A 57,671-nucleotide genomic window follows, 5' to 3' on the forward strand; every position below is an offset into this window, starting at 1 on the left:
ACGTTGACAGTGCGGGATGAAGTGCCCGGATGCGAGCGCGCGAGCATGCAAGAGGGCACGCAATCGGTGCCCGCCTAGTTCACGCTCTTATACCTTGACCCCGCGTGGTCTACGTTGACAGTGCGGGATGAAGTGCCCGGATGCGAGCGCGCGAGCATGCAAGAGGGCACGCAATCGGTGCCCGCCTAGTTCACGCTCTTATACCTTGACCCCGCGTGGTCTACGTTGACAGTGCGGGCACCGGTAGGAGCTCCGCCCCCCGAAGGGTTCGCGCACCATGATGCTGGTGCGCCCCGTTTCCAGGCAGCGTGCGCACGGCTTGCCAGCTTGCCCGTAGGCAAAGAGGGAGCGGTCAAAGTAGCCTGATTCTCCGTTGACGTTGACGTAGAGAGCGTCGAAGCTGGTGCCGCCTTGGGCGAGGGCATCCTGCATGACCCGAGTGGCGCCGGTGATGAGTTCGCGGGTCTGCGCGGGGCTGAGCGTTTTAGCGGGTTTGGCGTAGTGCAGGCGGGCGCGCCAGAGCGCCTCATCTGCATAAATGTTGCCCACTCCTGAAATAACGGACTGATCTAGCAGCAGTTTCTTAATGCCGGTGGAGGTCTTCAGCATTTTGCTGCGCACCTCAGCCAGGTCAAAGTGAGGGTCTAACGGGTCGCGGGCTATGTGAGCTACCGACGCCGGGATAAGCGGCAGATTCAGTGCACTTGAGGAGGCCGCCGGCACCGGCTCACCCTCGCGGTTGGTTGTTTCCGTTAGGGGGTCGAGGAACATGCCGCCGAAGATACGCTGGTCCACAAAACGCATGTCAAGGTCGCCGGCCTGCCCCGCTTCATCGGTGGCACCAGCCAGGTTGAGCACGATTTTCTGGTGTTTTTCGGCAACCATCGCGGGATCTTTAAGGAGCACCTGGCCGCTCATCCCCAGGTGTATGACCAGGGCAAACGGTTCCACCTGCCCCTTGGGCGCTGCTTCAGTGTCACGGGCGAGCAAGACCCAAAGGTACTTGCCCCGCCGACAGATATCAGCGATAACAGTGCCCTCAAGCTGTTGGATAAAATCAACGGGCCCGGCCAGGTGACGCCGCACCGAACGTCCGTCCACCACGGTGACCCGTTCAATGGTGGCACCCAGAGTGTGCCCGGCAAGACCGCGGCGCACCACTTCAACTTCAGGTAATTCAGGCATTGCTCTCCCATTCTTAAGGTCACCCCTATTGTGCCTCGGTAGGTGTTCCCGGGCAAAGAAAGAACGTGCCTGCTAGGCCCGAATGCGTCACCAAAGCGGTACATTCGAACGTATCAGGCACGTTCTTTCTGATGAAATTCTATGGCGGAGCCTGTGTTAGCTGCCGTGGATAGCGTAGTAGGCGGCCTCAGCTGCTAAGCGCTCAGCTTCCTTCTTGCTGGTCCCCTGCCCGGTTCCAAGTTCCTTGTCTGCCAGGAGCACCGTTGCGGTGTAGCGGCGGGCATGGTCAGGGCCGGTACCCTCAACACGGTAAACAGGCTCACCGATACCAGCGGCAGCGGCGTACTCCTGAATCTCGGTTTTCCAGTCACGGCCAACGTTCAGAGTTTTCTGATCGTCCAGCAACCGCCCCACGTGCTCCAGCACCAGCTGGTGAGCGCGTTCGGGACCGTAGCTCATGTAAACCGCGCCGAAGACAGCCTCCATGGTGTCCGCAAGAATTGAATCTTTATCGGCACCACCGGTCTTGGTTTCGCCCTTACCCAGAAGGATGCAGGGGCCAAGGCCCAGCGTGCGGGCTAAGGCCGCGAGGGTTCGGGTGGAGACCACCACGTGGTGGCGCTTCACCAGCTCACCTTCAGCCAGATCCGGGAACCTCTTATAGAGTTCGGAGGCGACCGCCAGTGAGAGCACCGAGTCACCTAGAAACTCAAGACGCTCGTTATTGGGCACGTTTCCGTTCTCAAAGGAGTAAGAACGGTGAGTCATTGCTAGACAAAACGCCTCGGCGTCGAGACCGACACCGAGGCGTTTCATAAACTCTTGTGATTGAGAGTTGTTCATCAGCGCTAAACTTACGCGTCAGCTACCTTGCGGCCCTTGTACTCGTAGAAGAGTTCGGTGCCTGCAGAGTCAGTGACCAGCTTTGCCTGGTGAGGCAGGGAGTAGGTTACGCGACCGTTTTCAACGGTCTTGACCAACTGAGGAGCGGACGCCTTCCACTGGGAACGACGTGCGCGGGTGTTAGCACGGGACATTTTCCGCTTGGGAACAGCCACAGCTATCTCTTTTCTCTTGAATTATCTTAAGTTTTATTTGTCGTCTGCATCGAGCAACGCAGAAAGCGAATTCCACCGCGGGTCTAGTACCTCGTGGTGATGCTCGGGGTCTTCCTCCAGGCGGATTCCACATTCGGAACACAAACCCTGGCAGGAGTCCCTGCAAACAGGCTGGAACGGCAATTGTAGAATTACGGCGTTCCGCAGTACCGGTTCGAGATCAATTTCATCGTTCTCTACGGCGTACTGCTCATCTACTTCATCTTCGGGGCCACCTGAAGGTGCCTTCTCAAAGACAAAAAGCTCTTGGACATCGGCTGTTATATCAAATTCAACCGGGTCTAGGCAGAGGCTGCATTCACCGTTCATGGTGACAAATGCAGTACCAGTTACCAAGATACCATCTGAAACGGATTCCAGGCGCACATTGAGGTCAATGTCGTCGCCCTCTTCCGCTCCAATTAGAGCGTTACCAAAGTCAATTGGCGCTGGCACAACTTCTTCAAGGGTTTCCATACTGCCCGGTCGTTTGCTGAGATCTCGCACGGAGATCTTCAGGGGCGATGAATCTTTTCGTGAAATGACGAACTCCCTCAAGAATGTTTTAAACCAAGAACCAATACTAGGTGGCTAGCGGCGACTATTCAAGCTTGCTTCGGTTTTAACGGTGTTCCCCCTGACACACTGCTTACCACCATGTCTGATGCAGGACGGGCGCCTTTCGGTATCCCCCCGAAAAACGTCCGGTTTATTTTTCTGCAAAAGCGCGATGCACTGCCCGCGGGACGAAGGCGCGCACGTCCCCGCCGTACCCTGCAACTTCTTTGACGATGGTGGAGGAAAGGTGGTTGTGTTTGGGGTCGCCGGCGAGGAAGACCGTTTCGACGCCTGAAACGTGCCGGTTCATGCTGGCCATGGGTGCTTCGTATTCGAAGTCCTGGGCGTTGCGCACTCCCTTGACCATGAGGATTGAGCCACGTGAGCGCACGAAGTCGGCCAGGAGCATATCCGTGGGTAGTGCTTCTACGGTGACATCGTCAAAGAGGGCGAAAGTTTCTTCTGCCATGGCGATGCGTTCCTCAAGGGTGAAGCGGTAGGTCTTTTTGGCGTTATGAGCGACCGCTACAATAACGCTGCCGTAGAGCTTTGCGGCGCGGGTGATGATTTCTACGTGACCGTTGTGGATGGGGTCAAATGATCCGGGGCAAACTACCAATTGCATGACTCCCAGCCTAGCAGTATGAGAGATGGCTGATCACTATGTGGCAGGGTGGGGACGCCGGAGCTCAGGTGTTGGGTACAGTGGAGTGAGTTTATTACCGAGTTTTGCGAGGTTCTTGTGGTTCAGCGAGCGTACGAACGGGTAGGTCAGGCAACTGGTCTAATGGGTGCTGATGGCTCTTGGCGGTCTACCATTTTTGAGGAAATCTCTGCTCTGGCCAACCAGCATGGAGCCCTTAATCTGGGGCAGGGGTTCCCCGATACCGACGGGCCGGCGGTCATGCTGGACGCCGCAGCTGAAGCTATGCGCGCAGGGGCCAACCAGTACGCCACGATTGCCGGGCTGCCTGTCTTGCGAGAGGCTATCGCCCAGCACCAGCAACGTTTTTACAATCTTGAGCTCAACCCCGATACCCAGGTGTTGGTGACGGCTGGCGCCTCGGAGGCGCTGGCGTCCTCCATTGCCGCACTGGTAGAACCGGGGGAAGAGGTCATCCTCTTCGAGCCCTACTACGACCTCTACCCTGCGGCAGTCGCTCTAACTGGAGCACGCGTCATAACGGTACCGTTGCTGCCTCCCACTTTTACACCGGACCTTGAAGCTCTTGAAGCTGCGTTCAGCGAGCGCACCCGCTTGATTGTGGTCAATGACCCGCATAACCCCACCGGAACAGTTTTTTCGCGGCCGGTTCTTGAGAAAATTGTGGGCCTGGCGCGGCAACATGACGCACTCATTTTGGCTGATCAGGTCTATGAGCATCTCTATTACCCCGGTGTGGATTTTACTCCCATCCAGGCTGTGCCCGGAGCCGCCGAGCGAACCCTGGCGGTATCGGCTATTTCTAAGACTCATTCCCTGACCGGTTGGCGGGTGGGTTGGGTCACCGGTCCGGCTCATCTGCTGGAAGCAATACGTCCGGTCAAGGGCTATTTCTCCCACAGTGCCGCGGCGCCGCTACAGGCGGCGGCGGCAACCGGTGTGGCGTTGGGTGACGATTTTTACCGAGACTTTAGAAAAAATTACACAGCCCAGCGCGATCTGCTGGTCGCTGGCTTGGCAGGTTCACCCTGGCAGATGATGGAGCCTTCTGGCACTTTCTTTGCTGTTGCCGATGCCTCTCAGGTCCTAGAAGCCAAGAGCTTTGCTGATGCGGAAGAGCTCTGCGCGGCCCTGCCCCAGTTGGCAGGTGTAGCACTCATTCCTCTGACCGCTTTTGTGACCGAAGGCTTCCGCCCGCGGGTTGCTTCCTACGTGCGCTTTGCCTTCTGCAAAAAGCCGGAGGTCTTACGTGAAGCGGTGAGTAGGCTAGTGGCCTTCACCGCTCACTAGTTGCGGGCGTCCTTGGCTCGCATCAGGTCAAGTGCAATCAGTGCACCCACCATGGCGAGGCGAACGGGCTGGGGAGCGGCGGGGTCGAAGGACGCCGAGTAGCGGCTACGCCCGCGCAGACCGGCCACTACCCCGCCCCACTGGCGGCTGACCCGGGCAGCAACCGTTTCACCGGAGCGAATGGTGAAGTCGTATTCGAGGATGCTACCTGCTAGTTCAAGGGTGAGACCGGGCATTTCGATGCTCAGACGCTTGCGCATCATGGAAAATTGTTTGCGAACGTTGGCCAGCAAGGAGCCATCGGGGTTGATGAGTTCGTAGCGGTCAAAGCCCATGTCGAAGGGGTCTTTGATGTGAAGTAGAAGGTTACCGCGTTCATCGAGCAGGTCGAAGGTTCGACTGCCTTTAAGCAGGCGTGCCCCAACCCCGCCGGTGGTGAGCACCTGACCGACCAGGTTGCCGGCGGCGTCCTCAATTCTGAAGTCGTTGCTCAGCATGCTGCTGGTCTGCTGAAAGACTAGGGTGTTACTGATCAAAATCTGGGGCGTGACATCATTGTTACTCATACCCTCAGCCTAGCAAGATGCTAGGTGGCAGACTCCACATAGTAGAGCACTGTTTCGCCGTATTTTTTGTCAGCAAACTTTTCGAGGGTACTGGGCCAAACGGGCTCGCCAGTGCGGGCAGCTCGTTCAACCACAATGACCGCCCCATCAGCCAGATGCTGGGCAAGAACGGCGAGAAGCTCAACCAGCTCCCCGTTATCAACTGAGTAGGGCGGGTCTACAAAGACAACGTCCCAAGGCTCTCCCCGGTAGGTGTTCAGGTAGCTGCGGGCTGTCATTTTGTGCACGCGGGAGCTACCGCCGCCAGCCTTTGCCACGGCTGCACTGTTCTTTTCAATAGCAGTGATGGCTTTGGGGTAATGATCCACGAAATCAGCGTGCACGGCTCCGCGAGAAAGGGCTTCGCATCCCAGTGCGCCCGAACCGCCAAAGAGGTCCAGTACTCGTACCCCCTGGGTAAGCCCGTAGCCCTGAAGTCGGGAGAAAAGGGCTTCTTTCACCCGGTCAGTGGTGGGGCGGGTGTTATCACCGGGCACGCTGGCCAGGCGCAGACCGCCGGCAAGACCTGAGACAATACGGCTCACAATGACTCCAAAGGTTAAGAGAAAGGGGGTGTCTCTAGCCTAGTCCAAAGCCGGGCAGCACCGCACGCTGGCAGAAGCATCGAGAAGATAGCGGCCAGGCGGAGGGGGTTTAGGCTCTGCCCAAGAATGCTTCGCGGTCCGCATCCAGCGCACGATCGATGGTGCGTGCCAAATCGGGGTGAGCCGCCAGGGTCGGGTCAGACTCAATCAGGGCGAAGGCGTCCTCCCTGGCGCGCTCAATCAGCTTGGCATCGGTCAGGGCACGCAGCAGTTTGAGAGTGGATTTCTTACCCGACTGGGCAGCCCCCAGGATGTCACCTTCACGCCGCTGTTCTAGGTCAATGCGGGAAAGCTCAAAGCCATCAGTCGTGCCGGCAACTGCGGTGAGACGCTCACGTGAGACCCCGTCCGCCGGTTGCTTGGTCACCAGCAGGCAGGTACCGGGTAGAGAACCTCGGCCAATACGCCCACGCAACTGGTGCAGCCCCGAGATGCCAAAGCGGTCGGCGTCTATAATAATCATGAGCGTGGCGTTGGGGACGTTAACGCCAACTTCAATCACGGTGGTTGAGACCAGCAGATCAAGCTGGCCAACGCTGAACTCGGTCATGACCCTGTTTTTCTCGGCTGTGTCCATCCGCCCGTGCAAGCCGGCGATGCGGGTGCCTGCCAGAGCAGGGGTATCTTCTAACTGTTCGAGTACAGATTCAACGGAGGCTAGGGCATCACGAGCGCTCTCTTGCGCCCCTGGACCAAAAAGGGTCTCCCCCGCTTCAAGGTCTTTGGCGGCATCGGTCCCCCCAATTTTGGGGACCACCACATAGACCTGATGGCCCGCGTCAATCTCTTCCCGAGCCCGTTGCCATAGACGCTCACCCCAGGAGGGTTTTTCGGCCAGTGGCACCACGTAGGTCGATATCTTCTGGCGACCAGCTGGGAGCTGATCCAGCACGGATATGTCGAGGTCACCAAAGACCGTCATGGCCACGGTGCGGGGAATGGGGGTTGCCGTCATCACCAGTCGGTGGGGCAGCTCACCGCCCGGGCCGCGCAGGGCATCGCGCTGTTCCACACCAAAACGGTGCTGCTCATCGACCACCACCAGACCCAGGTTAGCGAACTGCACAGCCTCAGCTAACAGGGCGTGAGTGCCAATAACAATATCGGCGGCACCCGAGGCGATAGCTAGAAGGGTCTCTCGCTTAGCCTTAGTTTTCAGAGATGCAGTCAGAAGTAGCACTCGCACCTTGCCGCTAGCTTTTGATGAGGAGGCCGGTGCGGGGGCTAATTTATCCTTCACAGTATCAATGGGGGACGTATCCAAGGGCGAGGTATCAAGAAGGTCGCCCAGAATCTCGCAGACCGATCGGTAGTGCTGCTCCGCCAGCACTTCTGTGGGTGCTAGCAGGGCAGATTGTGCAGAGCTATCTGCAACCTGCAGCATGGCACGCAGGGCAACCACGGTTTTGCCCGAGCCAACATCGCCCTGGAGCAGACGGTTCATGGGCACGGTTGATGCTAGGTCATCTTTAATTTCATCGCCAACCTTTTGCTGGCCATCGGTGAGTTGGTAGGGCAGCAAGTCCAGCAATCGCTCGGCGTGTCCACCGGGCACAAAGGGGCGGGCAAGGGTCTGGTGTGCTGCCCTGGCTGCCCGTATGCGGGCTAGGGCGCTTTGCAGCACAAAGGCTTCACGGTAGCGCAGGGAGTGCTGGGCCGCCCGCCAGGTTTCCTCGGTATCGGGGGTGTGGACGGCGCGGTAGGTCCACTGAAGGGAAGGTATTTTGCGGGCTCGACGCACGGTATAGGGCACCGGGTCTTCCAGCTCTTTGAGCGGCGCTGCGTCCAGCAGGGTTTCGATCGCGGTAGCAACTCGGTCAGTTTGAAATTTGGGGCTAGCCCGGTAAACAGGAATGGGTGCGCCAGCTTTAGCTCGGGCACGTTCGATGGCCTGCTCCCCCACCGGTTCAGGTGCGCTGCGGTCAGTGAGCACCGCATAGTGAGGGTTCGTCAAGGTCAGCTCGCCCCGGTAGGTGCCTACCTTGCCTGAGAACATCACCTGATCACCTTCATGAATCTCGCGGGCAGCCGTCCAGGCATTGAAGAAGGAGAGGGTCATGGTGCGCTGATTGCCCACCAGAGCGTAGCTATCGGTTGCATACCCCCCAAAAACGGCACCGGGGTTGTAGCTGGCAGATGCACCGTAAGTGTCTGCATAGCCGGTAGCGCCAGGTGCGTAGCCAGCTGAGCCGGTAATGCGGGGGTTGCTGTAGGGCCCGGTAGACGTTGCGGGTGCAGCAGCTCCACGGTAGGCGTTGGGATGAGGGACGCCCGGGTTGGCGCGCCCGGACTGGGCGGCAAAACTAGCGGAAAAGTCTTGGGCAGGCTCGGTTTCATCAGCGCCAAGGTGATCGGTGATGGTGATTTCGGTGATGGACCCGCGCCGGGAAGCCATGGTGCGGGTCGTCACCCTCAACACCTTAGCCACAATGGTCGCTTCCTGCCCTTCCATCAGAGAGCTGAAAGAGGTTAGCTCCCCGCGCGGCAGGTATTTTCGCGGATAGTATTCCAGTAACTGCCCCACGGTTTCAAGGCCCAGATGGGTCTTCAGAGATTTAGCTGTGGTTGGCCCCAGATAGGTGCTAAGCTTGGCGTTTTCTAAACGGTCTTCGGCAGCGTAACGGGCCAATGCCTGCTGCGCTTCCTCGGGCAGAGGCTCAGCCTTTTTAGTTCTGCGGCGGGCAGGTTTACTGCTGGTTTTACCCTTCGCTGAGCTCTTAGCCTTAGAACTGGACGCTTGCCCGGCTTTGGCGCTCGCAGGGACGCGGCTGGTGGTTTTGGTCGGTTTTTTGCTAGCCCACTCGCTTGAAACTTTCTGCCCCTGCGCCTTGACCGAGTTAGTTCTTGTGCCACTAACCGGCACATCAAAAAGGGCGTCACCACTCATGCCCGGTCTCCGGCATGTCGCTCCTGATGCTCGGCGGCGTCCAAGGCTGTCACCCGTACGTCCTGAGGCTTACCAGCCGCTTCTAAGACCCGCAGAGCATCCTTCTCTTCGGCTACGTGCACGTGAATAGCCCAGAGGGCCTCATTACCTGCGTGCACCTGAGCGATGGACACAGAATCCCCTACAGTATCCAGGGCACTGCGCAGGGCAGTGACCTCATAGACCGGCAGCTGCATGGTGCACATCACCTCCACTTGGGGCTGTGCCCCAGCGCCGGCGGCCCCTGAATCAACCAGTTTTTTGCCCTCAAAAGCTGGGGGAAGCACCAGAAGATCAGAGAAGTCAGCGGTGGTCTCTGTACCGGTTACCGCGGTGTGCAAGGTAGAAGTTATCAGTAGCATTCCGAGGGCACCGGAATCCACCCAACCGTGACGCGCGTGCTCGGCATGGGCGGTTTGACGCACAGCTACCTCAGCTGCAGCCACCAGACCCGATAGGTATCCCCCAAAATTTTCTGTAGGAGGCACGGCGGCAATAGCTGACATAACGGTGAGAACGGTTCCCTCAGCAGGCTGGCTGAGCGCGTTCTGGGCGCGCTGGGAACCTGCCAGCAGCGCTCGCTGTAGCTGGGCTCCATCCGGGCAATCAAGCCCCTCCAGTTCACCGGCCAAGCCCAGCAGCCACACTGAGACTAAAGTGCCGGAGTTTCCCCGTGCACCCCGCAGCGCAGCGCGTGCGGCGCTTGCGAAATCAGGTTCATCGGCCAGACCCGCGGTATCAGCTGCCCGCCCTAGGGTTGTAACAAGGTTAGTTCCTGTATCAGCGTCAGCCACGGGAAAAACGTTGATGCGGTTAAGTAAGTTTCGGTGTTCAACCAGCTGGGTGCGAGCGCGCACAAGCCAGGGCAGCCACCAGTTAGCGGGCAGTTGCTTCAAAGTGATCCCACCCCTTCGCACGGTAAGTTTTTCCATCAACGGTCACGGCGCCTCCAGGTTCGGTGACTTTACCGATTTTGGTGAAGCCGGCAGGAATAGCGTCTGCCGGGCAAGTAGCCAAGAGTCCGTGGTCTTCTCCACCGGTTAGCACCCAGTGTAGGGCAAGGTCACTGGCATTCTCGCCGGGTGCCGCACATATCTTTGCTGCCTCTTGCACTTTGGTGGCCCAAAGCGAGAGAGCAGCAGCGTCAATGTCAATGTTAACGCAGGATGCTCGGGCTAATCTCCCAGCATCTCGCAGCAAGCCATCTGAAACGTCAAGCATGGCAGTGAGCTGGTGGGCAGCGGTGGAACCGATGGTTAGCGGTGAGCGGGGTCTTTGCTGCGCTTCAACGCAGGCAGACAGCTCCGGAGTGAGCTGGTAGCTAGAAGAGTTCTCTAACAGGGCTAGGCCAGCGGCGGCAGTACCCACCGCTCCGGCCAGGACGAGGGCGTCCCCGGTTTGAGCCCCGCTACGAAGGACCGGGGTGAGGCAGGTTCCTACAGCCGTAACCGTCACCGAAATCTCGCTTCCGGCTCCTAAATCTCCACCAGAAATACTGCACCTCTCAGCCCCCTGAGCGGTGCAAGATTCGGTGACTCCGCGGGCGAAATCCTCTACCCAGTGGACCGGGGTATCTGGGGTCAGCGTCAGAGAGATGAGCAGAGTTTGCGGAACAGCCCCCATGGCAGCAACATCTGCCAGGTTTTGAGTCGCAGCTTTCCAACCCACCTCGTACCCGCTGGTTACCATGCCGTTGGGCCAGGTGCGTCGGAAATCTTGGTTTTCTGTTTGGGTATCGGTGGTCAACACTGTCAGCGCGTCGCGCAGATCAAGCACAGCACAATCGTCACTGGGGCCGAGTACGAGACGGTCAGCCTCGGTGTTGTGACTTTTAATGATGGGTAAGAAGGCCTCTAGCAGCTGGTCCTCATTGACGTCTCGTGCTCTTTGCATGATGGGGTGGCTGCCCTTACCTATCGTTTGTCGGTTCGACTCTGGCGCATAAAGTTGCCCACGATGAGCAGAAGCCCACATGCTGCAATTCCGGTGAAAACCACGAGCGGGCCAGAACCGCTCACGATAGCTATACCTCGTTCAAAAACGTTTCCACTGGGCATAGCGCTAACGCCGCCTTCACGCGCTTCTGCTCCCACCACACCGGCAGCGGTGCTGGAGTCTGAGCGGGGTAAAGGGCCTTTATTGGAATTAAGAAAGCCTTCAACCCACCCTGAGGTGCCATCATAGTTTTGCCGCTCAACGTACTGGGGGTTGGCTAACCCAAGCACAGAAGCAGGGAGCCTGCCAGAAGCCACTGCCGCAGCTTCGCGAGAATCTACGGGAGCAAGCGGCGGGGTGAGAACGCCGGTTATACGGTCGCTGTTGAAGGTAGAGCCAAGCGTCCAGGGGGAAAGAGCAGCCGCTGCTCCTTTAGCTTCTTCAGTACTTTGCTGTGGAGCTGGCTGCTGAGGTGCAGGTGGCAGAGGCTGAGCCTCGCCACTTGGCTGAGGCGGTGCAGGGACTGGTGCCACCTCTTCAGTCGGTTGCGCACTGGGCTGGGGCGGCGCCGTTACCGTACTGGGAGCCTCGGTGGGTTCGGGTTCTGGTGTTGGCTCAGAGGTTGGTGCAGGAGTTGGCTGAGTGGGCGGGACGCTCTCATTGGGGGGCGATGTTGGGTCGGGAGAGGGCGTGGGTTGCTGCGGTGAGGGGGTGCCGGGGGCAAACTCAGCTGGGGCGCTGGGTGAAGGTGTGGGAGTCGGTGAAGCGGTTGCGGTAGCGGTCGGCGGCGTAGTTGCCTCGTGCGCAGGTACTGTTTCAGTTGCCGCTGCAACGGGTAGCACCATGACACCAAGTGCTCCGGCAACGGTTAGTGCACTGCGTATACGCATCCGCTCATCTCCTTCCACAGGGTTACAGTTTCCTCAATCTTTTGTACTAGCCTACCGAATGTTACCCATAGTTGAAATGTTGGGTTCAACATGCTCGGTATGAAGGCACCATATAGACAGGCAGTCAGGCGTTAGAATGGACGGGTGAACACGCTCAACAAGACCACCTTTCTCACTGCAGTCTGCTCTCTATCTTTAGCCCTTTCGGGGTGTGGCCCACGAGCTGTTAACCTGCAGCCAGCCGAGGACGCAGCTAACCCAGTATGTGCCTACGCTATGGTCGCTATGCCAGAAAAGCTCGGTGGTTTTGACCAGCGTGAGACCACTGCCCAGGCTACTACTGCCTGGGGGGAGCCTACCGTGGCCGTCCTTAAATGCGGCGTTAATTTACCGACCGCGCCGGTTGCAGACCCCTGCGCTTCGGTCAACGGTATTGACTGGATTATCAAACCAGCCGATGAACAGATTGCTGAAAGAGGTGAGCAAAGCGCCACCGGCACCTGGGTGGCTGAAACATTCGGTCGCATACCCGCCGTCCAAATCACCTTCGATGCTGACCAGGTATCCTCATCAACTCTGCTAGCAGAAATAGCTTCGGCGGTTGGCCAGATCCCTCAACAGCAAGAATGTACCAATATTGATGACACTCTCTCTGACGTAGAGACTGCTGACTCAACTGCATAAGCAGCAATAAGCACAAAAGTAAAACCCCGCGTTTTCACTCATGAGTCATAACGCGGGGTTTTGTCTTAGCGTAGGCCGAGCGGGCGTTCAAGAGCCAGGGTGATGAGTTCGTCAATCAGTTGAGCGTAGCTGACCCCGGTGTTCTCCCACATCGTCTTATACATGGAAATGGGGGTGAAGCCTGGCATGGTGTTAACTTCGTTAATCACCAGCTCCCCGTCTTCTGTGTAGAAGAAGTCGGCGCGGCATAAGCCCTCCCCGTCTATTGCCAGGAAAGCTTCAACGGCCAGCTCTCGTAGCTGCTGGGCGACGTCGGTAGGAAGGTCTGCGGGGCAGCGAGTTTCTGCGCTGGTCTTAGAGACGTACTTAGACTCGAAATCATAGAAGCTGTGTTCCTGATCCACCATCACGATTTCACCGGGATGTGAAGCCAGCGGGTTAGCCAATCGGCGGCCATCGAGCACAGCGCACTCAATTTCTCGCCCCAGGATTCCCGCTTCGATGACAAGTTTGGGGTCATACTTGTGTGCTTCTTCAATGGCGGCATCGAGCTGCTCAGCAGAATCCACCTTGGTAATGCCAAAGGAGGACCCCGCGCGTGCGGGTTTCACGAAGACTGGGTAGCCTAGTGCCTGAATACGCTCACGAGCTTGTTCAGGGTTCTGTACCCACTGGCGGTGGGTGACCACTTCATAGGGCCCAACCGCCAGGCCGGCGGCTTCAAAAGCAACCTTCATGAAGTGCTTATCCATGCCAATGGCTGAGGACGCCACACCGCAGCCCACGTAGCGCAGGTCAGCCATTTCTAGCAGACCCTGAACGGTTCCGTCCTCACCAAAGGGGCCGTGCAGCAGCGGGAAGACCACGTCAATGGCAGGGCCCATTTCAACGTGGGTTTCGTCCTTGGGGTCAATAAGTCGCAGACGGTTGTCTCCCCCGCCCAGGGGCAGGAAGACCTGCTTGCCCTCAGCAGGGAAATCTGCCAGAGCGTTCTCTTCCAGCAGGTGGTTCAGAAAATCTTCATCGGTCAAAAACCAACGTCCATCGCGGGTAATACCAATGGTGACGACGTTGTACTTCTCATGATCGATAGCTCCAAGCACACCGCGGGCGGTAATCAAAGAAATCGAGTGCTCCGATGAGCGGCCACCACACAGGAGTGCGACGGTGGGCTTCTGGCTCGAAAGAGTCATGGCATCCTTACGATAGGTGGTCTGAGACGATCGGTAGATTGAACTGGCCTTGTTCGGCGACCGCTAGCTAGTGTGATCGCTCTCTGATTTGAGCGCTCTACCCAGCAGCGCCGGTGCCAGCTGCTCAACTGATATTGTACGGTTCAAAACTGCTACCACTGCTTCAGTGATAGGCATTTCGACCTTCACTTTTCGCGCGAGTTCTGCCACAACCGGCGCTGATTTGATGGATTCAGCGGTTTGGCTCATGACGGTGTGCAGCTGGTCTGGCTCTATACCTTCTGCAAGGAGGCGGCCAGCGGTGTGGTTGCGTGAGAGCGGGGATGAGCAGGTAGCGATGAGGTCGCCCATCCCAGCTAGTCCGCTCATGGTTTCCAGCTTGCCGCCCAGTGCCAGGGCGAGGCGGGTTGTTTCTGCTAGTCCACGCGTCATCACCGAAGCTTTAGAGTTGTCCCCATACTGCTTTCCTTCGCACATTCCTACGCAGAGCGCGATAACGTTCTTAACCAACCCGCCGATTTCAACACCAACAATATCGGTGTTGGTGTAGGGGCGGAAGTAGTCTGCTGCGCAGACTGAAGCTACCTTCTGCGCTGTTTCCAGGGTGGTAGCTGCCACCACAGATGTGGTGGGCTGCTCAACGATAATTTCTTTGGCAAGGTTGGGCCCAGAGAGCACGGTGACTCGGTCAGCGACAGCAGAGATAGTTTCGGCGGGAGCGCCGGTGGCTACCAGGTGGCTCTGCAGAACTTCAATGATCACTTCACTCATGCGCAGACCGCTACCCATCTCGAGGCCCTTGGCGAGTGAAACCAGAACAGCGTCCGGCTCGAGCAGGGGTGCAAAAACTTCAAGCTGCGCTCGTAGCGCCTGAGCTGGGATCGCTAGAACAACGATGTGCGCACCATTCAGGACTTCTTCCACATCTGAGGTGAAATCCAGATTATCCGGTAGCTTTACCCCGGGAAAGTAGGGCTCGTTGACGCGAGTGCTGGCCATCTGCGCCATTGCTTCGGGCTTACGCCCCCAAAGCACCACCTGACGGTTACTTCCCGCCGCGGTAGCTGCGTCCGCCACTACTTTGGCGAAGGCAGTGCCCCAGCTACCGGCACCAAGAACAGCTACTTTTGATGGAAGAGAAGTGCTCATACTTGCCTTTTTGCTCCTGGGGGTTCTAGTTGTTCTCGGGTGCTTGGCGCACACCTAGCACGGCGTTCCAGCGCCCGGCTGGCGCCTTTTCACCGCGAATGGTTTCGAGCAAGTCAGTGACACGATCCAGCATTCTGGTGGTAGCGTCCGCCAGTTGCTGGCGGTTCTGCTTAGCTCCCGGCTCAGCGTCTGCTTGAAGGTCGCTCAAATCAACGGGGTCGCCCACCACAATCTGCACCTTCTTGCGGGGTAACCCAAAGCGAGGCTTTCCACCACGCGGCCAAAATTCATGGTCGCCCCAGTGGGCGATGGGAATGACGGGGGCACCGGTTGCTAAAGCAAGGCGTGCTGCACCGGTTTTACCGGTCATCGGCCACTGCGCTGGATCCTTGGTAAGTGTGCCCTCGGGGAAGATGAGCACCGCCCCTCCGGCATCCAGGACGTTGCGCGCAACGTCCAGGGACTTACCGGCCTGCGCGGAGCCACGGCTGACGGGGATGTGAGCGCACTGGCGCATGAGCCACCCCAGAACCGGCACGCGAAAGAGCCCCTCTTTGGCAAGAAACCGGGGTAAAACGCCCCTGATGAAGAGGGGGTAGGCTGCAGTGATCGGGTCAACCACGGTTAGGTGGTTGGAGACCACGATGTAGCCGCCCTCTTTCGGCAGATTCTCGATGCCGGTGATATCAATCTTCATGGGCAGGTGATAGAGCGGTCTGAGCAGGTTCCCTGCCAACCGGTACACCGCATCACCCTTAGCTGTAGGACTGATATCACCCAGTGAGGAGCTCTTGGCAGCCATCTTAAGCGGTGACCTCGAAGTTGGCGCCCAGGGCGGTGAGCTTATCAGCAAAGTGCTCGTAGCCGCGGGCAATGACCGAAACGCCGGTGACGTTTGAGGTGCCTTCAGCTGTGAGAGCTGCAATCACGTGGGAGAAACCGCCGCGCAGGTCAGGCACATTGATGTCAGCGCCACGCAGAGGGGTTTTACCGGTGATGATCGCTGAGTGCAGGAAGTTCTTGTGGCCAAAGCGGCAGGTTGCGGGACCAAGGCAGTCTCGGTGCAGCTGCACTGAGGCGCCCATGCGCACCAGGGCGTCGGTAAAGCCGAAACGGTTTTCGTAAACGGTCTCGTGAAGTACTGAAACGCCCATTGCCTGAGTCATAGCAACTACCAGGGGCTGCTGCCAGTCGGTCATGAAACCGGGGTGCACGTTGGTTTCTACGAAGAGGGGGTTGAGGTGCCCGCCCTTGTGGAAGAAGCGAATGCCCTCGTCCTGAATATCCAGGCCGCCACCAAGCTTGCGGTAGACGTTAATGAAGGTCGAGAGATCCTTCTGGTTGGCCCCGCGCACGAAGATGTCGCCCTGGGTTGCAAGCGCAGCGGAGGCCCAGGAGGCTGACTCATTACGGTCAGGCATTGCAAAGTGGTTGTAGCCGGTGAGCTCGTCCACGCCCTCAATGATGATTTGGCGGTCGGTTTCAACGGTGATGATGGCGCCCATCTTCTGCAAGATAGAGATGAGATCCATGATTTCGGGCTCAATGGCCGCGCCCTTGAGCTCGGTTTTACCCTTGGCGCGGGTAGCAGCCAGCAAAACCTGCTCGGTGGCGCCTACCGAGGGGTATTCCAACTCAATAGCTGCGCCCTGAAGCCCGCCCGCGGGAGCTCGCATGCTAATGCCGGTGGGCAGCTTCTCTACCTTGGCGCCGAACTGCTCTAGAACGCGCAGGTGGTAGTTAATGGGGCGGTCGCCAATTTTGCAGCCGCCCAAATCAGGGATAAATGCTTCACCAATGGTGTGCAGCAGCGGGCCGCACAGAAGGATGGGAATACGGGAATCACCGGCGTGAACTTCGATGTCGGTGTGGTTAGCTACGGATACCTTGCTGGGATCCATACGTAGCTCGCCGGCTTCCATGTTGTAATCCACGGATACACCGTGCAGTTCAACAAGGTCAGTGACGACCTGAACGTCCTTAATCTGAGGGACGTTGCGGAGCGCTGAGGGGGTTGAGCCAAGCAAAGCAGCAACCATTGCCTTGGGGACCAAGTTCTTAGCACCGCGGACGTTAATCTCGCCCTTAAGAGGGGTGCCACCTTCAATACGCAGTGCGCTGACCATGTGTATCCAATCTGAAAAAGTTTCTTACCCGGTAAGTTTACCCGTTAAGTGATGTTCTCATGTGCAGCTGAGATGTATTGCCGGTAATAAGCACTCCTACAGGTACAAATTCGGCCCCCAGCACACTTAGTCCAGGCGTCGGCAGATGCCATGGTTACCTCTCAGCTAAGAGCAAAAGGACGCCGGCAGGTGAGTCGCCGGCGTCCTTGTGGGCTCTTCGTAGAACTGGTTTAACTACTGGGTGCGGGGCAACCAGGCTGGGCGGGAAGCTTCGAATTCAGTGATAGCTTTTTCGTGCTGAAGGGTCAGCCCGATATCGTCAAGCCCTTCCATGAGGCGCCAGCGCACATAGTCATCGATTTCAAAGGGTACGGTGAGTGCACCCACGGTCACAGTCTGGGATTCAAGGTCCACGGTGACTTCGGTGCCCGGTTCTGCCTCGAGTTGCTTCCAGATCAGTTCGATGTTGCCCTGGTCTACCTGGGCAGCAACCAGGCCCTGCTTGCCTGAGTTACCGCGGAAGATGTCAGCGAAACGGGCTGAGATAACCACGCGGAAACCGTAGTCCTTGAGAGCCCAGACCGCGTGTTCGCGGGAGGACCCGGTGCCAAAGTCAGGGCCAGCCACCAGCACGCTACCGTGCTGGTAGGGCTCCTGGTTGAGAATGAAGTTTTCATCCTTACGCCAGCCTGCAAACAGGGCGTCATCAAAGCCGGTCTTAGTAACGCGCTTGAGGTAAACGGCGGGGATAATTTGGTCGGTATCGACGTTGGAGGCACGCAGGGGCACGCCAATGCCGGTGTGCTTCTTAATGGGTTCCATGAAAAATCCGTTCCACCCGGGCTTACCGGGTTCATTCAAAGAGGGCCTACAGGTCTGCCGGTGATGAGAGAGTGCCGCGGATGGCGGTAGCGGCGGCGACCAGAGGAGACACCAGATGGGTGCGCCCGCCCTTACCCTGGCGTCCTTCAAAGTTGCGGTTGGAGGTTGAGGCGCAACGCTCCCCCGGTGCCAGCTGATCAGGGTTCATACCCAGGCACATAGAGCAGCCTGCAAAACGCCAGTCGGCGCCGAAGTCCTTGAAGATTTGGTCCAGGCCTTCTTTTTCAGCCTGGGCTCGCACCTTCTGGGAGCCGGGTACAACCATCATGCGCACGCCCTCAGCCAGCTTCTGGCCCTTAACAATCTCGGCGGCAGCGCGCAGGTCCTCAATGCGGGAGTTGGTGCAGGAGCCCAGGAAGACTACATCGACGGGGATGTCCTTCATCGGTGTACCAGCGGTTAGGCCCATGTAGTCCAGGGCACGGCTAGCAGCCTTCTGTTCGTTCTCATCGCCGAAGTCCTCGGGGAAAGGAACAGACTGGGAGAGGGGGACGCCCTGGCCGGGGTTGGTACCCCAGGTGACGAAGGGCTCCAGCTCATCAGCGTTGATAAAGACTTCACGATCAAAAGTGGCGCCCGCATCGGTGGGCAGGGTCTTCCAGTAGTCCACCGCAGCTTCCCAGTTCTCACCGGTGGGTGCGTGGGGGCGGCCCTTGACGTATTCGAAGGTCGTTTCATCGGGGGCCACCATGCCGGCGCGGGCACCTGCCTCGATGGACATGTTACAAATGGTCATACGCCCCTCCATAGAGAGACCGCGAATAGCAGAACCACGGTATTCCAGCACGTAGCCCTGGCCACCACCGGTGCCAATTTCGGCGATTACTGCCAGGATGATGTCCTTGGCCGTAACACCGGGCTTCAGCGTTCCCTCAACATTAATCGCCATGGTTTTAAAGGGTGCCAGGGGCAGCGTCTGAGTAGCCATGACGTGTTCGACCTCTGAGGTGCCGATGCCAAAGGCGAGCGCCCCAAAAGCGCCGTGGGTCGAGGTATGGGAGTCACCACAGACCACGGTCATACCGGGCATGGTGAGACCCAGCTGGGGGCCAACCACGTGCACGATACCCTGCTCAGCATCACCCAGAGAGTGAATACGCACTCCAAACTCTTCAGCGTTCTTGCGAAGGGTCTCAATCTGGGTGCGCGAGGTGATATCGGCAATCGTAGAGAAAATATTCTCGGTGGGGGTGTTGTGATCCTCAGTTGCGATGGTGAGGTCAAGACGACGCAGAGGGCGTCCTTCCAGGCGTAGACCCTCAAAAGCCTGTGGTGAGGTAACTTCGTGCACCAGGTGCAAATCGATGTAGAGAAGATCGGGCTTGCCGTCCTTGCCGGGCACTACGGTGTGCGCGTCCCATACCTTCTCCGCCAGGGTGCGGGGCTTAATACCCGTTACACCATCCATGAGTCCTCCATTAACAAAACAAGTAGTGTCATACACCAGTGTGACGCTGTTTTTTATAACTTTCCAATAACTGAACTTGCATATCAGAATATGAGAAGTCATGATAGATAGACGGACACAATCCTAGCCACACGGTTTCACACCCAGAAACACACACTGACCGCGATAAGAGACCGCACCGCCCGTGCGTCTCCACCAGGTGAAAGACTGACCACATGCAGGAAAACCGCAGCTCCGGCGTCGGCGTCCTCGACAAAGCCGCCCACATTCTCGATTGCCTTGAAGCTGGCCCCGCCTCGCTCTCCCAACTGGTTGAAGCAACCGGCCTCGCCCGCCCCACCGCCCACCGACTGGCCGTGGCTCTGACCCACCACCGTCTAGTAGCCCGAGACATTCAGGGCAGGTTCATACTGGGCCCACGCCTGGGCGAACTATCATCTGCCGCGGGCGAAGACCGCCTCATCGCAGCGTCCGGGCCCGTGCTCAACAATCTGCGCAATGCCACCGGGGAGTCCTCCCAGGTTTTCCGCCGACAGGGCGACTGGCGCGTTTGTGTTGCCTCAGCAGAACGCCCCATTGGCCTGCGTGACACCATCCCCGTGGGCACCCAGCTTTCCATGAAGGCTGGGTCTGCAGCTCAAATTCTCACTGCCTGGGAAGAGCAAGCGCGTCTCGTTGAGAGCCTGCACAACGCCCGCTTCTCTGCCACCATGCTAGCTGCGGTGCGACGCCGTGGCTGGGCGCAGTCAGTTGGCGAGCGCGAGCGCGGCACCGCCTCGGTGTCAGCCCCTGTGCGCTCCCCCGCTGGCAAGGTTATTGCAGCTATCTCAATCTCAGGGCCTATCGAGCGCCTCACCCGCCAGCCCGGCAGGCTACACGCAGAAGTGGTCTGTGAGGCTGCCGCAGCCCTCACTGAGGCACTGCGTAGCTAATTTGCAGCCAGGACCCCTGCTGTAGATCAGAAAAGGTGGCCCTTGACTCGGACTAGAATTTGTCCGATTCAAAGGCCACCTTTGATTGTGGGCTGAGGTCAGCATACTTTCATCTGACTGTGCTGACAGCCCGTGGTTATCGAGCTTGCTCTAGCGCTGCCCGGTAGTCAGCTAAACGGTTGAGTTCATCTTCGACCGGTGCCACCACAGCTCGTTGAGCGACGTCAGCGACGTTGCGTTCCAATTGACGGGTGATTCCGCGGGCATACATGCGGTGCCCGGCTGCTGCGATGAGTCTGCCCAGCATGGCTATCACGATGCCCAGCAGTAGACCCGTGATAACCAGCAGGGTTGGGACCGGCAGGGGGAAACCTTCAACTGTAGGTGGCTCCGGCAGGACGATCTGGAAGTAGGTAGCAAGGGCTAGACCGGTGAGCCAGAGCAGACCCACAAGCGCAGCAACGATACCCAGCCACTGGAAGACGTTGAGCATCTGCCACCACCAGCGTTTCCTGCCAGCATCATAGTGAACGGTGGCAATAGCACGCTCAATTTCACCCGGCAACTGGTCTTCATAGGTGCGAGCTGAATCCCTGATACTGTGGCTCCAGGGTTCATCCACGCCTTCAGAAACATCACCCGCAAAGGTACGCAGAGAGGTGCTCATTGCTGCTTTCTGAGCGGCGCCCAGTGGAGGCAGAGAAGACTTAGAAATCGGTGCGCCATCGTGCTCCTTGTGCAGGCCCAGACGCTTGAGAGGATCCTTCCGAGCCTTGAGCAACCAACGGGTTGCAATCCAGCCGGTCTTCTCAGCAGCGTGCAACTTATAGGAGTTAGCCGCAGCCTTCACAATGCTATCTGCGCCTGAGGCGGCGTATATCCCAGCTTCAAGTTGCTCAGTATTCTCGTGGGTAATTCCGCGAGGTTGCCCGCCGCCGTCCTGGCGGCCCAGATCAGCACTCACCGTGCGCAAGTCAGCATCGATACGTTCTAGTGCGGCATTCTTCGCTACGGCTACCTGCCCCAGAACTTCGCGTAGACGGGGCACGCCTTCACCGGTACGGGCTGAGACTGCCAGTGGGTCAGCAACCAGAGTGGAAGAAAGCCCGTCCTGAGCCAGCAGAAGTTTGAGCGAATCAAGAACCGCCGGCACTTCTGCGGGATCCAAACGGTCCACCTGGTTCAGAACAGCTAGGGTAACAGCACCGTGGGACGCGAGCGGAGCAATGAAGTCCTGGTGGATAACGGCATCGGCGTATTTTTGGGGGTCCATGACCCAGACCAGCACGTCCACGCACTGCGCCATTTTTTCAACGATGACGCGGTTGGAGGCTTCCACCGAGTCAAAGTCCGGCAGATCAAGCAGCACTAGGCCGCCGGTTGCCTCTTCTGTTTTTGCGTGACCCACAGATTTGCGGATTTTATTCCACATACCCACGGTGACAGGCACGTCGGCGCGGTTGAGAGCTTCGGTGGCTTCGGCGGCATCCTCGTCCATGTAAGTGCGGTTTTCAACGCCCAGCCAGTCCAGCAGGGGCTCAACCCCGGCCCTACCCCAGACCGCAGCCTGAGCAACTGATGTGGTGGGGCGGCGGGCAGCGCTCTTGGCGATTTCTTTGCCGACCACGGCGTTAAAGAGAGTTGATTTACCAGAACCCGTTGCACCAAAAAAGCCGATGACGGTGTGCTCGGCAGAGAGCTCACGGCGGGCTCCGGTGCGCGCTAGGACGTCGGTTGCTCGGTGCAGAAGTTCTGGTTCTAAGCGGTCGGTGCCCAGCTCTACCGCTTTTTCAAGAGCGGCAACGCGCAAGGCTAGAGCAGTGTGGCTCTGGTCTTTCTTGGTCTCAGCCATCTTAGTTCTGCTCCCCAGCCATCATGGTCTCACCAGCTGAGGTGAGGGTAACTGCTACATCTTCAAGCGCCTGGTGGTCCGGCCCCATCTCTAGACTGTTCAAGCGGTCTTCAAAACGCTGGGCGTGGCGGTCCAACAGTTCTTTGACGCGGGCTTCCAGGGTTTCACGAGCTCGGTTGGCCATGCGGCGCACGGCGTCCTCACCGAAGATTGCTTCCAGGAGCTTCTGACCGACGACGCCTGAGCCGCCAGCGATACCCACTTCAATACCGGTTAAGCCACCGGTCATGGAGAAGACAGCAATCATCAGAATCACAGCGGTGACGTTGACCCCCAGCGACATGAAGCGTGCTTTCTGACGTTTGTCGGCACCCTCCTGGGAGATGATGTCCATAACATCCTGTTGCCAGGCACGGATGCTTTCAGCGATTTCCTCAGGGAAGTCTTTACCCTGACCCCCCAGATCCTCACCTGCTAGCAGAGCACGACCGGCTCGGTCCTCGAGCCAGCGGCGCTGAACAGTTTCGGCCGCTGCAGCGGCCTCTTCCATAATTACCGAATGCAGGCCAACCTCTAGAGCCTGCTCAACTTCGACGGCCTTAGTGGGTGGAGTTCCACGCAGGAAACCTGAGATACGGTCGCGGATTTTGCCGACGGTGCTTTCCACCGAGCGAAAGAACTCACCGGTTCCCACAAAATCCTGCCAGCGGGTGAGCACCTCACCGCGCAACATTTGACCGTCTTTAGTGGATTCCTTGACGTTTTCAAAGGCGTGGGCGTAGGCGTCATTCAGGTTTTGGCGCAGAGCTCGCTCGGCGTCTTCCTGCTCCCGCTGGGCGTCAGCGAGCTGGTGTGTTTGGCCAGCCACGCCTCGCACCGCGCCCTCCAGTGTGCGGCGGGCAATGGCGCTGCGAGCATCAGCGTCAGCACCTAGGCTACGCAACCAAAAGGTCAGCGGGGTCAGCGCGACGGCGGGTAGCAGACCTCGCTCATCACGGTCTTGCTCCGTAACAGACATAATCAGAGCGGCAGTAATACCGGCTTCGCCCAACATACGGGTCAGGTCAGCTTCAATTTCATCTTCAGAGCCCTCAGGTACACGGTTAAGCACCACGGCAATGGTGATATCACGTTTAGCTGCTTCACGCAGGATCTCCCAAGGCACAGCATCGGCGTAGCGGTTAGCGGTGGTAACAAAGAGCCACAGGTCAGCAGCTGCCAGGAGCTGCTTAGCAAGACGGCGGTTCTCGTCTGAAACTGAGTCAAAGTCTGGCGCGTCAATCAGGGCAACACCGGCGGGCAGGCCAGGCACGGGCACCATAACCAGTTCGTCTTGGCCGTTGTGGGGATTAGCCCCGGGAAGGGCCGCACCCGGCTCTACGGGGACGCGCACCAGAGTGGGCAAAATGCGGTCAGGGGTAAACGCCGTGGCGTCCTCTGGACGGTGCAGCAGAACCGGCTGGCGGGTGGTGGGGCGGATAGCGCCGGACCGGGTCACCGGCTCACCGATGAGGGTGTTCACCAGCGTAGATTTACCGGCACCGGTTGAACCGCCAACCACCACAGTCAACGGGGCGTCAAGGCTGGAGAGTTTAGGGATGATGTAATCATCGAGCTGGGTTACTGTTTTACGGGCCAGCTCACGGGCAGCTCCTGCTCCCCCGGTTTCCAAGGGAAAGTGCGCTGCGGCAAGTGTATGGCGGGCATCGCGAACGCCCTGCAAAGTGTGAGTGATAGTTTCGTTGTGCACGAATCTATTCTTGCACGCAGGGCTTGGGGAAAGAGTGAACTGCAGGGTAAAACAGCGCTAGTGTGGCGTAGTAGCTCTAGAGAAAAAGAAAACCTCCACTCGTTTGAGTGGAGGTTTTCTTGCCTGTGACCCCAACCGGATTCGAACCGGTGTTGCCGCCGTGAGAGGGCGGAGTACTAGGCCGCTATACGATGGGGCCATCTTCATTGCTGAAGTATTGCCCTTGAAGAGCAACAGATATAAGCATATAGGCAAGGTGGGTTTGGTGCAAACCTGAGGGCAATGCTTTGCATCACGCTCAAACTGAAGCTTGGCAGCGGGACCTTTGGTGGATGGTGGGGTTAATAAAGAAAACCTCCACTCGCTTGAGTGGAGGTTTTCTTGCCTGTGACCCCAACCGGATTCGAACCGGTGTTGCCGCCGTGAGAGGGCGGAGTACTAGGCCGCTATACGATGGGGCCGTAACAACTTTTTATCAAGCTGTTCGCTGGGATACCAGGACTCGAACCTAGAATGACGGTACCAGAAACCGTAGTGTTGCCAATTACACCATATCCCATTACTGTTTGCTGCTACGTTTTGTTCTTCGAACTCATCGCCGCAACGAGTAATAACTCTATACGCTTTATTCGAAGTGCGCAACCTGGAATGAGTAGACCTGAGTCACACCTAAATTCGCGCGCTGAATGAGCCCAGCAATACCAAGGTTTAGAGGCCTTGAGGCGGCGTTAGTCTACCGTAAATTGTCTCTAATTCGCTTGATTGCTTACCGGCCAGAGTCGGGGCAGCCCCAAGCACTCTGATCCGCTGAACAATCACCAGCCACCAAACCCACCTGCGTCCGCCACACCCGCACCAACTGACCCTCACTGGCGCGTTCCACCGATCCATCAATCACTTCCCAGGGACCGCCATCAACGCTAAATTCACCTCGATACCCCGTCACCACACTGAACTGATAGTCCCCCGGCACCGTATATTTGTGGCTGGTTGGTGTCTCCTCATCCCAGACATCCTCACCCAGTTGATACCCGGCATACGAGACAGGACCTAGCTGACCACCATCACCATAGACAAAGGTGTAACTCACTGGCGTAGCTCTCACCTGGACCTGCTGACCAGCTATTTCACGCTGGAACTCCTGGACACTAGCATCTGCCCAAAAGTTGGTGTTGTAATTTTTCAAGGTATGGGGAGCTCGCTCTTGATGGGCATCTGCCGGGGTAATGGGGAAACTCTGCAGATCCTCCACAGTCAGCTGGATACGGATAGGCTGGACAACCATCTCACCGTTTACTTCAGCAAGCTCAAGACCAGCGCCCTCAAGTTCATCGGGGTTCAGAGCGATACATCCCAGAGGAACACCGTTGTTGTAGTAGGGAGTATCTGATCCGTCGCCCCAGTCAGCGGGGACAACGCCCATCGTGCCTAAGGTTCCATCTGAGGCCAAACAGTAGGAACCTGTTTGTAGTGAGGCTCCTTCAGCTAACCGGGCACGCTTATCCTCAGGATTTTTATGTTCTTTGAACTGTATAAGTTTCATGGCAGGGGCCGCTGAATCGCCTGGAACTTGCTCAGATTTCGGGGTTTCTTTTACCTGCCGTGGTCTCTGTCCATCCAGAAACTTGCTCCTATTTATTTTTACGTCAAAACCAGTTCCGTTAACGCTCCCGGAGGTATTAGCAACTGCGGAAGGTACAACTAAACAAAAAGAAATAGTCACTGCTGCAAATACAGAGCCAACGTAACGCTTCATGACTACTTGACTGTCTGTGAGGTTAGAACTTTCCATTTAGAATCTTTGAACTGGACTCTAAAATCTATTCCTTCATAGATTGAATCTGAATTATCTGTGTAGGTAGCTTCACCGTCGTACCAAAGCACTGAGTCATCTTGCTCAAAATTGCTACCAATAGAGTAGACGCCATCATCCATAGATGTAATTAAGTCCTTGTTGTAATGAATGGTTAATTTACCTTCGATAACCCAACCATCAGACTTGTAGATCTCCTCCAACGAATCAAAAAAATCTTGCTCTTGAGTAAAAGACTCATCAACTAACTGCCGCACACCATCCACATCCCCGGTTTGCAGGGCATAGTTGCGCATGTCCTGATAATAAGTGATGAACTTTTCCATGCCTTCGGTAGTTTCGACGTTCATTGCTGCAGGAGTCTCCGGCTTAGGCACATTCTGAGCAGGGCCCTGCTCATCAGCAGCACGATACTCCCCCTCAGGCGCCTTAGACCCACCAGAATAAGACTCCGCTGCTTCAGCAGTAGCACCCTCAGAAGCACCAGCAGGTACCGAAGCAGAAGCAGCCGATGAAGAACTATTCCCCGGCTCCGGGATACTACCAGTTGCCTTCTCACCACAGCCACTCAAGACCAGGGCACCAAGGGCAGCCAGAGTAAGGGTTTGGGTCAGGTAGCGGGGTGCACGCATAAGAGTCGCTCCAAAGATAACGTTGTGACATGAGTCAATGCTTGTTCCATTTTTCTACCACTGGACTTGTGCCAAGGCAAGCCCGCTCCAACCACCAGCTCTATGCGCCCCCTTTGTGACCGGTTATTACGCATTTTCGCTTGTCATTTGAGATATCAACAGCAACTGCTACACCGACCGCAGATTCCCAGGCATAAAAGAGCCCCGCTCCCCTGATCACCGGACAGGTGGCAGGAGGCGGGGCTCAACGTAGGCAGGCTTTAGGCAGCCAGTGAAGCGGCTAGCTTCTTGAGGCGGGCGAGGGAGGAATCCTTGCCCAGAATCTCCATGGATTCAAAGAGGGGTGGTGAGATACGCTCACCCGAGATAGCGGTGCGTACCGGCCCGAAGGCCAGGCGGGGCTTAATTTCTAGTCCCTCAACGATTGCCTCGCGCAGTGCGTCCTGAATGCTTTCAGCAGTAAAGGTTTCTAGGCCCTCAATAGCGGTAATCGCGGCGTCCAGAACAGCAGGTGCTGACTCCTTAAGCTGCTTAGCGGCGTCCGGGGCGGTCTCGATGTCCTCGTCCTTCTTGAAGAGGAAGCCAAGAAGACCGGGGGTCTCGCCCAGGAGTTGCATGCGCTCCTGAACCAGGGGCGCAGCTTCGGTCAAGATCTGCTGTTCGCGCTCTGTCAGAGCGTCAAACTCGTCAGCTGAGACCAGCTCAGCTTTGTGCAGGAAGGGTACCAGGCGGTTGCGGAAGTCCTCAGATTCGAGCATACGCACGTGGGTGCCGTTGATGGCTTCAGCCTTTTTGAGGTCGAAGCGGGCGGGGTTAGCCAGTACGTCTGCGATGTCAAAGTGCTGCACCATGGTGTCCATGGTGAAGATGTCCTCGTCGTGAGACAGGGACCAGCCCAGCAGTGAGAGGTAGTTGAGCAAGCCTTCCTTGATGAAGCCGGCGTCTAGCAGGTTGTAGAGGCTGGACTCGGGGTCGCGCTTAGAGAGCTTCTTGTTGCCCTGACCCATCACGTAGGGCATGTGGCCGAATTCGGGGATGAAGCTGGTGACGCCAACCTCGACCAGGGCGCGGTAGAGCGCAATCTGGCGGGGGGTGGAGGAGAGCAGGTCTTCACCGCGAAGCACGTGGGTGATGCCCATCAGCGCGTCATCCACGGGGTTGACCAGGGTGTAGAGTGGCTTGCCGTTGGCGCGAACCACGACGAAGTCGGGAACGGAGCCTGCCTTGAAGGTGATGTCACCGCGCACCAGGTCGTTGAAGGTGATGTCGGTATCGGGCATGCGCAGACGCAGAACGGGCAGGCGGCCTTCAGTGCGGTAGGCTGCCTTCTGTTCCTCGGTGAGGTCGCGGTCAAAGTTGTCGTAGCCCAGCTTGGGGTCTTCGCCCTTGGCCTTGTGGCGCTCTTCTACTTCTTCGGGGGTTGAGAAGTCTTCATAGACGTAGCCGCCTGCCTTGAGCTTCTCAACAACCTCGGCGTAGATATCCATGCGTTCTGACTGGCGGTAGGGCTCGTGGGGGCCGCCCACGCCGACGCCCTCGTCCCAGTTGATGCCCAGCCACTGCAGGGATTCGAGCACCTGGTTGAAGGATTCCTCTGAGTCACGTGCCGCGTCGGTGTCTTCGATACGGAAGATTAGCTTGCCGCCGGTGTGCTTGGCGTAGGCCCAGTTGAAGAGGGCGGTGCGCACCATGCCCACATGGGGGGTGCCGGTGGGTGACGGGCAGAAACGCACGCGGGTTTCTGAGGGGTCAGCAAGTTTCAGAGCGTAATCACTCATGGATGTTTTCACATCCCTTTCTGTGGTGGTGTAAAAGTTTTTCGGGTTCAAGTTTAGCGGCTGGGCAGCTTATTCTGCGCGGACGGTGTTGACCAGGGCACCGATGCCCTCGACCTCAATTTCTACTTCGTTGCCCGCTGAGAGCTTGCCGACGCCGGCGGGGGTGCCGGTGAGAATGACGTCGCCGGGGAGCAGGGTGAAGTATTCGCTGGCTGCCGCCACCAGTTCTGCGACGGAGAAGACCATGTCTGTGGTAGTGCCGTCCTGCTTGAGGTCGCCATCTACCCAGGTCTGGATAGTAAGGTCGTCGGTCTGCAGCTCTGTTTCGATCCAGGGGCCAAGGGGGCAGGAGCCGTCGAAGCCCTTAGCGCGAGCCCACTGGATGTCGGTTTTCTGGGCGTCGCGGGCGGTCAGGTCGTTGGCGACGGTGTAGCCGTAGATGACTTCGGGCACGCGGTCCAGGGGCACGGACTTGGCGATACGACCGATGACGACGGCGAGTTCGCCCTCAAAGGAGACGTTGTCTGACCATTCGGGCAGGGCGATGGGGTCGCCGGGGCCGATGACGGACGTGTTGGGCTTGAAGAAGAACTGGGGGGTGGTGGGGGTTTCGTTGCCCAGCTCGGAGGCGTGGTCGCGCCAGTTGCGGGCCACACCAATGACCTTGGAGCGGGGGATGATGGGGGCAAGCAGGCGGACGTCCGCTAGGGGGTATCGCTTGTCGGTGGGGTTAATGCCGGTGTAGAAGGGGTCGCCGGAGAGGACAGTGATGGTCTCTTCGCCGGGCTCACCTTCAACCAGGCCAAAGTGCAGGGTATCGTCTACAGTAAATCGGGCAATGCGCATGGTTCTAGACTACCGGACTCGCCTCCCCCACCCCAGAAGGTACCAGGTAAATCAAAAATGACCACCTGGTTCGTGGTCTTTTTTGGCTTAGATGGTACCTACCTCTATAGGTTGACATCGTCCGCCCCGCTGTCCTACAGTAATCACCAGTTCTTGTTCCCTACGGAAGGCTCCCCAGTGGATTTTTCAGCGGCTCTCTAGACCACGCTGAAACCCCTCACCGCGGTTTTCAGCACTTCACCTCTTTGACGCTGAATGGATCGCACCCTCATGCCTATTTCCGTATCTGAACCCCACCTTTCTTTTAACAGCCTCAGCCTAATCTGGCCCGACGGCACCCCCTGCTTTGAAAACCTCACCGGCGCTGTCAGTGCCCCGGTCACAGCTCTCATTGGCGATAACGGCTCCGGCAAATCAACCCTGCTTAAGCTTCTAGCTGGCACCCTAGAACCAACGAGCGGCAGCATCAGCCGGCCGGGTACCGTGGCCTACCTGCCCCAGGATTTAGGGCTCACCCCGCAGACCACCATCGCCGACCTCTTCGCTATCGCCGACGTCCTCGACGCCCTCACCGCGCTAGAAGCCGGCGACTACTCAGAAGAGCTCTACGAGCGAATCGGTGATAACTGGGACGCCGCCGAGCAAGCCCAGGCTACCCTGGCCGCGTCCGGCTTCTCCCCCGCCCTAACCACTACCGACGCCCACGCCCTCATGCGGCGTACCGTCGGCACGCTCTCAGGTGGCGAGGCCGTCACCGCAGCCCTCACAGCCCTAGTTGCCACCCGCCCCGGCGTCCTACTATTGGATGAGCCCACCAACAACCTCGACGCCGACGCCCGCGCTACTCTCTACCGGCTCCTAGACAGTCTGCCCTGCCCCGTGCTCGTGGTCAGTCACGACCGCGACCTGCTCGAGCGGGTCGATGAAGTGCTGGAACTCAGGCAGGGGGCCCTGCGCTCTTTCACCGGTAACTACAGCGCCTACCGGCAGGCCATCGACAGCGAGCAGGACGCTGCCGCCCGCCACCTGCGCGAGGCCAAGCAGGTTGAGCGGCAGGAAAACCGGGAGCGTATCGAGGCTGAAACCAAGCTGGCCCGCGCAGCCCGGGCTGGGGCGACCGCCCAGGCTAACCGGCGGGGCTCGCGTATGTCGATGGGGCTGGCGGCTTCCTCAGCCCAGCGGTCAGCCGCTAAGGTTCGGCAGACTCACCAGGGCAGACTTGACGCTGCTACTGCAACCCGGAAGGCCCGGGAACGGGATATCCGCGAGGACCAGGCCATCTATCTTGACCTGCCCGGCACCCGGGTGCCAGCAGGTAAGCGGGTGCTGGAGCTAACTCTACGGCAGAGCACCGGTGCGGACGCCAGCCCCCACCAGGGTGAGCAGGAGCGGGCGGATGACGGGGCGGCAGCGGCTACTCCCCTACCTGTGCGGCTGATTGTCCAGGGCCCAGAGCGCCTGCGGCTGGCCGGGGCTAACGGGTCAGGCAAGAGCACCCTTCTGAGGGCAATTATGGGTGAGGTCCAGGCAGCCGACACTGCCCACTACACCTGCGACTACCGGGTAGCGAACACCGGCTACCTGCCCCAACGGCTAGTCCTCCCCCAGGAGCAAAGCATGCTGCAGCTGGTCATGGCAGCCAACCCAACGCTGACCGAACAGCAGGTGCGCGACGATCTAGCCCGACTGCTCTTCCGCCGAGAACGGGTGCACCTGCCCGTGGGAGTACTCTCCGGCGGTGAGCGATTCCGCGTGGCCCTAGCAACCGTCCTCTTGGCCAGCCCGGCGCCCCAGCTGCTGATTCTCGATGAGCCCACCAATAACCTGGATATGGCCTCGGTGGACTGGCTAGTGCAGGCGCTAGCCTCCTATGAGGGGGCCCTCCTGGTCGTCAGCCACGACGAAGCCTTTTGTGCACAGTTAGGTCTGACGGACGTCCTAACGCTCCCCAAGCACCATTAGAAAAGACCATTTAAACTAGAAAAACCCACCTAGTTGGTGGGTTTTTCTGATTTAGATGGTACCTACCCGAGGGGCTAGACCAGCTTGACGTTCCAGCCCAGGCGGTCCTCAACCTTGCCGGTCTGAATACCAACCAGCTCTTCGCGTAGGGCCATAGTGACTTCGCCACCGTCAGCGCCAGAAGCCGAGGGGACCTCAAAGTCAGCGGCCTTGAGCTTGCCCACGGGGGTAATCACAGCAGCAGTACCGCAGGCGAAAATCTCGGTAATCTCACCGCTTGCTACGCCCTCGCGCCACTCATTCAGGGTAATCTTGCGTTCCTCCACAGTGTGTCCGCGGTCCTCAGCCAGCTTGATAATAGACTTACGGGTTACACCGCGCAGAATAGTGCCGGTCAGCTCGGGGGTGACGATACGTCCGTCCTTGTAAACGAAGAAGACGTTCATGCCACCCAGTTCTTCGATAGCGTCATCGCGGTTGGGGTCCTTGAAGATGACCTGCTTGCAACCGTTGGCCTCGCCCTCCAGCTGGGCTGCCAGGGAGGCTGCATAGTTGCCGCCGCACTTGGCTTCGCCGGTACCGCCCACACCAGCGCGGGCATAGGTGGTGGAAAGCCAGATATCAACGGGCTTGGGGGTACCGAAGTAGTTACCGGCAGGGGACGCGATGATGAAGAAAGAAACCTCGTGGGCCGGGCGGATGCCCAAGAAAGCCTCGGTGGCAATCATGAAGGGGCGCAGGTAGAGGGATTCACCGTCACCGCTAGGCACCCAGTCGGCGTCGATGGTGACCAGCTGGCGGATGGCCTCAACAAAGAGTTCTTCGGGCAGGTTGGGCAGCACCAGGCGGTCTGCTGACTTATTCAGACGGGAGGCGTTCTCTTCAGGGCGGAAGGTGGTGATGGATCCATCTGCCTGGCGGTAGGCCTTGATGCCCTCAAAGATTTCCTGGCCGTAGTGGAAAACGGAAGCTGCCGGGTCCAGGCTCAGGGGGCCGTAGGGCATGACCTGGGCATTGGTCCATTCGCCGCCGTCGGTGTGGGTGCCACGCCAGTCAATGCGCACCATGTGGTCGGTAAAGTGCTTACCAAAGCCCGGGTCAGCCAAAATCTCAGCGCGACGTTCGGGGCTGGTGGGGTTCGGGTTACGAGTAACGGTGAAGTCCACAGTCATGTTCCATCCTTGAGTTAAAGTAAGGGTCTCTTGTAAGAGAGAATACCCCAGGTGAGCCCTCCCACGTGTGAAAAAGTCTGCGCCCCGCTGGAAGAGCGGGGCGCAGATGCAGATTTAGAGAGCAGCGATGATTGCCGAGCCAACCTCTTCGGTAGACCGTTGGGCACCGGGGTTGGCTGCCAGGTCTGCTTCTACGGCCCGCTCGACCCTCGCGGCGGCGCCCTCAAAGCCAAGGTGGCGCAGCAGCATCGCGGCGGCAAGGACGGTAGCAGTCGGGTTGGCAATGCCCTGGCCAGCGATGTCAGGGGCAGAGCCGTGCACCGGCTCAAACATTGAGGGGAAAGTGCCGCTGGCGTTGATGTTGCCGCAGGCAGCGTAGCCGATACCGCCGGTGATAGCACCAGCCTGGTCGGTGAGAATGTCACCAAAGAGGTTATCGGTGACAATTACATCGAAACGAGAGGGATCGGTGGTAAAAAAGATGGTGGCGGCGTCAATATGCAAGTAATCAGTGGTGACCTGCGGGTACTCGACCGCGACTTCGTTGAAGATGCGGGAGTAGAGCTGACCGGCGTTCACCAGAACGTTGGTCTTATGAATCAGGGTCAACTTCTTTTTCTCGCGGCTTGCTGCCAGTTCAAAAGCGTAGCGCACCAGGCGCTCAATGCCGTAGGCAGTGTTGAGTGAAACCTCGGTGGCAATTTCCGCCGGAGTGCCAGCCCGCAGCAGGCCGCCATTGCCGGCGTAGGGGCCTTCAGTGCCTTCTCGCACCACCACGAAGTCGATGTCGCCGGGATTGCTCAGCGGCGAGACTGCCCCGGGAAAGAGCTTGGATGGGCGCAGGTTGATGTAGTGATCAAAGGAGAAGCGCAGGTTGAGCAGGATTTCGCGCTCGATAAGACCGCTAGGCACCGTTGCCGAGCGGGGATCAGCGCCCACAGCGCCGAAAAGAATAGCGTCGTGGGTAACTAGCTGATCTTTGGTCTCCTGGGTAAGGGTTTCACCGGTGGCTAGCCAATGTTCAGCACCCAGGCTGTAGGGGGTGCTGGTGAGCGTAATGTTCTCGAGGTCAGCGACGTGGCTTAGCACGCGCTCGGCTTGGGCTACTACTTCGGGGCCAATGCCGTCGCCGGCAATGACGGCGAGGTTGATAGAGCGATTTTCAGTCATACTTCCAGGCTAGTCTCGCCCTCTAGTCTTTACCACATTTTGGTCGCTGGTTTCAGATAGTGGGCTGATTGGCTTTAGAAGATGAGGACGTCCGGGTTAGGCAGTGCACTGACTGGCAGATTACCTGTGGGAGCTATTTCTAACTCTCGCACCGCACCATCAATGATATGAAGAAGAATGAGAGCTGAACCGCCCTCCACCTCTGCACTCAAAACAGTGGTTATGTCTAATGCTCTTCTTTGCCCTGTGAAAGACAAGGAAATACAGGTGTGGCATGTGCAGCTAGTCTCAACGTCTAAGGAGTGCAATGAGTTAATGAGCGCCCTGCGCTCTTGGGTGGTGAGGTTTGGGCCGTCTTTGGATAGAGGTTGGGCCGAAACCAGCAGGGACTCAAGCAGCTGTCTTTCATCTGAGTTTATTGCACGCATAATTCACCTAGTATATGGAGGAAGAGACGTTTCTAAGGAGAATGACCGTGAAGCCTTCGACCATTACATTCCCCGTGTTCCCGCTTAACGCAGAAGAGACGCTGCACCTCTTTGAAAGTCGGGGCATTGGGTATAACGATTTCTTCAGGGACTTCATCTCTCACCCTAGCTTCAGCACTGAAACTATAGAAGGTGAACAGACGGTCACTCTCATAACGCTGGAAGATTTAGGGCTTATAGAGCCTTCACCTTTCCCAGATATCGTGGCAGCTGTTGAAAGTCACGGCTATTCCTCCTGCCCACCTGCTTTGGGAATCTACCTCCGCTTATTTCTCATTGACCAAAATCAGAGCAAAAATAGTGTGCTGAGCGGTCAAAAAGAATCCCCAGATGGTGCTATCAATGTTCTCTCGCTGAAACTTGATGACAATGTTGAGATACCCAGAATGCTGTATTTACGCAACGTGGATGGAAAACTCTGGTTACGGGCTGCCCGATTTGATGATGAGTTCTGTTACCCAGTAGATACCGTATTCGCGGTTACCTCTCACTAAACGCCATGCTAAAACAAGCAGCCCCTATTCTCTTCCTGAGAACATAGGGGCCGCTTGTTGATTGTTTAACCTAGGCTCGCTCGCGAATTAGAGCCTTGACTGCCTCAGCATCGTTGGGTAGGTCAAGCACGTGACGTTCAGCCTCCATGATGCCCTCAAAACGTGCCGGAATTTCTGGTTCAGAGCCGGTTGCCTCAGCAATGGTTTCAGCGAACTTGACCGGCAGGGCAGTTTCAAGGCAAATGATGGGGGTGTCAATCTCGGACGCCAGTGAGCGAGCCACCTTAACACCGTCAGCGGTGTGGGGGTCAAGCAGCACACCCAGTTTCTCGTTGACCTCGCGAATCGTGGCAACACGATCGGCGTGGGTGGACTTGCCCGAGGCAAAGCCGTAGCGGTCCGCGGCGTCCGCGAATGCCGGGTCATCGCTCAACGAGAACCCGCCCTGGCGTACCTTGATTCCGAAGAGATCAGCAGTGCGCTCAGCATCGCGCCCCAGCAGGTCAAAAACAAAGCGCTCGAAATTTGAGGCTCGTGAGATGTCCATGGAGGGGCTGGAGGTTTCATAGGTATCGGCCGAAGAACGCACGCGGTAGTCACCGGTGCGGAAGAATTCATCGAGCACATCGTTCTCGTTGGTCGCAACGATTAGACGGTCGATGGGCAACCCCATTTGGCGGGCGATATGCCCTGCACAGATATCACCAAAGTTACCGGTGGGTACGCAGAAGGAGACCTTTTGGTCGTTGGTTTCGGTGGCACGAATCCAGCTTGAGACGTAGTAGACCACCTGGGCCATGAGGCGTGCCCAGTTGATAGAGTTCACCGCACCAATACGGTGTTCCGCCTTGAAAGCAGCGTCGGCTGAGATTGCCTTGACGACGTCTTGGCAGTCGTCAAACACACCGTCCAGAGCGATGTTAACGATGTTCTCATCGTCCAAGCCAAACATCTGGGCTTGCTGGAAGGGGGTCATGCGACCGGCAGGGGTCAGCATGAAAACCTTGATGCCAGCGCGGCCACGCATAGCGTATTCGGCTGATGAGCCGGTGTCACCCGAGGTGGCGCCCACGATGGTTAGGTGTTCTCCTCGGCGGGCTAGCTCGTATTCAAAGAGCTCGCCCAACAGCTGCATGGCCATGTCTTTAAAGGCAGCAGTGGGGCCCTCAGACAGGTGGCCGATCAGCAAGCCGGCTTCCAGTTCCGTCACGGGAACAATGTCTTCAGAGGCGAACTTGGGGTAGCTGTAGGCACGGGCAGTAATCGCTTTGAGGTCCTCAGCTGGGATGTCATCAACGAAGAGCTGCAGCACTTCAGCGGCGAGCGCATGGTAGCCCTCAGTGTTTAGCACCTGGCGCCAGTGGGTAAGGGTGGCGTCGGTCAGCTGGGGGTATTCTACGGGCAGGTAGAGACCGCCGTCGGGGGCTAGCCCGCCCAGAAGGATGTCAGTGAAGGACGCGGAGGTTGCGCCAGTATCGCGCGTTGAGATGTACTGCATGCTACTACCCTACCCAATCTTGGTGGATCGGTGGGTCTGGTGCTCATACTGCGGTATGAATTGAGGGGGTATATCATCTGCCGGTTCTACTGCTGGCACTTTAGCTCTCTAAACTGGGAGGCGTGGATGATGTTTTGGTTCAGTTAAAGGATGCTGAGCGCCGTAGATTCAGGGTGAATGCCGTGTGCATTGCAGGGGCGCAGTTGCTGTCCTTCCCCCTTGCTGCGGCTTTGGCTGGCGCTTCTCAGTGGTGGTGGTTTTTTCTGCTGCTGTGGGTGGTGTCTTCGTCAAGCCTCTATACCCGCTTTTCGCACCCGGTGAGGTCCACCGTGCTAGTGGTGCTGGGTATGTTGGTTACCATTGCGGTGCCGCTACCCTTTGTTGCTCTGTGGTGGGTAGTACCTGTGGTGATCTACCATTGGGGTCGCTACGGTTCACGCCGTATACGCACTCTGACGCTGGTTTCTGGGATTATTTCGTCCTTGGCCGGTGGGCTTGTCTTCCTCAAGTTCTTTATTGGTTACGGGTGGCCACCTATTGAGTTGGCAGCTATGTATACTTTCGCAACTCTGATGTGCTTGGCAGTGGTGGTCATTGCTTGGTTCTTCGCTGATTCGCGGCGTTTGCGTGAGAATAGGCACCGTGCGCTCATTGAGCGCAATCGCCAGCTGGTGCATGAGAGGGAGCAAGAGAGGGTAATGGCAGCTCTCGATGAGAGAGCCCGTATTGCCCGCGAAATGCACGACATCGTAGCTCATTCGCTTTCCACCATTATTGCCCAGGCTGATGGAGCCAGATATGCGGCTATGGCTGCTCAGGCGAAGCAGTCCTCTGATCCAGATGCGCCTACCGTTAAGCTGATAGAGGGTTCGGTTAGTCAGCAGCCAGCTGAACCGGTAGAGGTCACTGCTCTTTCTACGATTTCGCAAGCAGCTCGCAGTTCCCTGCAGCAGATGCGGGCACTGTTGGGGGTGCTACGCACCGATGAAGGGCAGACCTTTGAGCCGCTACCTGCCTTGCACAATGTGCCCCAGCTGATTGAGTCATTGCAGAGTATGGGGACGCCGGTTAAGTTCTCAATGGTGTACGGAATGGAGCAGCGCTTACCGCAGGGGGCTGAACTGACGGTTTACCGTATTGTTCAAGAAGCGCTTACTAACATCACCAAGCACTGCCCCAACACTCCCCTGGTGACGGTAGACATCTCTGCGAACAAGAAGACTTTGGACATCGATATTGTCAATCTGCCCCAGGAGATAGCGAGCGCACCGATCCCCGGGGCTCATCGCGGTTTGTTAGGCATGCGTGAGCGCGTTGATATGTACAACGGAACTTTGCACTATGGGCCTCTTGAGGATGGCTCTTTTAGGGTTTTTGCTCAGATTCCCTTCACCCCATAGACCACAGATAACTACCCATGAAAAGAGTCTATTGTGATTAGAGTGATGCTTGCTGATGACCAGAATCTGGTGCGCAGTGGCCTTTCGATGCTCATTAATTCCCAGCCCGATTTGCAGGTCGTTGCTGAGGCGTCGGAGGGGGCGCAGGCTGTTGCAGAGGTAGAACGGTTGTCTGTAGAGGGTGCAGAGCCCAATGTGGTGCTGATGGATGTGCGTATGCCGGTCATGGACGGTATTGAGGCGACTGGGCGGATTATCAGGAGCCACCCGGAGGTCAGGATCATTATGCTGACCACTTTTGATATTGATGATTATGTGTACGCTGCTGTACAGCAGGGAGCCAGCGGTTTCTTATTGAAGGACGCGCCACCGGAGCAGTTGCTCGGGGCCATTCGTACCGTTTACCGAGGGGACGCGGTGATAGCTCCCAGCGCTACTAAGCGATTGCTAGAACGCTTTATTCCCGCTGCTGATACAGCCCCGTCTGGGGCGGCGTCCGCTGGTTTGCATCAGGAGAAGATTTCATCGCTGACCGCCCGCGAGCACGAGCTTCTCCTGCTCATGGCGCAGGGGCTGAGCAACAGCGAAATCACTGAAACTCTTTTTGTCTCAGAGGCTACGGTTAAGACTCATATCACCCATATCCTTGCTAAGCTCGGGGCGCGAGACAGGGTGCAGGCAGTCATTATCGCGTACGAGGCTGGTCTCATGGCTTAGGGATCTCATACCTGGGCATGAGAGGTAAGAAACCAAAGTCAGACCGGAGCACGATGTGCCTTATTGCACACTCTGACAGCATAGAGCTATGAACGCTACACCACACCCTTTTGTGGCAGCAGTGGCTGCCCGTCACCTCTCAAAAACCTACGGCAGCGGTGAGACCGCTGTACCCGCTCTGCATGACATTAGTCTTGAATTTGAACGCGGTAAGTTCACTGCGATTATGGGCCCCTCCGGTTCTGGTAAATCGACGCTGATGCACTGCCTATCGACCTTGGACGCCCCTGATCTTGGCCTGCAAACCTCACTAAAGATTGGCGGGGTTGAGCTACTTGGCTTGCGCGATATTGAACTTTCAGAGTTCAGGGCAAAAAATGTTGGCTTTATTTTTCAGGCCTTCAATCTGGTGCCCACCCTGACGGCCTCTCAAAATATAGATCTGCCCTTAGGTTTAGCACGCACAAAGCCCGACACCATCTGGAGGGACTACCTGGTGCGAAATCTAGGCTTGGGTGATCGTTTAGGTCATTTGCCCTCTCAGCTCTCCGGCGGTCAGCAACAGCGAGTTGCCATCGCCCGTGCCCTCTTACCCAGGCCAGCCGTCATTTTTGCTGATGAGCCTACCGGTAACCTTGACACGGCTACCAGTACAGAGGTGCTCACCCTGCTGCAGACGGCCGCAAAGGAGCAGGGCCAGACCATTCTGATGGTCACCCACGACCCCGTGGCAGCATCCTATGCAGACCGGGTGGTGCTCTTGCGCGACGGTCAACTTGCTGGGACGCTCGAGAACCCCACCCGCGAATCTGTGCTCGCTGCTCTCACCGGGCTGGGTGAATAGCCATGTCCACCACCCTACGTACAGTAGCTAACTCGCAGTTACGCACCCAGCGTCTTCGCTTTGCACTCACCCGTCTCGGCGTGGCTATCGCAGCTTTCTTTATGTGCGCGGTGTTGCTTCTTAACTCTTCGATTACAGAGTCGACCAGGCTTTCTATCGCAGAGATGTATAACAAAACCGATGCCGTGCTTCAGTCACCTACTGCTGCCGAGGCCTACCGGGGCCAGGGGCTACCCTTGGACTCTGCCGTCGTTGAAGAGGTTAAACAGTCACCCCTGGTAGATAGTATTTGGCCCCTCACAACTACCTACGACAATATGCAGTATGACCGGCAGGGCGTCACTGACTATCAGACCGTCACCCGTTTTGACCTGCCCCAGGACGTTTCGTCCTTTCCCTTTGAGCTGGCAGAGGGCAGTTTTCCGCAGTCTGCCGACCAGGTGCTCATTTCCTCTCTGGACGCCCGCGATAGGGGGCTGAGCGTTGGCCAGGAGGTCAAGCTCAGCGACTGGGAGAAGACAACAGAAGAGATGATAACAACGGCGCAGGAGTATCCGCAGCGCACCTACGTCATCAGCGGTATCTATCGGTTGGAAGCTCCCAGGTCTCAGATACAGGGAGCAGTCTTTACCTTGGGATCCCAGAGTGCTGCCTACCAGCGACTCATGAACACTGTTCTTGGGCAAAACCCAGAGAACTTAGCCCCTACCGTCCTCATTAAATTCAAGGATCCCAGCACCACGGTTGTAGACCTGACCGGGGAACTGGACCCGTCAAATGCAAGCTACCAGCTGCTCAACGTTGACGACCAGATTCAGCAGGACGTCAAGGTCAACATCGATGGCATCAACTACCTCATCACGGTGCTCTTAAGCTTTGCCGCGCTTGCCCTCTTTATGGCAGCTTTCATTATCTCCAACACCTTCCAGGTTATGGCTCAGCAAAGAGGTAAAGAACTCGCTCTACTTCGGGTTCTGGGCGCTAAACGGGGGCAATTAGCTCGCATGCTACTTTCTGAAGCAGCCCTTTTAGGGAGCACCTCAGCACTGGCAGGCATTGCTACGTCCTATCTTGTAGCCTTTGTCCTCAAGGTCAGCAATGAAGATTTTTATATCAGCCTTGCCTGGCTTCCTGCTATTTTGGCTTTGCTAGTCTGCACCGTGATTACAGCGCTAAGTGCTCTGCCGCCAGCGCTTAAGGCTTACCGCACAGCGCCCCTTCAGGCTCTGACAACAGCAGAAGAAGCAGCCCCAAAACGCTCTTTCAGGACGCTAGCCCTGGGTCTGTTAGCCCTCCTGGCCGGGGGCGCTCTGGCGCTAGTTGGCGTGTCAACAGTCCAGCCCCTAGCTATTGTGTCAAGTACTTTCCTTCTAGCTTTGGGCTCGATTATCTTGCTCCCACTTCCGCTGGTAGCCCTGCTGAAACTATACGGGCGTTTGCTCCCGTCCCATTCTGCTGGTGGATTAGCTGTTGCAGGTGCGCTGCAGTCTCGCACCCAGACGGCCGCAACGGGACGCATGGTCTATACCTGCGTGGCCCTGGTAGCAGCACTTCTGACCGGTTATGCAACGGTGGAGGTCACCAGTTTGAAAGACGTTGAGAGCTATAGCCCCTTTGAAATTTCTGCCAAAGTTCAGTTAGACGAGGGCAAGGCTAGTTCCTTAGCCGATGAAATCAGCCAGGTAGCAGGGGTGAACCATCGGGCTCTTGGGTTGCCCCAGGGCCAGGCTGCCCTTGATGAAGCTCCTCATGGGCTAGAGGTCTACAGCTTCAACGATCAAGACTTAGCTGCTCTCTGGCCATCCTCTAGCACTCTTGACCTAGAAGATGGTCACCTGCTGATTTCGCAAACAGATGCAGACTCAGCAGGGCTAGCAGCAGGTGAAAAGGTGAGTGTCACCGGCGAGCTAGGCTCAAGGGATTTGACGGTGCAAGTAACCGATGCCGCTATAGATTTCCTGGCAGTGAACACTGTGACAGGCCAGCAGCTCAGCGGTTCCAGCATGTATAGCGCAGAGCCTGGCAAACCGGCGCCACACATTCTTCTTGCATCTCTGACTCCCGACATTAATAGGACCAGTCAGGCGGATGCTCTCAGCCAAATAGCCCAGCTAACTAATCTTGACCCAAGCCAGCTCTCCGGCGCCCTACAGGCAAGAGAAGCTATTTTAGAAAATACACGCATTGGTTTCTATGTGGCTCTTGGAATTCTAGGGATTACTCTTCTTATCTCCCTGGTAGGCATCGCCAACACCCAGGTTCTAAGCGCCCACCAGCGTCGGCGACAGCATGCACTCCTGCGCTCTCTTGGGCTGTCCCGTAAAGCCTTGAGCGCGGTTCTGACCCGAGAGATTCTAGCGGTAGGTTTAATCGCAGTCAGCATGGGCCTGCTGGTGGGTGTCAGTCTCGGTCTGCTCCTCCTGCAAGCTTTCGTGGCTGAAGGTGCAGTTCTCGCCTACGCTTTCGCGTGGCAAGGGTTGGTTGCAACCTGGATAGGTGGCCTAACGCTAGCCTGGCTAGCTGCTTCCCTACCTGCTTACAAAGCTGCTGGGGTGCCACCGGTGGCCGCTCTTCGGCAGGTCACCTAAAGCTACTAGTAAAAACAGCGTCGGTGGGCTTGACGCTAGATCAAAGCCCACCGACGCGGTGATCTCCATATGATTTAGGATGCTGAAGGTGAGGGCGAGGTTGTGGGCACCGTGACAGATGAGGTGTCCTTGGGCTCAGCTTTATCAGCGTTGACCCGTTCAAGAGCAAGCTGATGGGTCTCTTCGATATCGTCTGAGAACTGTTTTAGACGCTTATACATGCTCTCGTAATATGAATGCTTGAGATCAGTAACAGCACCATCAAAATTGTTGCTTTCTCGGCAACTGATATCGCTTTTCAGCATTTTCTCCGCTATTTTAGCATCAACCAAACTGGACTGGTAGACAGCCTGATCGGTGGATTCAAGGGAGGTAATCCCAGCATCGTTCATGCAGGTTTTCCAGGCATTTTGCAGGTCAATATAGGTTTGGTCAGCGTGCAGCTCTTCTGAAATAGCCTGGCCAAATTGCGGGGCTAAGAGTGCAACCTTAATGCCGTTTTCAGCGCTACCGTAGATGTACTCATAGCTTTGTGCCAGGCAGCCGTCTGCTGAGATGTCACCGCTGCTGTAGTCCATGAAGGTCACTTGGAACTGCTGAGCCTGATCGGTACCGATATAAGCATCGAGACCTTTTTGGTCAAAGTCAGCTATTTGCTGGCTCTTATCGGCAGGCACTGACCCATAACCGGTTTCCTTGAGTTCTTCTGTAGTGCGGCCGGTGTAGACCGTGTCTTCAAGATCGTGTTGCAGTACAGCCTCTTTGTAGGATCCCCCTGCCTGTTTGACGCACCGCTCAACAAAGCCACGGCGGGCTTCCTCTGCTTCAGCTGGAGGGTAAATCCATGAAGAGAGCTGTGAGATGTGCTCCGGTTTAGGTTTCTGAGTGGAAAGCTCGCTGAAGTTTTCAGGCTGTGTGGAACAGCCGGTCAGCAGCCCCGTAGCCAATAGGCTCAGAACAGATACACCTTTTATACAGCGACTAGTAAGTAATGACACGGCGACCTTTCCTAGATAATCAGCAACAAGTCTAACTACTATGGATAGCTGAGGCGCAGAACAACAGACGCGTTGATACGACATTCTTATCACTCTAAACACCATGACTAAGGTACAGATGACCCCCGAAAACGTACAAGGTCTTTCGACTTCGCGCAGAAACCTCATGCGCTTTGCTGCTTTCACCGGCGCAGCCAGTGCAGCAACCCTCATCAGCACAGCCTCTAGCAGCTCACCTGCTCACGCTTCCGATGCATCGTCCAATATCTTCCCGCCTGAACTCACCTACCCCACGATCAATGGCCCCTCCCTGGCTCTTTGGGGAAGCTCATCCTTCGAAGGAGCTCAGGCTGACCAGGGTGTTCCCGCCGGCTTTAACGCCACGATTGAAGCCTTACTGCATACCTATTTAGAAGCTCCGGTCCTGAATTTTGGACGTGGCGGTGAAACTTCCACCCAGATTAATGCTCGCAGAGGCACACCAGAAAGCATGTACAAGTTGGTGTTCCCGCAGGACACCATTCCGGCTTCAGGTTCTGTTGAAGTAACCCTAGCGTCTGATTCTAACGTCGCATGGGGCGGCAGCACTCTTGCCGCCGGCTACGTAGGTGGGGTACCTGGCGTCCTGGTGCCTGCGTCCAAAAATACCTTCATCTTCACCAGGCAGGTCGACGGTGAAGCAATCTACGCACCTGCCACTACCCCAGCTAGTTGGTTCCATTCTTACCAAGAAATGATTTCGCGTTCTTCCTACCACATCATTCAAATTGGTAGGAATAATATGAATGAAACTGAGCAGATTCGCAAAGATACAGTACACGCTTTTGCCCTTGCCCCCAAGCGCACCCTGGTGATGGGGCACTTCCGTAGCAGAAGTGACAGCAAAGATTCTGACCGAGCAAAGCAGGTCAACGGATATAACGCTTGGGCTGCTGAAAAGTACGGCGAGCTCTTCGTCAACCCCGAAACCTTCCTTCGGGAGACCACTCAGGAGAGCTGGTTGAGGTACGGCGCCCTCTCAGGTTCGGGGGTCTGGAGCTCAGATACCGATAGAAAAGCCTACGATGAAGGTAAGATCCCGCCCTCTCTCTTCTCGGCGGATGGCCTGCACCTCAACGGGTGGGGCTACATTGCCCTGGCGCAGATGCTCTATTACAAGGTAACTGGTTTGGGCTGGTTCGAGTAGTAGGTGAGCTAGATATACGTACGCTGCCGACTTGCCTCAAGCTGAGCGCTGGCGCCCTCTGATAATGCTGCTTAGCCCATAAAACTGCCCCACCTGAAACCTTCAGGTGGGGCAGTTTTTTCTTAGATTCGGTGGGGGGCTAAGGCTTAGCCTTCTTTGGGCTCCTCATAGCGGGGGAAGACCGGGGCGGGAGCCGGCAGTTCGGTACCGGGTACCAGTGCCTGGCCCAGGTCAGCGAAATTGCGGGCGTCTTGACTAACTGCTAGGAGGTCCAGCATCTTCCCCATCGCGGTGGGCATGACCGGCTGAGTCAGGGTTGCAACGATACGCAGTGCCTCAGCGGTTACGTAGAGCACCGTGTTCATGCGCTCTAGGTCAGTCTTACGCAGCTTCCAGGGTTCCTGGGAGGTGAAGTAGCGGTTAGCTTCACCTACCACCTGCCAGATACGTTCTAGAGCTTTATGGAAGGCCAGTTCATCGAAGTCAGCACGTACCGGCTCGTAGAGGGCATTCGCCATATCGAGCATGGCCTGATCCTCAGCGGTGAAAGCGCCGTGAGCCGGCACTTTCCCCTCGCAGTTCTTGGCAACCATAGATAGCGAGCGCTGGGCCAGGTTGCCCAAGTCATTGGCCAAATCTGAGTTGATGCGGCTCTTGATAGCTTCGGCTGAGTAGGAGCCGTCCTGACCGAAGCTGACCTCGCGGAGCAGGAAGAAGCGTAGTTGATCCAACCCGAAGGAGGACACCAGATCTACAGGGTCAACGACGTTGCCAATGGACTTGCTCATCTTTTCGCCATCAACCAGCAGGAAGCCGTGGGCGAAGACTCGCTTGGGTAGCTCGATACCGGCTGACCAGAGGAAGGCCGGCCAGTAGATAGCGTGGAAGCGTGAGATGTCTTTGCCGATGACGTGGTAGCTGGCAGGCCAGTAGGTCTTGAAGAGATCGCTATCGGTGTCGGGAAAGCCGACGCCGGTCAGGTAGTTAGTCAGGGCGTCCACCCAGACGTACATGACGTGCTTTTCATTGCCGGGCACGGGCACGCCCCAGTCAAAGCTGGTGCGGGAGATGGAGAGGTCGCGCAAGCCATCCTTCATGAAGCCTGCTAGCTCGTTGCGGCGGGATTCGGGGTAGACGAACCCTTCAGTTGCGTAGAGTTCCTTGAGACGGTCCGCGTACTTGGAAAGGCGGAAGAAGTAGGATTCTTCTTCGTTCCATTCCACCTCGGTGCCGGTTTCGATAGCGTAGCGCACGCCGTCGCGAACCTCGGTCTCGTCTTCTGCGTAGAAGGCTTCATCACGGACGGAGTACCAGCCCTCGTACTTGTCTAGGTAGATGTCTCCGGCCTCTTCCATGCGCTTCCACATAGCCTGGGAAGCTTCATAGTGGTCTGGGTCGGTGGTGCGGATGTAGCGGTCATAGCTGATGCCCAGCTGATCGTCCATAGCTTGAATACGAGCTGAATTCTGATCTGCTAGTTCTCTAGCAGTCAACCCCAGTTTCTCTGCACTGGTCTGCATTTTCTGGCCGTGCTCATCGGTGCCGGTCAGAAAGCGAACGTCAAAACCGTCAAGGCGCTTGAATCGGGCCATAACGTCAGTGGCAACATGTTCGTAGGCGTGACCGATATGAGGGTCACCGTTGGGGTAAACAATTGCGGTGGTGATGTAGAAGGGGGTTGAAGTCATAGCCACAACTTTACCGTGAACCGCGGCCCGTGGGCTAATATCGCCCACTTCAGCGGTGCACTCTACTGCTGCGGGCGTAGACTCCCCCACCCCCTCCATCACCTGAACAGTGGTGGGAGGCTAGAGGCCGCCCTTCCAATCTTTAGGAGCAAACTGCAGATGCTCAAAGGGGAAGTCATGCAGGTTCTCTGGCGCCTGACCATACTTAGCTTGCACCTGGGTGTACCAGCGGGAATTACCTTGGGCAGCTTCAGTCTGACTGGTGTCGTATTCGTAGTTAGCTGCCATGCACCAAATGTTACGGTCACTGCCATAGCCCCCGTATTTCTGTACAGCTTTGGTAATCATGAGGGTCAGTGGACGCAGGCCCAAAGAATCTAAATTGACCGCAGGGCTGATGCGGAACCACTGCCCCTCATAGGGAGCAAGAGGGTCTGTTAGGTTGCCGTCTCCTTGACGAGCAGGCCAGGAGTAGCCACTGCGGGCGTTGGGCAGAGTGAAGGAGACCGCATGGTTGATTCTCCCTGCTAGCACCTCATCAATACCGATTTGAGTGAGCTCGCTAGCCATTCCCACAACGCTGCTGGAGCCTCCGGTGAGCTGGAGGCTATGACCAGACCCGGCCAGGGTTCTTGCGTCCTTGATGTAGCCACCAGAGCTGTAATGCCAGCGTCCCTTATGCTCGCCCTCAGTTGTTTTCTGAACCAGAAAGAAGGACCGCCATAAACCGGTACCCAGGTCATAGACAGCGATCGAGCGATCCCCACCACCGGGTATTTGAAAATTTTTGGGGAGGGGTATGCGAACCGGGGTTTCAGCACCCATCAGTTTTTTGTATTCATCACTCTGGTATTTGACGCGGTTATCAAAGCTGTAGAACCACTCGTAGTTCTGGTTGGGGTCCTTGCTGTTGACTGTGTGGATGGGGATGTTGTAGGCAAAAACATTGCCGCTCAGCGGGAGCCTACCCTTAAATTGATCGGTGACGTAGGTTGAATGCAGGTTCTTGAGGTAGTTAGCCATCTGTGCAGAGTTAGGGAGAACCGGCATGGCTGCAACGCTGCGTTGGGCAACGGTGCCTCTAGCCAGATAGTTAGCTGGATGCAGCGGGGAGACGGGGCTTGCCTGTGCCTGATTGTTGGGCTGAGTAAGGGCCAGCGCTAGACCGCCGGTTAGTAATGGGGCAAGAGCTCGGCGGGGTAGGTGTGGTTGAACGGTCATTGTTGGAGTGACTTCATGTTGGGTTCTGGGAATCCGGTATCACCGTGCAGCAAGGGAGCCAAAGCGTCCAGTATATTTAGACCGTGGGGATCATAAACACGAGCTGTTTTTCAAGGGTCCGGGAAATCACCAACCTACCAGCAACAGCCTCCCGCGTCACCCCCGTACCCAATTCTGATATGGGCAAACATTCTCATGTGGAGTGGAGTGTGGAACCTAGCAACGCAAAAGGGTCTTGCTCTTCCCCTAGCAGGAAAAGCAAGACCCTTCTCTTTAAGACTTATCGGTCTATACCTCTAGCTAGTCAGCCAGGTTGATGATGGCGGCACGCTCGGCTGATACTACACGCTTGATGCTATCGAGCACCTCGGGTGAAAGAGCCGAGTCCAGCGCGAGCACGCAGAGTGCTTCTTCGCCCTTACCCTGACGGGAGACCTGCATGCCTGCGATGTTGATGGACGCGGTGCCCAGCAGGGTACCAATCGCCGCGATGATACCCGGGCGGTCGGCGTACTCAAGCACCAGCATGTGATCGGTAATGGGGATTTCGATGTCGTAGCCGTTAACGTTGGTCAGCTTCTCAATGAGTTTGGGGCCGGTCACGGTGCCAGCCACCGAGACAACCTCGCCGTTGGCAAATGCGCCGGACAGCACGGTTTCGTTACGGAAGTACTCGGTTTCGGTGGTGGTGACCAGCTCGACCTCTACACCGCGCTGTTCAGCCAAAATGGGGGCGTTGACATAGGAAACCTTGTCAGAAACAACATCGGTGAAAACACCCTTAAGCGCTGAGAGCTTGAGGGAGGTGACATCCTTATTGGCAATTTCTCCAGCAATTTTAACCTCGACGCGGGTGAGAGCTTCGTCCCCACCCAGCGCAGTGAGAATGCGGCCAACCTTTTCTGCCAGGGGCACACCGGGGCGCACGTCCTTATCGATGGCACCACCAGCTACGTTAACAGCATCGGGCACAAGGTCCCCTTCCAGGGCCAGGCGCACGGACTTAGCAACCGAGATACCGGCCTTTTCCTGAGCCTCAAAGGTCGAAGCACCCAAGTGCGGGGTTGCTACCACCGAGGGTAAGCCCACGAAAGGCACATTCTTTGCGGGCTCCTTGACGTAGACGTCAATGGCAGCACCAGCAATTTCGCCGGCGCGCAGGGCGGCGTCCAAATCTGCTTCATCAATCAGACCACCGCGAGCTACGTTCACTACGTAGGCGCTTTTCTTCATCTTCTTAAAGCTCTCGGCATTAATCATGCCCAGAGTTTCGGGAGTGCGGGGCATGTGGATGGTGATGAAGTCAGAGCGTTCAATCAGCTCGTCCAAATCTACCAATTCGGCACCGAGAGCTGCTGCGCGAGCGGAGGTAACAAAGGGGTCGTAGGCGATGAGCTCGGTACCGAAGGCGCGAAGACGCTCAGCCACCAGGCCACCAATTCGGCCCAGGCCGATAATGCCCACGGTCTTCTCATACAGTTCAACGCCTGAGAAGGATGAGCGCTTCCACTCCCCTGCCTTCATCGAAGCATCAGCGGCAGCAATGTTGCGTGCAAGGCCCAAAATGTGCCCAACGGTGAGTTCGGCAGCTGAAATCACGTTAGAGGTGGGGGCGTTGACCACCATCACACCGGCTTTGGTTGCCGCCTTGATATCAACGTTATCCAGGCCCACACCGGCACGAGCAATAACTTTCAGCTTCTGTGCTGCTTCGATAGCCTCAGCGTCAACCTGAGTGGCACTGCGTACCAGAATTGCATCAACATCCTTGATAGCAGGCAGAAGCTGGGAACGATCAGCGCCGTCACAGGAACGAATCTCGAAGTCAGGCCCCAGAGCCTCAACTGTTGCGGGGGATAGTTCTTCTGCAAGTAGCACTACGGGTTTGGTGGTCACGGTGGGTTCCTTATGAATAACGCTGGTGGTTGATGGGTTCAGCACTACTGTCACCGACGCTTCGGACCCTAAGGACGCCGGTGAGCAGTCGCTCTGATCGAGCCAACTGAATAATATGGGCTCTTGCTCCCCCGATTGCGCAGTTCACCACAAAGGCTGCGCCAACCGGTCCAGGGGCAAAAGTTCTAGAAAGACGGCAAAAGCCGGTTACCCGTTCTATCGTATCGGGTAACCGGCTGTGTTGCCCAACGATGAAGCTCTTGTTCTAGCTATCGGTGGAAGGTCAGCCTTAGCGGGCTACTGAACCGTCGGTGTAATCATCGTCAGCAGTGTTCCAGGCAAAGAGCTTACGCAGTTCGCGGCCGGTGGTCTCGATGGGGTGAGCCTCGCCCTTGGCACGCAGTTCCTTGAACTCGGTGCCGCCGGCTGCCTGGTCTTCCATGAAGCGTTTGGCAAATGCACCGGTCTGAATGTCAGAGAGAACAGCCTTCATGTTCTCCTTCACCTCGGGGGTGATGACGCGGGGGCCTGAAACGTAGTCACCGTACTCAGCGGTATCTGAGATGGACCAACGCTGCTTGGCAATGCCGCCTTCAACCATGAGGTCAACGATCAGCTTGAGCTCGTGCAGTACCTCGAAGTAAGCGATTTCGGGCTGGTAACCAGCCTCAGTCAGGGTTTCAAAACCGTACTGAATCAGCTGTGAAGCACCGCCACACAGAACAGCCTGCTCGCCGAAGAGGTCAGATTCGGTTTCTTCCTTGAAGGTGGTCTCGATGACACCAGCGCGGGTAGCGCCCAGGCCCTTGGCGTAGGCCAGAGCCAGCTCGAGAGCTGAACCTGAGGCGTCCTTTTCGACGGCTACGAGGGCGGGAACGGCGCGGCCTGCTTCAAATTCGCGGCGCACGGTGTGGCCGGGGCCCTTGGGAGCAACCATTGCTACGTCTACGCCTTCAGGTGCTTCGATGTAGCCAAAGACGATGTTGAAACCGTGGGCGAAGAAAAGGGCGTCGCCTTCGTTGAGGTTGGGAGCAATGTCGTTCTTGTAAACCTCTGCCTGCACCTGGTCAGGGGTCAGAATCATGATGACATCAGCTTCGGCTGCTGCTTCTGCAACAGAGAGCACGCGCAGACCCTCTGCTTCAGCCTTTGCGCGTGACTTTGAGCCTTCTGCAAGACCAATACGGACGTCTACGCCTGAGTCGCGCAGGTTGAGCGCGTGAGCGTGGCCCTGGGAGCCGTAGCCGATGATGGCTACCGAGCGCTCTGAGATGTTGGCGAGGTCGGCGTCGTCGTTGTAGTAGATCTTTGCCATGGTGTGCGATCTCCTTGATCAGTATGGTGTTGAGCTTCTGCTCTAAAACTTGTGGGTGTGGACCCTTGTCTCTACCTTAGTCAGCAAAACCAAAAATGAGATGGATTGTCCACATATTGAACTTATGTTTCGCGGGTTGATTTACCGCAGTAAGGGCTAGCTGCGCAGGGCTTTTTCGCTCATGGAACGAGGCCCACGAGAGAGGGCAATGGTCCCTGCTCTGACGATCTCACGTACACCAAAGGGCTCAAGCACCTCAAGAAGTGCATTGATTTTATTGGCTGAGCCAGTGGCCTCTATGATGACTGACTCGGTGGAGACGTCAACGATTTTGGCGCGGAAGAGATCGGCTGCCTGAGTGACCTGGATGCGGGCTGAAGCATCAGCACGAACCTTAATCAGGATGTGATCACGCTGGGCTGATTGCTCATCACTCAGTTCAACGATTTTGAGAACATGAATGAGTTTGTTGAGCTGCTTAGTCACCTGCTCTAAGAGGTGCCCATCGGCATCAACTACCAGAGTAATTCGCGAAATACCCGGCACTTCCGTGGGGCCAACAGCCAGTGAATCGATATTGAACATACGCCGGGCAAAAAGCCCCGAAACGCGCGCCAAAACACCGGGTTTATCTTCTACCAGTACAGATAGGGTGTGGCGGCTCATGCTGTCTCCTCATCATCCCAGCTGGGGGAAATATCTTTTGCAATCTGAATCTGGTCATTAGAGACGCCGGCGGGCACCATGGGCCAGACCAGGGCATCAGGGCTGACGTTGAAGTCCACGACCACAGGGCGGTCATTGATCTCAAGGGCCTGACGAATAGTTGCCTCAACATCATCATCAGATTCGCAGCGCAAACCAACACAGCCATAGGCCTCAGCTAGCTTCACGAAATCAGGGATGCGTTCGGTGCCCATCCCTGTCTTTAGGTGAGTATTTGAGTAACGGCCGTCGTAGAAGAGGTTCTGCCACTGGCGCACCATGCCCAACGATGAATTGTTTATCACAGCAACCTTGATGGGGATATTGTTTTGAGCACACGTTGCTAGCTCTTGGTTGGTCATCTGGAAGCAACCATCACCGTCGATAGCCCACACAGTCGCTTCGGGGAAAGCTACCTTCACGCCCATTGCCGCAGGAACCGAGAAGCCCATGGTGCCCAGACCAGCAGAGTTGATGAAGTGGCGGGGCTTCTCGTTCTGGATGAACTGAGCCGACCACATCTGATGCTGCCCCACGCCGGTCACGTAGTAGGCATCGGGGCCTGAGATTTCACTTAGTTTTTCAATGACATACTCGGGTGAGCCCAGGCCATCTTCGGTCTTGGTGTACCCCAAGGGGAAGGTCTCTTTGAAACGATTGACCAGTGCCCACCAGTTGCTGAGGTCAGGCAACGCAGCGGCAAACTCCTCGGTGATGATGCTGGTTAGTTCGGGGAGAACGTAGCGCAAGTCGCCCACGATGGGCACATCAGCAATCCGGATTTTTGAGATTTCTGCAGGGTCAACGTCCACGTGGATAACCTTGGCACCCGGGGCAAATTCATCGACGACGCCAGTGACACGGTCATCGAAACGAGCACCCAGCGCGATCAGCAGATCAGACTTCTGCATAGCGGTGACAGCCGGTACAGTGCCGTGCATGCCGGGCATTCCCAGATTCTGCGGGTCGGAGTCAGGGAAGGCACCTCTTGCGGTCAGAGTAGTCACCACAGGAGCGTTGATGAGACGAGCAAGTTTCATGAGCTCTTCAGAAGCATCAGCGCGGACTACACCGCCACCTACATAGAGCACCGGGCGTTGAGCCTCGGTAATGAGCTTGGCAGCCTCACGCAACTGCTTTGAGTGACCGCGGGTTACCGGGTTGTAGCCCCGCACCTCGGTGGTGGGTGGCCAGGAGAAGTCCATCATGCCCTGCTGGGCATCCTTAGTGATATCCACCAGTACCGGCCCGGGGCGACCAGTTGCTGCGATACGGAAAGCAGTGGCAAGGCAACGCGGGATTTCTTGGGGGTCACGCACCATAAAAGAGTGCTTGGTAATGGGCATGGTCATACCCACGATGTCGGCCTCCTGGAAAGCGTCGGTGCCGATAACTTTGCTGGAGACCTGACCTGTAATGCAGACGATGGGCACTGAATCCATATTGGCATCGGCAATAGCAGTCAGAAGATTGGTGGCGCCTGGGCCGGAGGTAGCGATAGCCACACCAACCTTGCCACTGGCAACCGCGTAGCCCTCAGCGGCATGCCCTGCACCCTGCTCGTGACGTACCAGAATATGGTTCAGTTGCTCGGAGTCAAAAAGAGGGTCGTAGGTTGGAAGAATTGCTCCACCGGGCAAACCAAAGATATCGGTGACACCGAGCTCTTCAAGTGAACGCACAATAGCCTGTGAGCCCGTCATTCGCTGGCTGGACGGCTGAGCCGTCTCGGTCTTGGCAGATCGAGACGAAAAAGTCTTAGCGATGGCTGCCGGGTTAATGGGATTTCCCGCTGTCATTGGTCATCCTCGTAAAGTAGGTCAGACTGTGGTGTGATGTTGAGGCGAATGGGGTTATTCTCTAGGGTCATAGGTTTAATCCTGGATGTGGTTTTACCTATGAAAAAACCCTCCGCTGTGGTGGGGCGAAGGGCATAGACGCTGTCAGAACACAAACAAACCTTATGCCTCGTACCCAAGAAGGGAACGCACCACAAGAATTCGAATCTGTGACTGCTGGCGTGTTGTCATACATCATATACTCACGATTTATGCCCACCAGGTCAAACTGGTTCTATATTATGAACTTTTATGTCGCTGATATGACGCTAGGGCAATGCGACTAGGAATAAGACTGGTTTCTTTAGGTGCACACCACCACCCTGGCGCGTCACGGTATGTCATCTGTACGTAATGGTTCTAGGTGGGTTGCTTTCATATACTTCGTCCGTAGACTGGTGCCTATGAACACCCCAGAGCTCAGCAGCACCGAGATCGGCAAGGCCCTGCACCGGGTCTTTGACACCCAAATCTTCAATTATGGTGCCTACAATCTCGTCTTTGCTTCAGGCTCATCGGTATACGCAAATAGCGACGTGGCGGCCCAGCAGCAGCCCAACCAAAACTATTTTTTGGTGGGATACAGGGACACCCCCCGTGAAGCGATTATCGCCCCCCTCGCCCTTCCTGCCATTGAAGCTACAGGGGTGCCTACTTCTGTTGATAACACCAATGCGATGCGCACCTTTATTGTAGAGGGCTGCACTTACGGCATTGAGCTCACTAACGGGACCAGTTTTACCCTAACCTTCGAGCCTCTCATGCCAGTCGAAAGTCACCATGGGTCAGGTGTTCTGGACCAGCAGCTTGATATCGAAGACTTCAAGCGGGTCATTATCGACGCCTGGCAAATTTAGACTGCTGGCTCAGACCGCCTAAGTATAAGTAGCGGATACACGTTCTCTGGGAAAACAGAAAAGCCCTGACCGATTGGTCAGGGCTTTTCTACAATGGTGCGCCCCCTCGGACTCGAACCGAGAACCCATTGATTAAGAGTCAATTGCTCTGCCAATTGAGCTAGAGGCGCTAACTTGTCTTGCTTGTTGGCAACGAATAAATACTATACGCATATCGTGGCGCACATGCAAATCATTAAACATACTGTGATGACATACACAGCAATGGGTGAGGGCTAGCGCTCACCCTGGCTGCGGTAGTGAGCAATCATCTCGGGAGTAATGACGTCCATAACAGCAGTATTAATGCGTTTAACTTCAGCCGCCCCCTGACCCAGGTTTACCTCACCCGAATCAGCTGCATCATAGGAGCTACCCAAAGCACCCTGGTGGGGAGTAGAACCCTTGAGGACTTCGCCACCGCCCTGCTCTGTCAGACCTTCAATAATGTTAATCAACATGCCTCGAAATTCAGGCCTAGAGAGTTCACCTACGGATGCAAGTTTGCGGTCAATGTTTTCGGCTTCAGAAAGAACGCGCCGCCCCTCGTCGGTGATACCAAGAAGATAGCTGCGCCGGTCAATGGTATTTCGCGTTCTAAAAATGTGACCGTGGCTCTCGAGACGAGCAAGGGTCTTACCCATTGTTTGAGCTTGGACTCCCACTAATGATGCAACTTTAACCTGAGAAATCATTCCTTCTCGGGCAATAACACCTAGGGCTGTCACGCCGGCATGGGTCAAACCCAGCGACTTTAGCTGATCGTTCCAGCTGTACTCGAGCATGCGCGCGGCAGTTGATAATAGTCTATTGATAGACCAATTGTTAATTTCAGGCATGTTGTTATTATAAGCACGTTTACCACATCAACGCATAATAATTCTCACCAGCCATTTGCCCCCCCTTCATTTTTCCAATTTTAGTTGTCCCTATTATTTAGTCACGCCACACCTACGCATATTAGAATGGGTGGTGACTTATCTTCACCGTCCACCCCAATATTGACCTATTCAACTTTAATCAAAAGGAGAGAAAAAAGGCATGTCACGCTTAGAAATTGGATCCCCGGCCCCTGCATTTACGCTACCTGCCGCTGGCGGAAACTCAGTGTCACTGAGCGATTATTTAGGGCGCAAAGTTATTGTTTATTTTTACCCCAAAGCATCAACTCCCGGGTGCACTACACAGGTCTGCGATTTTAGAGACAGCTTAGAGTCCCTATCAGCCCACGGCTATAGCGTGCTGGGGGTTTCTCCAGACTCAGCAGAAGCCCTTGAAAAATTTATCGGCACCCAGAACCTGACCTTTCCCCTGCTGTCCGATGAAGACCACGCTGTTGCAGAGCGCTATGGGGCATGGGGAGAGAAAAAGAATTACGGCAAGACCTACACAGGTCTGATTCGCTCAACCATCGTGGTCAATGAAGACGGCATGGTAGAGGTGGCTCAGTACAGTGTGCGCGCTAAAGGGCACGTCGCTAAACTACGCCGAGATTTAGGGATTGACGCCTAAGCTCCAGCATTTTGCAGTGAGCCTGGAGGTGCTGTAGCATTATTCCTGTTGTGCTTACAGCACCGCTTGCGCGAGTGGTGAAATTGGCAGACACGCAGGATTTAGGTTCCTGTGCCTTACGGCGTGAGGGTTCAAGTCCCTCCTCGCGCACTCTCAAAGCCCAGGTTATCTGGGCTTTTTGTGTATCAAAGACCAGATCGCAAGTTGCTACCAAGGGCGGTTTTTATGGCTTCGAATAGAATGAGTCGGCGTCGTTTTGTGCAGATTTCGACTGCTCTCACTGCGGGCTTTGCCCTATCTGCATGTTCTACTAGCAACTCCGGTGACAGCACAAATCCAGAGGCCTCCCCCACGAGGCAAGAGAGAGTCTTCAGGTTTGCCCAGGCGGCACCGTGCCTCACACTAGACCCGGCACGTACTCAACGCCTTGAGAGCGTCCGCATTACTGCCCAAATTCTGGATCCCTTAGTCAGAGCTGACCCCAACACGGGTGAGCCAGTCAGCGGACTGGCGCAGGACTGGACGATCAGTGATGATGGTTTGGTCTACGCTTTTGAGCTTAATCCCCAGGCCACTTTCAGCGATGGGTCTGCAATGACAACCCAAGCCCTTGCCTCGAACCTAGAACGCTGGGAGACGCTGGGGCAGCAACCACTCACGCGCCTCACCCAGCCCTACCACCAACTTTTTGGGTCGGTAGACTCAGAGCATCAACCGCCCCTCGTCACCTCCTGGGAAATTCAGGGCAACCAGAGTCTTCGAATGACCCTTTCCCGCCCCTCCCTCTCCTTCCTTAAGGCGCTCACCCAACCGGCCTTAGGCATTGCTCTTCCAGCACACATTGGTAAAGACGGTTATTTCACAGAGGACCCCATAGGCACTGGCGCTTTCACACTCGATCAGCGGAGCGAAGAAAGCCTACGCCTTGTAACCAACCCCCATTATGTCGGCCCCGAGCCAGGAATTGACGTGCTGGAGTTCCTCTCTATCCCCGACGCCGAAAAGCGCTACTATTCGCTGCTTCAGGGAAACGTGGACGCCTTTGATCAGATAGGGCTCAAAGATTATGTACCGCTAGCACTCGATGGGTACGCAGTTCAAACCCGTGACCCCTATGCGGTGGCTTATGTGAGCATTAACCTTTCTCACCCAGCCTTTGCAGATGCCCTCACACGCCAAGCACTCGCCCACGCGATTGACCGAAGCAAAATTGCTGCAGACTACTACCCGCAAGGCACCTCAACAGCCTATGACTTTCTGCCCGCCCTTTTTCAGACTCGACACGAAAAAGCTCGTGAGCACTACAGTTACGACCCAGCTACAGCCGCGTCCCTCCTCAAGGATTCAACCTACGAGGGTGAGCCCATCGACTTTTATTACCCCGTTCAGGTTTCGCTGGCAGCTCTGCCCGCCCCCGAGGCAATCTACTCTGTCATCTCAGCTAACTTAGTAGCAGCCGGCTTCAATATCGTGCCTAAGCCCTACAGATGGGATGCACCCGATTCTGAGGACATCCCAGCTCACCACCCCGACTACGGGCTTGAGCTCACAGGCTTCCTGGGCACCTTCAGAGACCCCTCTGCCTTCCTGGGTAAGGTTCTAGCTCCAGCTTCGACTGCACCGGACTCACTCACGGTGCCCCCAGCGTCCAGTCCAGCTAGCTCCCCCTCAGCAAGCCCGAGCCCAGAAATGCCTGCCGCTGAGACAACAAGTTACGCTGAAATAATAGAAGCCCTGCGGGCAGCGGACGTCATTGAGGACGTTGAGGCGCGCAGGTCAGCCTACCGCGACATCAATGCCACATTAGCTCTTTTACTCCCAGCTATCCCCCTCACCTACCCCGTCTCAGGGGTAACCCAAGGGCCCCGCGTGCGAACCTACGGTGTCGAAGCCACTGGTCTAGACGGTTTCAACAGGATAGAGATGCGCGAAGGTCAGTAACTTAAGAGCGCACAACCTGCCTTTGTTATGAGCGAGGTGTAATGTGTACTACGCTAAACAGTGAACCAGGGGCAGCCGGTGCTGCCCGCTCAGCGTGGTGTCCAGCGTCGGTCACCACTTTCTAGTGACGGAGTGTCAAAGTGGCAAGCGAAGTTAAAACTGACGTCGTGCTCGTCGGTGGCGGTATCATGAGCGCCACCCTCGGTGTTTTCCTCAAAGAAGTTGAACCCACATGGGACATCACTCTGCTGGAACGTCTGGACGCGGTAGGCCAGGAATCCTCCAACCCGTGGAACAATGCTGGTACCGGCCACTCAGCACTCTGCGAACTCAATTACGCCCCCCTTGGTGCTGATGGCACCGTTAATCCCACTAAGGCTATTGCTATCAACGAGCAGTTTCAAATAAGCCGCCAGCTCTGGGCTTCGCTCGTTGAAGAGGGGAAGATCAAAGACTCCTCCTTCATCAACCCTGTGCCACACATGTCACTGGTTTTTGGTGATGCCCACGTAAATTACCTGGGTAAGCGTTTTGAGGCATTTCAGGACCAGAAGCTCTTTGAGCGTATGAAGTTCTCAACCAACCTTGAACAAATTCGTGAGTGGGCTCCTCTTTCGGTCAATGGGCGCGATATTCATCAGAAGATTGCAGCAACCTGGTCCCCCGAAGGCACCGATGTTGATTTCGGTAACCTCACCACCCAGATGACTAACTACCTGGTCAGCAAGGGTGTAACGGTCAAGTACGGCCAGCAGGTCACGGATGTAACGAAAGAATCAGATGGAACCTGGACGGTAAAGGTTAAGGACCGTCTCAACCGTGATCACGGTTCAACGATTCGAGCAAAGTTCGTGTTCCTGGGTGCCGGTGGTGGCGCCCTGAGCCTCCTGCAGAAATCAGGAATTAAAGAAGGTAAGGGCTTTGGCGGTTTCCCCGTCTCCGGTCTTTTCTTCCGCAACACCAACGAGCAGACCGCCCTTCAGCATAATGCCAAAGTTTACGGACAGGCTTCGGTAGGCGCACCTCCCATGTCAGTGCCCCACCTCGATACACGCTATGTCAATGGCAAGCGTTCGCTGCTCTTTGGCCCTTACGCTGGCTTCAAAACCAACTTCCTGAAGCAGGGCAGCCTCCTTGACCTACCACTCTCACTGCGCCCTGATAACGTATACCCCATGATTCGTGCCGGCCTAGCCAATATGGATCTCACCAAATATCTCATTGGTGAACTACTGAAAAACCGCGAAAAGCATGTGCTCTCCCTGCGCGAGTATTACCCCGAAGCTGTAGCCGATGAATGGGAACTCATCACCGCAGGTCAGCGTGTTCAGGTCATCAAAAA

The 57,671-nt window shown here is 56.6% G+C and carries 49 protein-coding genes and 5 tRNA genes (1 of these 54 running past the window's edge); 15 read left to right on the forward strand and 39 right to left on the reverse strand.

Annotated elements, in window-relative coordinates; all coding sequences use genetic code 11:
- Positions 1-198: 198 nt before the first annotated feature.
- The 5 genes from mutM to coaD form a co-directional block, all read right to left on the reverse strand.
- Positions 199-1,185, reverse strand: coding sequence for a bifunctional DNA-formamidopyrimidine glycosylase/DNA-(apurinic or apyrimidinic site) lyase (gene mutM, locus L6990_RS09865; RefSeq protein ID WP_237203958.1), 987 nt, complete (start codon positions 1,183-1,185; stop codon positions 199-201).
- A 156-nt stretch (positions 1,186-1,341) separates the two neighbouring features.
- Positions 1,342-2,001 carry a ribonuclease III gene (gene rnc, locus L6990_RS09870; RefSeq protein ID WP_237203959.1) on the reverse strand — a complete coding sequence of 220 codons (660 nt, stop codon included), beginning with the start codon at positions 1,999-2,001 and terminating at the stop codon, positions 1,342-1,344.
- A gap of 38 nt (positions 2,002-2,039) precedes the next feature.
- Complete coding sequence (rpmF, locus tag L6990_RS09875; RefSeq protein ID WP_237203960.1) at positions 2,040-2,243, reverse strand: 50S ribosomal protein L32; 204 nt, start codon at positions 2,241-2,243, stop codon at positions 2,040-2,042.
- A gap of 33 nt (positions 2,244-2,276) precedes the next feature.
- Complete coding sequence (locus L6990_RS09880) at positions 2,277-2,759, reverse strand: YceD family protein (protein WP_237203961.1); 483 nt, start codon at positions 2,757-2,759, stop codon at positions 2,277-2,279.
- Between the two features lie 232 nt (positions 2,760-2,991).
- Positions 2,992-3,465 carry a pantetheine-phosphate adenylyltransferase gene (coaD, locus tag L6990_RS09885; protein ID WP_237203962.1) on the reverse strand — a complete coding sequence of 158 codons (474 nt, stop codon included), beginning with the start codon at positions 3,463-3,465 and terminating at the stop codon, positions 2,992-2,994.
- Positions 3,466-3,627: 162 nt separating this feature from the next.
- On the opposite strand from coaD, the gene L6990_RS09890 reads away from it, so the two are divergent.
- Positions 3,628-4,794 carry an aminotransferase class I/II-fold pyridoxal phosphate-dependent enzyme gene (locus L6990_RS09890; RefSeq protein ID WP_237203963.1) on the forward strand — a complete coding sequence of 389 codons (1,167 nt, stop codon included), beginning with the start codon at positions 3,628-3,630 and terminating at the stop codon, positions 4,792-4,794.
- On the opposite strand, the gene L6990_RS09895 is transcribed toward L6990_RS09890, so the two are convergent.
- The 6 genes from L6990_RS09895 to L6990_RS09920 form a co-directional block, all read right to left on the reverse strand.
- Positions 4,791-5,360, reverse strand: a complete 570-nt coding sequence (locus L6990_RS09895; protein ID WP_237203964.1) for an LURP-one-related/scramblase family protein — start codon at positions 5,358-5,360, stop codon at positions 4,791-4,793. The two genes, L6990_RS09890 and L6990_RS09895, sit on opposite strands and share 4 nt — an antisense overlap.
- Positions 5,361-5,380: 20 nt before the next feature.
- Entirely contained in the window at positions 5,381-5,944 is a 564-nt protein-coding gene (gene rsmD, locus L6990_RS09900) for a 16S rRNA (guanine(966)-N(2))-methyltransferase RsmD (protein ID WP_237203965.1), read from the reverse strand.
- Positions 5,945-6,053: 109 nt separating this feature from the next.
- The gene (locus tag L6990_RS09905) at positions 6,054-8,891 is read right to left on the reverse strand and encodes an ATP-dependent DNA helicase RecG (protein ID WP_237203966.1); all 2,838 of its coding nucleotides are present in this window, start codon (positions 8,889-8,891) and stop codon (positions 6,054-6,056) included.
- Positions 8,888-9,826 carry a DAK2 domain-containing protein gene (locus L6990_RS09910; RefSeq protein WP_237203967.1) on the reverse strand — a complete coding sequence of 313 codons (939 nt, stop codon included), beginning with the start codon at positions 9,824-9,826 and terminating at the stop codon, positions 8,888-8,890. The genes L6990_RS09905 and L6990_RS09910 overlap by 4 nt, the downstream gene beginning before the upstream one ends.
- Positions 9,807-10,823 carry a thiamine-phosphate kinase gene (thiL, locus tag L6990_RS09915; protein ID WP_237203968.1) on the reverse strand — a complete coding sequence of 339 codons (1,017 nt, stop codon included), beginning with the start codon at positions 10,821-10,823 and terminating at the stop codon, positions 9,807-9,809. Before thiL ends, L6990_RS09910 begins: the two co-directional genes overlap by 20 nt.
- Before the next feature lie 20 nt (positions 10,824-10,843).
- Positions 10,844-11,755 carry a hypothetical protein gene (locus L6990_RS09920; protein ID WP_237203969.1) on the reverse strand — a complete coding sequence of 304 codons (912 nt, stop codon included), beginning with the start codon at positions 11,753-11,755 and terminating at the stop codon, positions 10,844-10,846.
- 144 nt (positions 11,756-11,899) lie between these two features.
- Here L6990_RS09920 and L6990_RS09925 point away from each other — a divergent pair, with 144 nt between their 5' ends.
- Positions 11,900-12,439, forward strand: a complete 540-nt coding sequence (locus tag L6990_RS09925; RefSeq protein ID WP_237203970.1) for a DUF3515 domain-containing protein — start codon at positions 11,900-11,902, stop codon at positions 12,437-12,439.
- A 65-nt stretch (positions 12,440-12,504) separates the two neighbouring features.
- On the opposite strand, the gene L6990_RS09930 is transcribed toward L6990_RS09925, so the two are convergent.
- From L6990_RS09930 to leuC, 6 genes are all read right to left on the reverse strand, one after another.
- Positions 12,505-13,632, reverse strand: a complete 1,128-nt coding sequence (locus L6990_RS09930; RefSeq protein ID WP_237203971.1) for a D-alanine--D-alanine ligase family protein — start codon at positions 13,630-13,632, stop codon at positions 12,505-12,507.
- Between the two features lie 63 nt (positions 13,633-13,695).
- A complete protein-coding gene (locus L6990_RS09935) occupies positions 13,696-14,781 on the reverse strand; it encodes an NAD(P)H-dependent glycerol-3-phosphate dehydrogenase (protein ID WP_237203972.1) in 1,086 nt (361 codons plus the stop codon).
- A 25-nt stretch (positions 14,782-14,806) separates the two neighbouring features.
- The gene (locus tag L6990_RS09940) at positions 14,807-15,583 is read right to left on the reverse strand and encodes a lysophospholipid acyltransferase family protein (protein WP_237203973.1); all 777 of its coding nucleotides are present in this window, start codon (positions 15,581-15,583) and stop codon (positions 14,807-14,809) included.
- A 1-nt stretch (position 15,584) separates the two neighbouring features.
- Positions 15,585-16,907 carry a UDP-N-acetylglucosamine 1-carboxyvinyltransferase gene (gene murA / locus L6990_RS09945; RefSeq protein WP_237203974.1) on the reverse strand — a complete coding sequence of 441 codons (1,323 nt, stop codon included), beginning with the start codon at positions 16,905-16,907 and terminating at the stop codon, positions 15,585-15,587.
- A 234-nt stretch (positions 16,908-17,141) separates the two neighbouring features.
- The gene (gene leuD / locus L6990_RS09950; protein WP_237203975.1) at positions 17,142-17,729 is read right to left on the reverse strand and encodes a 3-isopropylmalate dehydratase small subunit; all 588 of its coding nucleotides are present in this window, start codon (positions 17,727-17,729) and stop codon (positions 17,142-17,144) included.
- A gap of 46 nt (positions 17,730-17,775) precedes the next feature.
- A complete protein-coding gene (gene leuC, locus L6990_RS09955) occupies positions 17,776-19,197 on the reverse strand; it encodes a 3-isopropylmalate dehydratase large subunit (protein ID WP_237203976.1) in 1,422 nt (473 codons plus the stop codon).
- Positions 19,198-19,412: 215 nt separating this feature from the next.
- Between leuC and L6990_RS09960 the strand changes: the two genes are divergently transcribed.
- Positions 19,413-20,129 (forward strand): IclR family transcriptional regulator, encoded by a 717-nt coding sequence (locus tag L6990_RS09960; protein WP_237203977.1) that lies wholly within the window; start codon positions 19,413-19,415, stop codon positions 20,127-20,129.
- 136 nt (positions 20,130-20,265) lie between these two features.
- Here the strand turns inward: L6990_RS09960 and L6990_RS09965 are convergent, their stop codons facing one another.
- From L6990_RS09965 to L6990_RS10005, 9 genes are all read right to left on the reverse strand, one after another.
- Complete coding sequence (locus tag L6990_RS09965; RefSeq protein ID WP_237203978.1) at positions 20,266-21,981, reverse strand: dynamin family protein; 1,716 nt, start codon at positions 21,979-21,981, stop codon at positions 20,266-20,268.
- Between the two features lies 1 nt (position 21,982).
- The gene (locus tag L6990_RS09970; protein WP_237203979.1) at positions 21,983-23,731 is read right to left on the reverse strand and encodes a GTPase; all 1,749 of its coding nucleotides are present in this window, start codon (positions 23,729-23,731) and stop codon (positions 21,983-21,985) included.
- Positions 23,732-23,857: 126 nt separating this feature from the next.
- Positions 23,858-23,930, reverse strand: a tRNA-Glu gene (locus L6990_RS09975).
- A 189-nt stretch (positions 23,931-24,119) separates the two neighbouring features.
- A tRNA-Glu gene (locus L6990_RS09980) sits at positions 24,120-24,192 on the reverse strand.
- 26 nt (positions 24,193-24,218) lie between these two features.
- Positions 24,219-24,290: transfer RNA gene (locus L6990_RS09985), tRNA-Gln, on the reverse strand.
- A gap of 207 nt (positions 24,291-24,497) precedes the next feature.
- A complete protein-coding gene (locus tag L6990_RS09990; RefSeq protein ID WP_237203980.1) occupies positions 24,498-25,274 on the reverse strand; it encodes a hypothetical protein in 777 nt (258 codons plus the stop codon).
- Positions 25,275-25,489: 215 nt separating this feature from the next.
- The gene (locus tag L6990_RS09995) at positions 25,490-26,176 is read right to left on the reverse strand and encodes a DUF6318 family protein (protein WP_237203981.1); all 687 of its coding nucleotides are present in this window, start codon (positions 26,174-26,176) and stop codon (positions 25,490-25,492) included.
- 260 nt (positions 26,177-26,436) lie between these two features.
- On the reverse strand, positions 26,437-27,954 hold the full coding sequence (gene gltX, locus L6990_RS10000) for a glutamate--tRNA ligase (protein WP_237203982.1): 1,518 nt from the start codon (positions 27,952-27,954) through the stop codon (positions 26,437-26,439).
- A gap of 69 nt (positions 27,955-28,023) precedes the next feature.
- On the reverse strand, positions 28,024-28,800 hold the full coding sequence (locus L6990_RS10005; protein ID WP_237203983.1) for a fumarylacetoacetate hydrolase family protein: 777 nt from the start codon (positions 28,798-28,800) through the stop codon (positions 28,024-28,026).
- Positions 28,801-29,070: 270 nt separating this feature from the next.
- Between L6990_RS10005 and L6990_RS10010 the strand changes: the two genes are divergently transcribed.
- Complete coding sequence (locus tag L6990_RS10010; RefSeq protein ID WP_237203984.1) at positions 29,071-30,762, forward strand: ABC-F family ATP-binding cassette domain-containing protein; 1,692 nt, start codon at positions 29,071-29,073, stop codon at positions 30,760-30,762.
- 74 nt (positions 30,763-30,836) lie between these two features.
- On the opposite strand, the gene L6990_RS10015 is transcribed toward L6990_RS10010, so the two are convergent.
- The 3 genes from L6990_RS10015 to L6990_RS10025 form a co-directional block, all read right to left on the reverse strand.
- Positions 30,837-31,934 (reverse strand): branched-chain amino acid aminotransferase, encoded by a 1,098-nt coding sequence (locus tag L6990_RS10015; RefSeq protein WP_237203985.1) that lies wholly within the window; start codon positions 31,932-31,934, stop codon positions 30,837-30,839.
- Positions 31,935-32,048: 114 nt separating this feature from the next.
- Positions 32,049-33,104, reverse strand: a complete 1,056-nt coding sequence (locus tag L6990_RS10020) for a 3-isopropylmalate dehydrogenase (protein WP_237203986.1) — start codon at positions 33,102-33,104, stop codon at positions 32,049-32,051.
- 74 nt (positions 33,105-33,178) lie between these two features.
- Positions 33,179-33,316, reverse strand: coding sequence for a hypothetical protein (locus L6990_RS10025; RefSeq protein ID WP_237203987.1), 138 nt, complete (start codon positions 33,314-33,316; stop codon positions 33,179-33,181).
- Between the two features lie 257 nt (positions 33,317-33,573).
- On the opposite strand from L6990_RS10025, the gene L6990_RS10030 reads away from it, so the two are divergent.
- A complete protein-coding gene (locus L6990_RS10030; protein ID WP_237203988.1) occupies positions 33,574-34,086 on the forward strand; it encodes a hypothetical protein in 513 nt (170 codons plus the stop codon).
- A gap of 70 nt (positions 34,087-34,156) precedes the next feature.
- On the opposite strand, the gene thrC is transcribed toward L6990_RS10030, so the two are convergent.
- Positions 34,157-35,584, reverse strand: a complete 1,428-nt coding sequence (thrC, locus tag L6990_RS10035; RefSeq protein WP_237203989.1) for a threonine synthase — start codon at positions 35,582-35,584, stop codon at positions 34,157-34,159.
- Positions 35,585-35,706: 122 nt separating this feature from the next.
- Here thrC and L6990_RS10040 point away from each other — a divergent pair, with 122 nt between their 5' ends.
- From L6990_RS10040 to L6990_RS10055, 4 genes are all read left to right on the forward strand, one after another.
- Complete coding sequence (locus tag L6990_RS10040; protein ID WP_237203990.1) at positions 35,707-36,984, forward strand: sensor histidine kinase; 1,278 nt, start codon at positions 35,707-35,709, stop codon at positions 36,982-36,984.
- A 45-nt stretch (positions 36,985-37,029) separates the two neighbouring features.
- On the forward strand, positions 37,030-37,701 hold the full coding sequence (locus tag L6990_RS10045) for a response regulator (protein WP_237204055.1): 672 nt from the start codon (positions 37,030-37,032) through the stop codon (positions 37,699-37,701).
- A gap of 88 nt (positions 37,702-37,789) precedes the next feature.
- Complete coding sequence (locus tag L6990_RS10050) at positions 37,790-38,545, forward strand: ABC transporter ATP-binding protein (RefSeq protein WP_237203991.1); 756 nt, start codon at positions 37,790-37,792, stop codon at positions 38,543-38,545.
- Positions 38,546-38,547: 2 nt separating this feature from the next.
- A complete protein-coding gene (locus L6990_RS10055; protein WP_237203992.1) occupies positions 38,548-41,133 on the forward strand; it encodes an ABC transporter permease in 2,586 nt (861 codons plus the stop codon).
- Positions 41,134-41,207: 74 nt separating this feature from the next.
- Here the strand turns inward: L6990_RS10055 and L6990_RS10060 are convergent, their stop codons facing one another.
- Positions 41,208-42,131 carry a hypothetical protein gene (locus tag L6990_RS10060; RefSeq protein ID WP_237203993.1) on the reverse strand — a complete coding sequence of 308 codons (924 nt, stop codon included), beginning with the start codon at positions 42,129-42,131 and terminating at the stop codon, positions 41,208-41,210.
- Between the two features lie 103 nt (positions 42,132-42,234).
- Between L6990_RS10060 and L6990_RS10065 the strand changes: the two genes are divergently transcribed.
- On the forward strand, positions 42,235-43,317 hold the full coding sequence (locus tag L6990_RS10065; RefSeq protein ID WP_237203994.1) for a hypothetical protein: 1,083 nt from the start codon (positions 42,235-42,237) through the stop codon (positions 43,315-43,317).
- 146 nt (positions 43,318-43,463) lie between these two features.
- On the opposite strand, the gene metG is transcribed toward L6990_RS10065, so the two are convergent.
- The 6 genes from metG to L6990_RS10095 form a co-directional block, all read right to left on the reverse strand.
- Positions 43,464-45,005 (reverse strand): methionine--tRNA ligase, encoded by a 1,542-nt coding sequence (metG, locus tag L6990_RS10070; protein WP_237203995.1) that lies wholly within the window; start codon positions 45,003-45,005, stop codon positions 43,464-43,466.
- Positions 45,006-45,125: 120 nt separating this feature from the next.
- Complete coding sequence (locus L6990_RS10075; RefSeq protein ID WP_237203996.1) at positions 45,126-46,226, reverse strand: hypothetical protein; 1,101 nt, start codon at positions 46,224-46,226, stop codon at positions 45,126-45,128.
- A 300-nt stretch (positions 46,227-46,526) separates the two neighbouring features.
- Entirely contained in the window at positions 46,527-48,122 is a 1,596-nt protein-coding gene (gene serA, locus L6990_RS10080) for a phosphoglycerate dehydrogenase (RefSeq protein WP_237203997.1), read from the reverse strand.
- A gap of 289 nt (positions 48,123-48,411) precedes the next feature.
- Positions 48,412-49,437, reverse strand: coding sequence for a ketol-acid reductoisomerase (gene ilvC, locus L6990_RS10085; protein WP_237203998.1), 1,026 nt, complete (start codon positions 49,435-49,437; stop codon positions 48,412-48,414).
- 156 nt (positions 49,438-49,593) lie between these two features.
- Positions 49,594-50,103 (reverse strand): acetolactate synthase small subunit, encoded by a 510-nt coding sequence (ilvN, locus tag L6990_RS10090; protein WP_237203999.1) that lies wholly within the window; start codon positions 50,101-50,103, stop codon positions 49,594-49,596.
- Positions 50,100-51,941, reverse strand: a complete 1,842-nt coding sequence (locus L6990_RS10095; protein ID WP_237204000.1) for an acetolactate synthase large subunit — start codon at positions 51,939-51,941, stop codon at positions 50,100-50,102. Before L6990_RS10095 ends, ilvN begins: the two co-directional genes overlap by 4 nt.
- Positions 51,942-52,384: 443 nt before the next feature.
- Between L6990_RS10095 and L6990_RS10100 the strand changes: the two genes are divergently transcribed.
- Entirely contained in the window at positions 52,385-52,837 is a 453-nt protein-coding gene (locus L6990_RS10100; protein ID WP_237204001.1) for a hypothetical protein, read from the forward strand.
- A 94-nt stretch (positions 52,838-52,931) separates the two neighbouring features.
- Here L6990_RS10100 and L6990_RS10105 read toward each other — a convergent pair.
- Positions 52,932-53,007 (reverse strand) — tRNA-Lys (locus L6990_RS10105).
- A gap of 105 nt (positions 53,008-53,112) precedes the next feature.
- Positions 53,113-53,715 carry a MarR family winged helix-turn-helix transcriptional regulator gene (locus tag L6990_RS10110; RefSeq protein ID WP_237204002.1) on the reverse strand — a complete coding sequence of 201 codons (603 nt, stop codon included), beginning with the start codon at positions 53,713-53,715 and terminating at the stop codon, positions 53,113-53,115.
- Between the two features lie 202 nt (positions 53,716-53,917).
- Here L6990_RS10110 and bcp point away from each other — a divergent pair, with 202 nt between their 5' ends.
- From bcp to L6990_RS10130, 4 genes are all read left to right on the forward strand, one after another.
- The gene (bcp, locus tag L6990_RS10115) at positions 53,918-54,388 is read left to right on the forward strand and encodes a thioredoxin-dependent thiol peroxidase (RefSeq protein ID WP_237204003.1); all 471 of its coding nucleotides are present in this window, start codon (positions 53,918-53,920) and stop codon (positions 54,386-54,388) included.
- A gap of 68 nt (positions 54,389-54,456) precedes the next feature.
- Positions 54,457-54,538 (forward strand) — tRNA-Leu (locus L6990_RS10120).
- A gap of 75 nt (positions 54,539-54,613) precedes the next feature.
- Positions 54,614-56,329, forward strand: coding sequence for an ABC transporter substrate-binding protein (locus tag L6990_RS10125; RefSeq protein ID WP_237204004.1), 1,716 nt, complete (start codon positions 54,614-54,616; stop codon positions 56,327-56,329).
- A 140-nt stretch (positions 56,330-56,469) separates the two neighbouring features.
- Positions 56,470-57,671: the 5' portion of a malate:quinone oxidoreductase gene (locus tag L6990_RS10130; protein WP_272879283.1), read on the forward strand. Its footprint extends 277 nt past the window's final position; 1,202 of the gene's 1,479 nt are visible here — the first part of the coding sequence; it begins with the start codon at positions 56,470-56,472; its stop codon lies off the right edge, out of view.

The sequence above is a fragment of the Rothia endophytica genome (assembly GCF_928381505.1).
Taxonomy (GTDB): Bacteria; Actinomycetota; Actinomycetes; order Actinomycetales; family Micrococcaceae; genus Rothia; species Rothia endophytica_A.

Bases quoted from the DNA above. Each gene is read 5' to 3' on its own strand.
- mutM (WP_237203958.1), bottom strand. From the start codon at position 1,185: ATGCCTGAATTACCTGAAGTTGAAGTGGTGCGCCGCGGTCTTGCCGGG.
- rnc (WP_237203959.1), bottom strand. From the start codon at position 2,001: ATGAAACGCCTCGGTGTCGGTCTCGACGCCGAGGCGTTTTGTCTAGCA.
- L6990_RS09880 (WP_237203961.1), bottom strand. From the start codon at position 2,759: ATGGAAACCCTTGAAGAAGTTGTGCCAGCGCCAATTGACTTTGGTAAC.
- coaD (WP_237203962.1), bottom strand. From the start codon at position 3,465: ATGCAATTGGTAGTTTGCCCCGGATCATTTGACCCCATCCACAACGGT.
- L6990_RS09890 (WP_237203963.1), top strand. From the start codon at position 3,628: ATGGGTGCTGATGGCTCTTGGCGGTCTACCATTTTTGAGGAAATCTCT.
- L6990_RS09895 (WP_237203964.1), bottom strand. From the start codon at position 5,360: ATGAGTAACAATGATGTCACGCCCCAGATTTTGATCAGTAACACCCTA.
- L6990_RS09905 (WP_237203966.1), bottom strand. From the start codon at position 8,891: ATGAGTGGTGACGCCCTTTTTGATGTGCCGGTTAGTGGCACAAGAACT.
- thiL (WP_237203968.1), bottom strand. From the start codon at position 10,823: ATGCAAAGAGCACGAGACGTCAATGAGGACCAGCTGCTAGAGGCCTTC.
- L6990_RS09920 (WP_237203969.1), bottom strand. From the start codon at position 11,755: ATGCGTATACGCAGTGCACTAACCGTTGCCGGAGCACTTGGTGTCATG.
- L6990_RS09930 (WP_237203971.1), bottom strand. From the start codon at position 13,632: ATGACTCTTTCGAGCCAGAAGCCCACCGTCGCACTCCTGTGTGGTGGC.
- L6990_RS09935 (WP_237203972.1), bottom strand. From the start codon at position 14,781: ATGAGCACTTCTCTTCCATCAAAAGTAGCTGTTCTTGGTGCCGGTAGC.
- L6990_RS09940 (WP_237203973.1), bottom strand. From the start codon at position 15,583: ATGGCTGCCAAGAGCTCCTCACTGGGTGATATCAGTCCTACAGCTAAG.
- murA (WP_237203974.1), bottom strand. From the start codon at position 16,907: ATGGTCAGCGCACTGCGTATTGAAGGTGGCACCCCTCTTAAGGGCGAG.
- leuD (WP_237203975.1), bottom strand. From the start codon at position 17,729: ATGGAACCCATTAAGAAGCACACCGGCATTGGCGTGCCCCTGCGTGCC.
- leuC (WP_237203976.1), bottom strand. From the start codon at position 19,197: ATGGATGGTGTAACGGGTATTAAGCCCCGCACCCTGGCGGAGAAGGTA.
- L6990_RS09960 (WP_237203977.1), top strand. From the start codon at position 19,413: ATGCAGGAAAACCGCAGCTCCGGCGTCGGCGTCCTCGACAAAGCCGCC.
- L6990_RS09965 (WP_237203978.1), bottom strand. From the start codon at position 21,981: ATGGCTGAGACCAAGAAAGACCAGAGCCACACTGCTCTAGCCTTGCGC.
- L6990_RS09990 (WP_237203980.1), bottom strand. From the start codon at position 25,274: ATGAAACTTATACAGTTCAAAGAACATAAAAATCCTGAGGATAAGCGT.
- L6990_RS09995 (WP_237203981.1), bottom strand. From the start codon at position 26,176: ATGCGTGCACCCCGCTACCTGACCCAAACCCTTACTCTGGCTGCCCTT.
- gltX (WP_237203982.1), bottom strand. From the start codon at position 27,954: ATGAGTGATTACGCTCTGAAACTTGCTGACCCCTCAGAAACCCGCGTG.
- L6990_RS10005 (WP_237203983.1), bottom strand. From the start codon at position 28,800: ATGCGCATTGCCCGATTTACTGTAGACGATACCCTGCACTTTGGCCTG.
- L6990_RS10010 (WP_237203984.1), top strand. From the start codon at position 29,071: ATGCCTATTTCCGTATCTGAACCCCACCTTTCTTTTAACAGCCTCAGC.
- L6990_RS10015 (WP_237203985.1), bottom strand. From the start codon at position 31,934: ATGACTGTGGACTTCACCGTTACTCGTAACCCGAACCCCACCAGCCCC.
- L6990_RS10020 (WP_237203986.1), bottom strand. From the start codon at position 33,104: ATGACTGAAAATCGCTCTATCAACCTCGCCGTCATTGCCGGCGACGGC.
- L6990_RS10030 (WP_237203988.1), top strand. From the start codon at position 33,574: ATGACCGTGAAGCCTTCGACCATTACATTCCCCGTGTTCCCGCTTAAC.
- thrC (WP_237203989.1), bottom strand. From the start codon at position 35,584: ATGCAGTACATCTCAACGCGCGATACTGGCGCAACCTCCGCGTCCTTC.
- L6990_RS10045 (WP_237204055.1), top strand. From the start codon at position 37,030: ATGCTTGCTGATGACCAGAATCTGGTGCGCAGTGGCCTTTCGATGCTC.
- L6990_RS10050 (WP_237203991.1), top strand. From the start codon at position 37,790: ATGAACGCTACACCACACCCTTTTGTGGCAGCAGTGGCTGCCCGTCAC.
- L6990_RS10055 (WP_237203992.1), top strand. From the start codon at position 38,548: ATGTCCACCACCCTACGTACAGTAGCTAACTCGCAGTTACGCACCCAG.
- L6990_RS10065 (WP_237203994.1), top strand. From the start codon at position 42,235: ATGACTAAGGTACAGATGACCCCCGAAAACGTACAAGGTCTTTCGACT.
- metG (WP_237203995.1), bottom strand. From the start codon at position 45,005: ATGACTTCAACCCCCTTCTACATCACCACCGCAATTGTTTACCCCAAC.
- L6990_RS10075 (WP_237203996.1), bottom strand. From the start codon at position 46,226: ATGACCGTTCAACCACACCTACCCCGCCGAGCTCTTGCCCCATTACTA.
- ilvC (WP_237203998.1), bottom strand. From the start codon at position 49,437: ATGGCAAAGATCTACTACAACGACGACGCCGACCTCGCCAACATCTCA.
- ilvN (WP_237203999.1), bottom strand. From the start codon at position 50,103: ATGAGCCGCCACACCCTATCTGTACTGGTAGAAGATAAACCCGGTGTT.
- L6990_RS10095 (WP_237204000.1), bottom strand. From the start codon at position 51,941: ATGACAGCGGGAAATCCCATTAACCCGGCAGCCATCGCTAAGACTTTT.
- L6990_RS10100 (WP_237204001.1), top strand. From the start codon at position 52,385: ATGAACACCCCAGAGCTCAGCAGCACCGAGATCGGCAAGGCCCTGCAC.
- L6990_RS10110 (WP_237204002.1), bottom strand. From the start codon at position 53,715: ATGCCTGAAATTAACAATTGGTCTATCAATAGACTATTATCAACTGCC.
- bcp (WP_237204003.1), top strand. From the start codon at position 53,918: ATGTCACGCTTAGAAATTGGATCCCCGGCCCCTGCATTTACGCTACCT.
- L6990_RS10125 (WP_237204004.1), top strand. From the start codon at position 54,614: ATGGCTTCGAATAGAATGAGTCGGCGTCGTTTTGTGCAGATTTCGACT.